40 protein-coding genes (1 of these 40 running past the window's edge) are annotated in these 57,671 nt (G+C 47.7%); 27 read left to right on the top strand and 13 right to left on the bottom strand.

What is annotated here, in order from left to right:
* Positions 1-2,703, bottom strand: partial view of a hypothetical protein gene (locus GF401_19845; GenBank protein MBD3347315.1) — the 5' portion only. It extends 69 nt beyond the left edge of the window; only the first 2,703 of its 2,772 coding nucleotides appear in the window; the start codon lies at positions 2,701-2,703; its stop codon lies beyond the left edge, outside the window.
* 411 nt (positions 2,704-3,114) lie between these two features.
* Between GF401_19845 and GF401_19840 the strand changes: the two genes are divergently transcribed.
* Entirely contained in the window at positions 3,115-4,047 is a 933-nt protein-coding gene (locus GF401_19840; GenBank protein MBD3347314.1) for a calcium/sodium antiporter, read from the top strand.
* 53 nt (positions 4,048-4,100) lie between these two features.
* Positions 4,101-4,493, top strand: coding sequence for a GxxExxY protein (locus tag GF401_19835; protein ID MBD3347313.1), 393 nt, complete (start codon positions 4,101-4,103; stop codon positions 4,491-4,493).
* A gap of 197 nt (positions 4,494-4,690) precedes the next feature.
* On the opposite strand, the gene GF401_19830 is transcribed toward GF401_19835, so the two are convergent.
* Together GF401_19830 and GF401_19825 are read right to left on the bottom strand one after the other, a co-directional pair.
* On the bottom strand, positions 4,691-5,197 hold the full coding sequence (locus tag GF401_19830; GenBank protein MBD3347312.1) for a hypothetical protein: 507 nt from the start codon (positions 5,195-5,197) through the stop codon (positions 4,691-4,693).
* A gap of 111 nt (positions 5,198-5,308) precedes the next feature.
* Entirely contained in the window at positions 5,309-5,674 is a 366-nt protein-coding gene (locus GF401_19825; protein MBD3347311.1) for a cupin domain-containing protein, read from the bottom strand.
* A 399-nt stretch (positions 5,675-6,073) separates the two neighbouring features.
* On the opposite strand from GF401_19825, the gene GF401_19820 reads away from it, so the two are divergent.
* On the top strand, positions 6,074-9,097 hold the full coding sequence (locus GF401_19820; GenBank protein ID MBD3347310.1) for a response regulator: 3,024 nt from the start codon (positions 6,074-6,076) through the stop codon (positions 9,095-9,097).
* Between the two features lie 28 nt (positions 9,098-9,125).
* Here GF401_19820 and GF401_19815 read toward each other — a convergent pair whose 3' ends face one another.
* Positions 9,126-9,521, bottom strand: a complete 396-nt coding sequence (locus GF401_19815; GenBank protein ID MBD3347309.1) for a response regulator — start codon at positions 9,519-9,521, stop codon at positions 9,126-9,128.
* A gap of 758 nt (positions 9,522-10,279) precedes the next feature.
* Between GF401_19815 and GF401_19810 the strand changes: the two genes are divergently transcribed.
* The 4 genes from GF401_19810 to GF401_19795 all read left to right on the top strand — a co-directional run bounded on the left by GF401_19810 (position 10,280) and on the right by GF401_19795 (position 19,199).
* Positions 10,280-11,170: a protein kinase gene (locus GF401_19810; protein ID MBD3347308.1), complete on the top strand. Its 891-nt coding sequence runs from the start codon at positions 10,280-10,282 to the stop codon at positions 11,168-11,170.
* Positions 11,171-11,308: 138 nt separating this feature from the next.
* Complete coding sequence (locus tag GF401_19805; GenBank protein MBD3347307.1) at positions 11,309-14,662, top strand: hypothetical protein; 3,354 nt, start codon at positions 11,309-11,311, stop codon at positions 14,660-14,662.
* A gap of 9 nt (positions 14,663-14,671) precedes the next feature.
* Positions 14,672-16,816 carry a hypothetical protein gene (locus GF401_19800; GenBank protein MBD3347306.1) on the top strand — a complete coding sequence of 715 codons (2,145 nt, stop codon included), beginning with the start codon at positions 14,672-14,674 and terminating at the stop codon, positions 16,814-16,816.
* A 61-nt stretch (positions 16,817-16,877) separates the two neighbouring features.
* A complete protein-coding gene (locus GF401_19795; protein ID MBD3347305.1) occupies positions 16,878-19,199 on the top strand; it encodes a response regulator in 2,322 nt (773 codons plus the stop codon).
* A gap of 176 nt (positions 19,200-19,375) precedes the next feature.
* Here GF401_19795 and fucI read toward each other — a convergent pair whose 3' ends face one another.
* The 5 genes from fucI to GF401_19770 all read right to left on the bottom strand — a co-directional run bounded on the left by fucI (position 19,376) and on the right by GF401_19770 (position 25,851).
* Positions 19,376-21,229: an L-fucose isomerase gene (gene fucI, locus GF401_19790; GenBank protein MBD3347304.1), complete on the bottom strand. Its 1,854-nt coding sequence runs from the start codon at positions 21,227-21,229 to the stop codon at positions 19,376-19,378.
* 90 nt (positions 21,230-21,319) lie between these two features.
* Complete coding sequence (locus GF401_19785) at positions 21,320-22,483, bottom strand: SDR family NAD(P)-dependent oxidoreductase (GenBank protein MBD3347303.1); 1,164 nt, start codon at positions 22,481-22,483, stop codon at positions 21,320-21,322.
* Between the two features lie 115 nt (positions 22,484-22,598).
* Positions 22,599-23,768, bottom strand: a complete 1,170-nt coding sequence (locus tag GF401_19780; protein ID MBD3347302.1) for a PHP domain-containing protein — start codon at positions 23,766-23,768, stop codon at positions 22,599-22,601.
* 10 nt (positions 23,769-23,778) lie between these two features.
* Positions 23,779-25,044 carry a zinc-binding dehydrogenase gene (locus GF401_19775; protein MBD3347301.1) on the bottom strand — a complete coding sequence of 422 codons (1,266 nt, stop codon included), beginning with the start codon at positions 25,042-25,044 and terminating at the stop codon, positions 23,779-23,781.
* A 6-nt stretch (positions 25,045-25,050) separates the two neighbouring features.
* Positions 25,051-25,851, bottom strand: coding sequence for a DeoR family transcriptional regulator (locus GF401_19770; GenBank protein ID MBD3347300.1), 801 nt, complete (start codon positions 25,849-25,851; stop codon positions 25,051-25,053).
* A gap of 320 nt (positions 25,852-26,171) precedes the next feature.
* Between GF401_19770 and GF401_19765 the strand changes: the two genes are divergently transcribed.
* The 3 genes from GF401_19765 (at position 26,172) to GF401_19755 (ending at position 31,502) form a co-directional block, all read left to right on the top strand.
* A complete protein-coding gene (locus tag GF401_19765) occupies positions 26,172-27,566 on the top strand; it encodes a 2-oxo acid dehydrogenase subunit E2 (GenBank protein ID MBD3347299.1) in 1,395 nt (464 codons plus the stop codon).
* A gap of 34 nt (positions 27,567-27,600) precedes the next feature.
* Complete coding sequence (gene lpdA / locus GF401_19760) at positions 27,601-28,953, top strand: dihydrolipoyl dehydrogenase (GenBank protein MBD3347298.1); 1,353 nt, start codon at positions 27,601-27,603, stop codon at positions 28,951-28,953.
* 80 nt (positions 28,954-29,033) lie between these two features.
* A complete protein-coding gene (locus tag GF401_19755; GenBank protein MBD3347297.1) occupies positions 29,034-31,502 on the top strand; it encodes a dehydrogenase in 2,469 nt (822 codons plus the stop codon).
* A gap of 200 nt (positions 31,503-31,702) precedes the next feature.
* On the opposite strand, the gene GF401_19750 is transcribed toward GF401_19755, so the two are convergent.
* Entirely contained in the window at positions 31,703-35,173 is a 3,471-nt protein-coding gene (locus GF401_19750) for a hypothetical protein (GenBank protein MBD3347296.1), read from the bottom strand.
* Between the two features lie 135 nt (positions 35,174-35,308).
* Here GF401_19750 and GF401_19745 point away from each other — a divergent pair, with 135 nt between their 5' ends.
* The 4 genes from GF401_19745 (at position 35,309) to GF401_19730 (ending at position 39,214) form a co-directional block, all read left to right on the top strand.
* Positions 35,309-35,911: an acetyltransferase gene (locus GF401_19745; protein MBD3347295.1), complete on the top strand. Its 603-nt coding sequence runs from the start codon at positions 35,309-35,311 to the stop codon at positions 35,909-35,911.
* Between the two features lie 389 nt (positions 35,912-36,300).
* Positions 36,301-37,551 (top strand): transcription termination factor Rho, encoded by a 1,251-nt coding sequence (locus GF401_19740; GenBank protein MBD3347294.1) that lies wholly within the window; start codon positions 36,301-36,303, stop codon positions 37,549-37,551.
* Positions 37,552-37,560: 9 nt separating this feature from the next.
* On the top strand, positions 37,561-38,373 hold the full coding sequence (proC, locus tag GF401_19735; protein ID MBD3347293.1) for a pyrroline-5-carboxylate reductase: 813 nt from the start codon (positions 37,561-37,563) through the stop codon (positions 38,371-38,373).
* 37 nt (positions 38,374-38,410) lie between these two features.
* Positions 38,411-39,214, top strand: a complete 804-nt coding sequence (locus GF401_19730; GenBank protein MBD3347292.1) for a redoxin domain-containing protein — start codon at positions 38,411-38,413, stop codon at positions 39,212-39,214.
* 15 nt (positions 39,215-39,229) lie between these two features.
* On the opposite strand, the gene GF401_19725 is transcribed toward GF401_19730, so the two are convergent.
* Together GF401_19725 and GF401_19720 are read right to left on the bottom strand one after the other, a co-directional pair.
* Entirely contained in the window at positions 39,230-39,598 is a 369-nt protein-coding gene (locus GF401_19725; protein ID MBD3347291.1) for a hypothetical protein, read from the bottom strand.
* A gap of 211 nt (positions 39,599-39,809) precedes the next feature.
* The gene (locus GF401_19720; GenBank protein MBD3347290.1) at positions 39,810-41,018 is read right to left on the bottom strand and encodes a tetratricopeptide repeat protein; all 1,209 of its coding nucleotides are present in this window, start codon (positions 41,016-41,018) and stop codon (positions 39,810-39,812) included.
* A gap of 205 nt (positions 41,019-41,223) precedes the next feature.
* Here GF401_19720 and GF401_19715 point away from each other — a divergent pair, with 205 nt between their 5' ends.
* The 6 genes from GF401_19715 to dnaJ all read left to right on the top strand — a co-directional run bounded on the left by GF401_19715 (position 41,224) and on the right by dnaJ (position 48,532).
* Positions 41,224-41,508 carry a co-chaperone GroES gene (locus tag GF401_19715; GenBank protein MBD3347289.1) on the top strand — a complete coding sequence of 95 codons (285 nt, stop codon included), beginning with the start codon at positions 41,224-41,226 and terminating at the stop codon, positions 41,506-41,508.
* A gap of 75 nt (positions 41,509-41,583) precedes the next feature.
* Positions 41,584-43,239 (top strand): chaperonin GroEL, encoded by a 1,656-nt coding sequence (gene groL / locus GF401_19710; protein MBD3347288.1) that lies wholly within the window; start codon positions 41,584-41,586, stop codon positions 43,237-43,239.
* Positions 43,240-43,325: 86 nt separating this feature from the next.
* Positions 43,326-44,372 carry a heat-inducible transcription repressor HrcA gene (gene hrcA / locus GF401_19705; protein ID MBD3347287.1) on the top strand — a complete coding sequence of 349 codons (1,047 nt, stop codon included), beginning with the start codon at positions 43,326-43,328 and terminating at the stop codon, positions 44,370-44,372.
* 48 nt (positions 44,373-44,420) lie between these two features.
* Positions 44,421-45,080 carry a nucleotide exchange factor GrpE gene (gene grpE / locus GF401_19700; protein ID MBD3347286.1) on the top strand — a complete coding sequence of 220 codons (660 nt, stop codon included), beginning with the start codon at positions 44,421-44,423 and terminating at the stop codon, positions 45,078-45,080.
* A 62-nt stretch (positions 45,081-45,142) separates the two neighbouring features.
* Positions 45,143-47,113, top strand: a complete 1,971-nt coding sequence (dnaK, locus tag GF401_19695; GenBank protein ID MBD3347285.1) for a molecular chaperone DnaK — start codon at positions 45,143-45,145, stop codon at positions 47,111-47,113.
* A 255-nt stretch (positions 47,114-47,368) separates the two neighbouring features.
* Entirely contained in the window at positions 47,369-48,532 is a 1,164-nt protein-coding gene (gene dnaJ / locus GF401_19690; protein ID MBD3347284.1) for a molecular chaperone DnaJ, read from the top strand.
* A 40-nt stretch (positions 48,533-48,572) separates the two neighbouring features.
* Here the strand turns inward: dnaJ and GF401_19685 are convergent, their stop codons facing one another.
* The gene (locus GF401_19685; GenBank protein MBD3347283.1) at positions 48,573-49,133 is read right to left on the bottom strand and encodes a hypothetical protein; all 561 of its coding nucleotides are present in this window, start codon (positions 49,131-49,133) and stop codon (positions 48,573-48,575) included.
* 218 nt (positions 49,134-49,351) lie between these two features.
* On the opposite strand from GF401_19685, the gene guaA reads away from it, so the two are divergent.
* The 7 genes from guaA to GF401_19650 all read left to right on the top strand — a co-directional run bounded on the left by guaA (position 49,352) and on the right by GF401_19650 (position 57,402).
* On the top strand, positions 49,352-51,151 hold the full coding sequence (guaA, locus tag GF401_19680) for a glutamine-hydrolyzing GMP synthase (GenBank protein ID MBD3347282.1): 1,800 nt from the start codon (positions 49,352-49,354) through the stop codon (positions 51,149-51,151).
* Positions 51,152-51,336: 185 nt separating this feature from the next.
* The gene (locus tag GF401_19675) at positions 51,337-51,939 is read left to right on the top strand and encodes a TetR family transcriptional regulator (GenBank protein MBD3347281.1); all 603 of its coding nucleotides are present in this window, start codon (positions 51,337-51,339) and stop codon (positions 51,937-51,939) included.
* A complete protein-coding gene (locus GF401_19670) occupies positions 51,936-52,706 on the top strand; it encodes an outer membrane lipoprotein-sorting protein (protein MBD3347280.1) in 771 nt (256 codons plus the stop codon). Before GF401_19675 ends, GF401_19670 begins: the two co-directional genes overlap by 4 nt.
* Positions 52,594-53,925, top strand: coding sequence for an FtsX-like permease family protein (locus GF401_19665; protein MBD3347279.1), 1,332 nt, complete (start codon positions 52,594-52,596; stop codon positions 53,923-53,925). The genes GF401_19670 and GF401_19665 overlap by 113 nt, the downstream gene beginning before the upstream one ends.
* 92 nt (positions 53,926-54,017) lie before the next feature.
* Positions 54,018-55,241, top strand: coding sequence for an FtsX-like permease family protein (locus tag GF401_19660; GenBank protein MBD3347278.1), 1,224 nt, complete (start codon positions 54,018-54,020; stop codon positions 55,239-55,241).
* 12 nt (positions 55,242-55,253) lie between these two features.
* Positions 55,254-55,949: an ATP-binding cassette domain-containing protein gene (locus GF401_19655; GenBank protein MBD3347277.1), complete on the top strand. Its 696-nt coding sequence runs from the start codon at positions 55,254-55,256 to the stop codon at positions 55,947-55,949.
* 157 nt (positions 55,950-56,106) lie between these two features.
* A complete protein-coding gene (locus GF401_19650) occupies positions 56,107-57,402 on the top strand; it encodes a hypothetical protein (protein ID MBD3347276.1) in 1,296 nt (431 codons plus the stop codon).
* Positions 57,403-57,671 lie beyond the last annotated feature (269 nt).

The following is a 57,671-nucleotide window of genomic DNA, read 5'->3' as shown; positions in this document are numbered from 1 at the left end:
GCCGAAGGAGAGTGTGCTCCCGACCAGCACATATCCGCCATCCGCGGTTTCGGAAATATCTTCGGCCTGGTCGAATTCGTTTCCTCCGAAGGAGTTGGCCCAGAGGCTGTCGCCCGACGAGGTGGTCCTGATCGCATAGGCGTCGCCGTCACGGCTGCCAGCCACAACAAAATCCCCGTTAGCGGCAATATTCACAACAATCGGCGCAATGTACGAATCGGCCGCACCGTGTGTTTTGGTCCACAGAACCGCCCCGTTCTGATCTGTTTTTGACAGATAAAGCACTGATGTCGGTACGACCGCTGCGGTTTCACCGGCAATGATAAACCCGCCATCCGGCAGCGGCTGGATATTTTTCAGGGTCCCGATCGCCGATCGGTCTATCTCGGTGCTCCACACCTCTTCACCGCCGGGTCCTGTCCGCGTGACAAAGGGTGCCGGTCCGGAGCCGACAAGGGGAATATTGCCGGGAGAAGTATAGGTCCGCGATTGACCGGCAAGAATAAAGCCCCCACCCGCAATCTGTTTTACTCTGAATCCGATTTCGTGGTTTATATCACCGTACATTCCTGTCCACTCCCTGGTACCATTGGAGGAGAATTTGACAAGAGCAACATTCTTGTTTCCGGAAGCGGTGTCCTGGAAGGTATATCCGCACAGGGCATAGCCGCCATCGGCGGTCACGCATACATCGTTGGCTGCATCTTCTTTGCCCGTCCCACAGGTTGCTGTCCATAGCGTATCCCCGACGGCATCCACTTTGAGCAGGTACATTTCTTTTTGTCCCGAATCACTAAAAGAACAGCTGTATCCGCAAATTACGAAATACCCATCAGGAGTGTGGCTGCAGGCGGTGGCGATATCATCACCGATCCCGCCGTACGTCCGGGTCCACATGGTCTCGCCTGACTGGTTCGTACGCACGAGGTAAACATCCCTCCCGCCGATACCGTATGATTCGGTGTATCCACAGATGAAATAGCCGCCGTCATCGCACTGAAACACACCCGTGGCCGCGTCGCTACCGATCCCTCCGTAGACTTTCTGGAACGAAGCGTAGGGAGCGGTGGAAAGAATAGCCGTATCGGACAGGGGAGTCGAATCGACAATCCCGAAACTTCCCCCGATATCCTGCAGACCTCTGACTATATAGGTATAGGTGGTGTTGACAATCAGGTTGTTGTCGATGGTCGTGGTGTCGGCGGTCGGCTCCAGCCAGGTTGTATCCCCGCTTCCGGGGTTAATTCGTGCAGCACGGTAATGGGTACAGTGCGGCACCTGGTTCCATCGGATTCGCATGCCGGTTTGCCAGGCCGAGTCGCGCTCCGGCGGCAAGGGCTTCTGGAGATGGTGGAGTACAAAAATGTAAAAAGTGCAGGTTGTATCGCGGTCTTTATGGTCGACTGCAGCAACTTCAATCCTGTTCCAGATCCCCGGGGTAAGTGGAGCCATGAGTGACCAGGTGGAGGTCCCGGAAGAGGGCGCCGGTGTGCTATTGATCCGGATATCCACCGATGCTATGGTTGTGTCACCCGACCGCGCGCGTCCATGGAGAGCAACGACGTTCGTATCGGCAACAGCGGAATCGCTATGCAGGGTCGGCTGCGTAACCGTGACAATCAGGGGTGAATACCGCACATGCACTGCCATGGTCGATGTCTTGCCCGCGTTATCGTATGCGATTATCTGTATGTCATTCCATTGTGAAGCTTTTAATTCGTAAACTGTCACATAGTACAGCGAATCCCCGGCATGGGCGGCTTCGAAAAAATCGATGCCGAGTTGTGCCCGCACCCGGTCAATCCCGCCATCGTCGGTGGCAATTACCCCTATTCTGATCGAGTCGTCGGTACAGCTCGAACTGTCCATCGTTTCGTCAAGGAGTCGAACCACGGGGGCGGAGCTGTCGTTTTTCGGGATGACCATTAATGACGTACTCGAGTCGGATCCCCATTTGTTGGAGACAGCGCAACGGTATGAACCGCTGTCGGATATTTCCAGAGAAGAAAAGTTCAGGGCTGAAGAATCGATATAACTCAGGGGCATGCCGTTTTTCATCCATGTAAAGGAGCATGTCTCTGAGCCTGTGTACTCAACCGAGAGCGCATAGGAAGCACCCAGAATCGACGAGCCGTGAGTTTTAAGCTCCTGCATGACCTTCGGACAGAGGCCAAGCTCAAGCGGGAGCGAGGCGCCGATCGTTGTCGATTTTCCGTTGGGAAAGCCGGTCGCTTTGATTGTTATGGCGCCCGGTTCTGCGTATAGATAGGTCAGAGAAAAGCTCCTGGATCCGGTTCTGGATTCTCCACGGAGATCGAATGTTCTGCTGTGCCCGTCGCCGAAATCCACAATGATCGAATCGATGAAGTGGGGCAGAGCAGCCGTGAGGGTGACTCGTACAGAATCGGACAATTCCCACAGGGTTGAGTCCTGTGCATTGGCCGGCTCCGGGACCGAAAAGCTCACCGATACGAGCGATTCATTGTCGACGGGGTTCTCGGGAGTGGAACAGGACAAGAGCAAGACAATAATTGCATAGATAAACCAGTGGTCCGACATTCCAGGATGGGAAACTGTTCCGGATTTTTCTTTTTTGCTGTCGCACAACTTTTTTAACATGTCAGGTTTCTTCTTTGGGGGGCAATGCCTTGTCAATTGTAAAATATCGGTAGAGTAATGATATACTATACGATAATCAGACATGGAATATAATATTGAGCTGATCGGAAATATTAGTTTTTCTGCAATAATAACCGCCTTGTCCAAAAAAACGCTGATAAAGCCGATCTGTCGCTGATCAGGGATACAACCTATAAAAAAAATCAGCGTTAATCAGCAAAAGTATTACTCCGGCAATTACATTATGGCATAATAGCTTTAATTTTTTATCATTCCGCTACAGCACAACGAAGCCGGTCGGCTCTGTAACCGGTTGATACCCAGAGGTTTTATGAGACAGGCTGTAAGTATTATTTCCCTGGCGGGGTGTCGTAGTCTATTTTTAGAAACCGTGCAGACTAAGGTGTGCGGAACCGGATTTCTCTGTGTATGATTGTTTGTATTAACTGGTATCCTGTGCCTGTTTAGTAGGGCACTGCTTTTCTTTTTCTAATCATGATACTTTTGTTATTGTTATTTTTTGCCGGACTTATTCTTCTGACCGCAGGGGCCGAGGCCTTTGTTCGCGGAAGTGCTTCAATTGCCATAAAATTCGGGCTGAGTCCGCTGGTTGTGGGATTTACTATTGTCGCTTTCGGCACCAGTTCCCCTGAATTATTCGTCAGTGTCAAATCTGCTCTTTCCGGTTTTCCGGGCATTACTGTCGGTAATGTTCTGGGCTCGAATATCGCCAATGGCGCATTGATACTTGGAGTCGGTGCGGTGCTGACTCCCCTCACGGTCCATCGTCAGATTATTAAACGTGACCTGCCCTATATGCTTTTCATTTCCGCGCTCTGCTTTTTTTTGCTTTTTGATCGCGAGTTGTCACGGGTAGACTCGCTTGTTCTTTTTATTGTCTTTATTGTTTATCTGGCCTTTACCGTCGTGATGGCACGGAGAGAAAAAAATGCAAATTCAACTCCCGACAGTGCCGCTCCCGGCAAAAAGGGAATTGTCTTAGGCCTTCTCATTGTGGGCGGTATTGCCGGTCTGGTGTATGGTTCTCATCTGATGGTCGATGCTGCTGTTCGCCTGGCCCGGCAGCTTAACATAAGCGAAACGATTATCGGTATTTCGGTGACCGCGATAGGCACCAGCCTTCCGGAACTGGCTGCGTCAATCATGGCTGTCATCAAAAAGGAGACCGATATCGCTATAGGGAATGTTATCGGGTCCAACGTGTTCAACCTGGGACTTGTTCTCGGAAGCGCGGGAATAATTTCCCCCTTTTCAGTACCGGAGTTGCGATACATCGATCTGGCATGCATGGTGCTCTTCAGCCTAGTGCTTCTTCCCTTCCTTAGCACAGGTTTCCGGCTGAACCGCTGGGAGGGAGCGACATTATTGATCCTTTATATCGGGTATATTTCGTTGTTGTGGATATGATGAGATCGCATTAATTGATTCATCGCAAAGGCGCAAAAAACGCAAAGATAAGAATGGTTAAAGCAAAAGTAGAAATAGATGGTTTATCAAACAGAATCATAGGGGCTGCTATTGAAGTGCATAAGTCACTAGGCCCGGGCTTGCTTGAATCTGCGTACGAACAATGTTTGTGCAGTGAGTTGCAGTTCCAAGGTATAGAATATGCCAGACAAGTTGCGCTCCCTGTGTCGTATCGACAGGTTACACTCGACTGCGGATACAGACTCGATATTGTTGTGGAAGATTCGATAATTTTAGAATTGAAAGCCGTGGAATCATTGGCGCCGATTCACGATGCGCAATTACTTACCTATCTTAAACTCTCGGATTTGAAGCTCGGATTGCTACTCAACTTCAACGTTCCGTATATGCGAAACGGAATAAAGAGGATTGTCAACGGTTTATGATAGATTAACCGCAAAGGCGCAAAGAAGAGATCGGAAAATACTAAGATCAAAAATAAATTTTAATTCCCCATTTTTTTATTCCTTCGCGCCCTTTGCGCCTTTGCGGTGAGCTCTCTCCTGTAAACTACAAAATGGCAAGAGGCATGCGAAGGAGAAGGCCCTTTGAAGATGCATACAGCAGCAAATGGTTAGGCTTGTTATTTCAATCCCCCGATAAACTTTTCCACACTCTCGACTTTCTGTTCTTTGCTCCAGTCGCCGGTGGCCATGGAGACCGCATCGACCACATCACCGCCCCGTTTCCTGATAATTTTTACCGCCTCGGTCATATTCTTTTTCTGAAACCATTTCGCGGCGGTAGTAAAAATCAGAATTTTCTGATTATTCAGATCTTTCTGCTGTTTGAGCCATTTTCTGACCGAGGACATCATGTTGAAAGCCATGACTCTGCTGTGGACAAGGATATACTCATAGGAAGACAGATTGTTGGGCGATGATTGATCGAGGGGAGCCTTGGTGACCGAGAATCCTTTTGAATCCAGTTCCTTTTCCATGGTCTTGATATAAACCGCGGAGGTGGTGTCGTTGTCATCGTAGACAAGCAGGACTTTTTGGGGACCGGAAGGGGAACCGCTGTCGGACTGGGCGGAAAGGATGCATGAGAGTGACAGAACGATGAGCATGGTTGTTCGTGCGAAAATCATTGGAAGCTCCTTTAGGTTAGGGGACGAGGTGGCGTGGTGGAATGATGGAGTACTGGCGTGCTGGGTACTCCCGGCATTGCCCCATCGCTCCACTACTCCAACTTTTAATTTTTATATCCATTCAAGTTTCGTATAGGTCATGGGACCCCCGGAATCACCGGTGTTCACTGTCTCCTTGGGCTCGATCAGCATGACACAGCATTCTTTATCACAGATTGGTTTGTGCTCGACTCCTTTGGGGACCACGATCATATCGCCTTCGTTCATGTCGATTATTTTATCTCGCAAGGCGAGTTTGAAGCTGCCTTCGACGGCAATAAAAACCTCATCGGTTTCCGGGTGACGGTGCCAGACAAATTCCCGTCTGGCTTTTACCAGCTTGAAATAATAATCGTTCATCCGGGCGATAACCTTATAGGAATGAAGCTCCTGTATCAGGGCTGCCTTTTCTTTGATAGTGACTTTGTTGATTCCCATGGGGATGTCCTTATGTTTTTTCGATACAACGGGGTATCTGATATGCCGGCATTAATATACTGGATGGCTCTGGGTAGAGGATATAGTTGATTTTTATCGGTATAGCATGCGCTACGTAAGTAACTTACTATGGCTATTTCAACAGGAATACAGGCTGAAATGTCACGGTCCGGCAAACACCTCTTTATTTCACCCGATTTATCGCTTCCTGGCAAAAATTAGCTTCTGTGCTTACCTTTCGGATCTAATCTTCCGGTGATTTCATATTTTGATGTCCGAAATGGATTGCGGTAACCGTCCTGGGGCAATTATCATTGAAAGATAGTAATTTTCAGTTGACAAAATTCCTAAAGTTTGGTATAGTTTGCTTTTAAAACATCGGGAGCAAATATATTTGTTATGACAAACAAGCCTCAAAAGGATAATCATTTTCCTATGGAAAATGAAAAATTCCGGATTATTTCCGAAATCGACCTGGCTGAAGTGAAAAAAGGGCGGGACCAGATTGAATTGCGGTTGCGATATGAGGAAGCCGTCGCAGAAATATCATCGATACTGCTTACTCACGACAGCGACCGAAAAGTCTTTCAGGATTCATTGAAAATCATTTGCGAAGCCACGGATGCAAACAGGGTATACATATTCGAAAATATTTATGATCCCAATGACGGTCTCTGTATGCGGCAGACCTTTGAATTCGTATCCCGTGCTTCGATACAGATCGATAATCCGGTCCTGCAGCATATTCCTTATAATGACGGTTTTCAGCGGTGGCGAAGGGTGCTGCAGAAAGGAAATCCCATCCTGGGGCTTATTGAAGATTTTCCAGAGACCGAACACGACATCCTGGCCGATCAGGGTATCAAATCTATTCTGGTAATTCCGATATTTGCAGGAAGTGAATGGTATGGATTCATCGGTTTCGATGATACGGAGGAAAGGCGGGTCTGGAAAAAGGAAGATATTTCGCTGCTTTCCACGCTGGCCAATATGTTCGGCAGCTATATTCACCGGGAGAAAAGCAATACCCGGCTTAGAGAGAGTGAACAGAAATTCAGAGCGCTTTTTGAATATTCAAATGATGCGATTTTTATTCATGATCTCAAGGGAAGAGCGATCGATGTAAATAAAAAGGCGGAGGAGCTGCTTGGATTTTCGCGAGAGCATATTTTTGCTACCCCAATGCAGGAATTTCATTCCGAATCGGAACGGAGTAATGCGGATGATGCATTCTCCGAAACGGCAACAAGGGGATTCAAGCGATTCGAAAGTAAAATTACAACCGGTTATGGTACTGTTATCGATGTCGAGATCAGCGCACGCATGGTGGATGAGAAGCAGGGGATTATCCAGGGCATAGTCCGGGATATCAGCGAACGAAAGCGGGCTGAAGAAGAGCTGGTTCGGGCCAATCAGTATCTGGAACAGCAGACCGCGCTGGCCAACAGTATGGCCGCCCAGGCAGAAATGGCCAATCAGGCGAAGAGCCGGTTTTTAGCCAATATGTCGCACGAAATTCGCACTCCTCTTAACGGCGTAATCGGTATGACCGGACTCTTACTCGAATCTGATTTGACCGATGAGCAGCGTCGTTTTACAGAAACTGTCCAGGCGAGCGCCGATTCCCTGCTGGGATTGATAAATGACATTCTGGATTATTCCAAAATCGAAGCCGGTAAGATGGATCTCGAAATAATCGATTTTGATTTAGCTGCGGTGCTTGATGATTTTACAGAGATTAGTGCTTACAAGGCAACCAAAAAGGGGTTGGAATTTATCTGCGCACTGTCACCGGAAACACCGCTTTACCTTCGGGGAGACCCCGGACGACTTCGTCAGATTTTAATCAATCTTGCAGGCAATGCGGTGAAATTTACCGATACAGGCGAAGTATCTGTTCATGCCTTACCAGTCGAGGAATCGAAATCGAGCGTAACAATAAAATTTTCGGTAAAAGATACCGGAATCGGTATTCCTGCAGAGAAGCAGAGCCTTCTGTTTCAGCAATTCTCTCAGATTGATACGTCAACCACCCGCAAATACGGTGGTACAGGACTGGGGCTGGCAATCTCCAGGCAGCTTGCCGGCATGATGGGGGGAGAGATCGGTGTGGAGAGTGAGAAAGGGACCGGCTCTGAGTTCTGGTTTACCGCCCGTTTCGACAAACAGCCGGTGCAAAAGAAAGATATAATTGTGCCTGCAGATATTTCCGGTATTCACGTTCTTATTGTTGATGACAACGAAACCAACAGGGAGGTCCTTCAGAGACAGCTTTCTTCATGGCAAATGCGAACTGATGAAGCTTCCGGCTGGAAAGATGCGCTGAATGTTATGCACAAAGCGGTTGATGCAGGCGACCCTTTTCGTCTGGTCCTGCTCGATTTTCAGATGCCCGGTATAGATGGCGAAGAGCTTGGAAATGCCATAAAAGCCGACACTTCTCTTCCCGAAACACTCATGGTGCTCATGACCTCAATGGGGCACCGGGGTGGCAAAAAGCGATTTGTCACGAATGGGTTTGCCGCTTCCCTTACAAAGCCGGTGCGACGTTCTGAGCTTTTTAACACCCTGAGAACTATTCTGGCCGATAAGAGTAGCGCCACTGAAGGTTCCATGGTTACCTGTCATTCTCTGAAGGAAAACTCGTGGAATACAAATCGAATCCTTCTTGTCGAAGACAATTTTACCAATCAGCAGGTAGCGATGGCTATGCTTAAAAAGTTGGGCATTCCCGCAGAAGCGGTGACAAATGGAATCCAGGCAGTAGAGGCGCTGAAATCCAAACACTACGATCTGGTTCTCATGGATGTCCAGATGCCGGAAATGGATGGGCACACTGCCACCAGGGAGATCAGGAATCTGAAATTCGAAATCCCCAACTATGACCTTCCTATTATCGCCATGACCGCCCATGCCATGCAGGGTGACCGTGAAGAATGCCTGGCGGCGGGTATGAATGATTATATCGCCAAGCCCATCGAGCCGAACGCGCTTGAAAAAGTGCTTGAAAAATGGCTGGAAAGGGGCTGGGAAACTAAAGAAAAGGGTGATGAAAAATCGAAAACCGGAAATGATAACAGACGGGATCACAACAAGCCTCCGTTTTGGGACAAAGAAATTATGCTTAAAAGACTGGCCGGTGATAAGGATCTGGCGCGCACAATTATTGCGGGATTTCTTGATGATATACCAAAGCAGATCAGGAATTTGAGACTGGCTGTCGATAAGGGGGATATCAAAGATGCGGAACGTCTCGCTCACGGAATAAAAGGGGCAGCATCGAATATCAGCGCCGAATCGCTACAAAAGGCAGCGTGGGGACTAGAGAAAGCCGGCAATGAGAAGAACATAGAAGCGTTGCAATCCGGATTTCCTGTGCTGGAAAATGAATTTGCCCGGTTGAAACCGGTTTTATATATGTAAGCTCGAAAAAAGGTGCAGAACTTCGGTATTACAATGGAAGATCAAGCTTCTTGAGTGCTTCGATCATTTTTGTGGTATCAAAAGGCTTGGTCAGGTACCCGTCGCACAGGCTGTTGTAGGCTGCACTTACGTTTTTAATATCTCCCAGCGCCGTGGTCATCACTATTTTGGCACCGTCGGAAGATGCAATTCCCCGTGATTCCTCGGCGGCCCTGATTTTTTTGAGCGCTTCATGACCGTCCATTTCGGGCATCATGATATCAAGGCAGATAAGGTCGTAGGGCTCCTTTTCAGTCAATGCCCTTTGCACCGCTTCCACGGCCTCTTTTCCGTTGATCGCTACATGGGATTGACCATAATTACGGAGAATCTCCTGTATCAGGAGCCGGGAAGTAAAATCATCTTCGACAATTAAGGTTTTCATAATTTTTCCTTTATAACTTTTATGGTATAGAAAAATGTTCGGATCATTACCGATGTCATGTTGTCCTGTATGCATCTCAAAGCCGGGTATCCGATATCTTTTCAATGTTTCCGATTTCTAAAGTATATAAAAATTAAGTAATTCTGTCAATTATAAAATCAGACGCCGTGCCAAAGGTGATGGCATAAAGAACTTGCATTTGCAGTGAACCAACTCAGCATATCGCATTCAACTCCCATAGACACGGCCTCTTTTCAGTGGTGAAATTTCGGAAAATTCAGCGCTGCACCTGCAGGCTGATCGTTATCCAACCCCACCGGAAAAGAACTGCGAAAAACCACCTTTCTCGATTATCGATACTCCTCACCGAGCTGCATGATACCGGAGTTCTTCTGGTTTCTGCAGAAAAGGCGGGAAAATGCTTATCCACTCCTCGCTGCCTGATAGTGAAACAGCAAATTGTACACTTATAAGGGGGAAAACATCACCACTCTCGTCCCCATCAGAATAATCGCCAAAAAGGTTTTCAGTCCTTTTCTTTCTGTTTCTTTCTATCATACGAATCATTTATTTTTAGTTTCCGCAGCCGGCAAATCGGCTGTTACAAGTGGAAATGTGGCCGGAAGTTAATTATATTTAGCATCTATAGATTTTAAAAAAGACATTGCTTTTATAATATTCCAGCATATAAAGGCGAAATAAAAGGCTAGGGATTACTTTTTAATTTTTTTCTATTATGCCGGCAGGACAGTGCACTAATGGCAGGCAATCTTGAAATCAAACCGGAGAATTTTATCGGCCGGGACCTTGGAACGGTTACGTTGCTGAAACTTATCGGCAAAGGGGCGTCCGGGGGCGTTTTTCTGGGATTCCAGCGCACCCTGAAACGTCAGGTTGCGGTTAAAATCATGCCCAAATCCGATAAAACCACCGAGGCTTCCCGTGAGCTGTTTCGCCAGGAAGCCGAAATGGTAGCGGTACTCAGCCATCCCAATATTATTCCCATCTTCGAAATGGGGGAGGCGGATGACTGCTATTATCAGGTGATCCAGGTTATCAAAGGACAGGATCTTGACAGTATGATCAAGAACCGCCTGAAAAACCCTATTCCCACCAAACGCACCATTCCCCTGGATGATTCGATACCTTTGTTCATGCAGGCCCTTGACGGCTTGGCTTATGCCCACGCGGAAGGCGTTGTTCATCAGGATATCAAGCCGGCGAATATCCTGATCGAAGAACGCACCAAACGTCCATTGATCGCGGATTTCGGTATTGCCCGGACCCGCCAGTCGGAAGTCAAGCAAGAGGGGGTTATTGTTGGAAGTCCGCTTTTTATGGCCCCCGAGCAGGTGGAAAGAAAAGATACCGATCAGCGGGCCGATATATATTCTATGGGCATTGTGCTTTTTCAGACTATTGCCGGAAAGCTTCCTCTGGCCGACAAAAACCCTATGGAGCTGTTGATAAAGAAAATTGAAGCCCCCGAAAAAGTTTTTACTCAGAAACCATCTGAGGTTTCTCAAACAATCAATCATCATTTGGAAAATATCATACTCAAAGCAATCGCGCCATCACCGGACGATCGCTATCAAAGCTGTGAAGAATTCAGGGAAGATGTGGAGAGCTATAAACGCGCATTTTTATAATATTCCCTCATGTACCCGAGTACCGGAATCCAAATCAGTACAATGGACAAAGGCATTTTTTTATCAGAAGACCGTAATCAGCATTTTTAACCAGAGGATCGCACTTGTAACCGATCTTTTAATTCCCGGGTAACTTTTATGGACATGCAAAAACCACCAACAGAATGGCATCTTGATCAGAAAGAAGCCGATCTTATTGTCAGAAACCTGTGGGTGGCTTTCAATAATTTTGTACTCTATGGAGAAAATCATCCTCTTACCCGAAAGGCTGGAGAAAATTTCTATACCCATCTGAGTAAAATACTGGCAAATATAACACCCGTAACGATCCATCTTGAACATGACACTCTTGTCTGTGAGGAGTGGAAAGTTTCCGAACGCTCCTTTGGCGGGCGGCTGGTAACCCGTTTGAAAGATGCCCGGGTGCAATCCATTACCTTTCACACAGGGATCGAAGAAGAAGATCTCCTTGAGTTGATTCGGGTAATGAGTGATAACAAGGGATGTCCTACGGTCGAAAGTATGGCCGACCGGCTTCACGAAAATAAGGTAAAAGGACTCCGTTTCAATTATGTCACCTATGAGAGAATCACCATTGAAGAGAGTATCGTGCGCAATGACCTTCGTAAACTGGCCGAGGTATTTTCGGTGGGCGATATTCCTTCGGCCGGAGATGTTGTTGCGGATGAACTTCTGACAACCCCTTCCCATGTGGGTGAACAGGCAGCATCATCGATTGCATTCCGCCTGAAAACAATGCGTGAACATATCGGGGCATCGGCTGAAAACCAGCCCGATATTTCAACTGAAGATATGCTTACCACGCTGTCGTCGCTGAAAAAAAGCATCCTCGACAGGATGCAGGCTGAAGCGGAAAAAGGGAAGATCGATGAAGTTAATGAAGATGTTATTACCGAACTTGAACGGCTGACTTTTGAAGTCATTATCCGGGTTGTAAGGGAAGAATACCGCGCCGGTAAGATTACAGTAAAGCGGCTGGGTGAGATAATCCGCCGTTTACTTCCCGAAATCCGCGACTTGAAACGCCTGCTTCCGCAATTAAAAAAGACGCTTATTGAAGAAGGGATGTCGCTTGAGGAATACCTGAGTCTGGTTCGGGAACTTGCAAAAGAGCTTGAGGAAGAAGGACTGGTGCGTGCGCTGTCAGAGGCTGCCGAGGAGGTCGGGGTATCGGTTGATGAGATAATTGATGATGTCAAGAATAATCCCCAGTCAGCTGTTCGATTGATCCTTCTCTCGGCGGAGATCGGTTCGTTGATGGGCTCCGACAGCGATCAGTTCCGGAACCTTATGACCGATTATATCGAGAAGGTCTGTTCCAGGCTGGTGCAAGATGCCGGCCGGGGAGAAACCGGAGAAAACATGACATCCCGGGAACATGAAATCTCCCGGCTCGAAACCGAATTTATACGACAGCTCGAAAATTACGGACTCGACAGGATAGCTGTTTCGGACATCGTTACCGAACTGGATAAACTTTCCGGGCAGGAATCGGATGATCAAACCCATGATGATCTTGCTCAAACACAAATGCATGCTATCCCCGTTCCCGATACCGGTGCCGCCGGCGGGGATAGCAGAGAGCCGTTGCAGTTCGCCTCCTTTTCGGAAAAACTGAAAGAACACGGTTTTACTCAAGGGCAAATAGGGGAATTTGCCGAACTGGCAGCAGACATTCAGTCGATGGTTGGCTCAAACGATGACGAAATACGGGCAATTGTCAACAATAGTATTATGAATATCGGTGAAGTTGCACTGGATGCCGGAAAATCGGGTGCCGACAGGGGGCAAACGTCAAAGATCATTGCCGATCTGGAAAACAGACTTCTTGAACAGCTGAGCAGGTGTTCGATTGACCCCGCGGTTATTTCCGAGATCGGGAACCGTCTGGCGGAGCGTATGGCGTCGATCATTGTTGAACTCGATTCCGAGGGCATGTTGAGCAAGTCATCGCCGGACCGGCCGATTTCCGAAATGCTGCAAAAACAGGCGCTGGCCCATATTGCCCGTCAAGAAGCAGATCGTCTGCCTGATACGAGCACTTTTGTAAAAATGCTCGAGACCAAGGGACTTTCAGAACAGAATGTCAAAGATTTTGTCTCCCTTGCTTCAGAAATCGAATCTGTTATCGGTGCCGAAAAAGGACATGATATTCGAATCGTCTTGCTCGATTATGCAGACCGTGTTGCAGAATTATCATCCCAAAAAGCAATTACCGGGGACGCCTCCCTTGTCTCCTCCGCAGTTAAACAGACTCTCGGGGGTATGGAGCAGCAGTTTAAACGCTTTCTGAAAGAACGGAAGATTGATGACGATGCCGTTGGGAAGGTGTGTACACGCCTTTCTGATAGCCTGGGAGAAATTATCGGACGGCTTGTTGATGAAGGTGTTCTGGATAATGCCCCTGAGGGGAAAATGCTCACCGAAAGTGAAAACCTGCAGATACTTGCCCATATCGCTGAGTATGATCAGAAAACGCATGCCTTTTTGCAGCCGCTTACCCAGACACTGCTTCAAAAGGGATACCCCGAAGAACATATCCGTCAATATGTTGCTCTGGCTGCTGATATCGGTTCCATGCTGGAAACGGATGAGCAGGAGTTGCAGTCTGTTGTACAAAATTATATAGAACGAATCGGTGAACAGGTTGCCTTTAATATGAAAGGAACGCCGGCACCTCAGAGGCTCGACGCACTCAATCAAATGAATAAAGAGTTTGTTGCCCGTTTAAGCAGTTCCGGCTATAATGAAACCGTGGTTCAGGGAATCGGTAATAAAGTCGCAGAGCAACTGGAGAAGGTTGTTCTGAAACTCGAAAACGAACAGATGCTCGGTGATGAAAAAGATGTCCTGCCCGACGCTGCTCCCATAGACGGCGCTCGTGCGCTGGGGTATCTGGCGAAACAGGATGCCGGTGAAGGAGCCGGACAAACCCAGTATACCGACAAGGGTAAAAAAGAAAAGTCTGAAAGCAAAAAGAAAAAAAGATATTCCCTGCCCAAAGGAATCATGCGGCAGAAAGAGTTCAAGACGCAGATACAGCGGGAAATCAGTAGATACCGCCGGTATAAGGCTCCATTTGCGGTCCTTTCACTTTCGGTGGAGAGTATTGTAACAGGTGAGGATCGACATGCACCGGAGCAGGATGATTTATATCGTGTTTATGATGAAGTCCAGAGTATATTATCAAAAATGCTGCGGGACCTCGATTGCATTGGCTCTCTGGGCTCGCTGGGAAGTAATTTAATTGTTATTCTGCTTTCCATGACCGATATGGCTGGAGCCGAAGTTGTTATGAAACGGTTATCAGATATATTTAATACTATGCAGGTCCCGACAGACGATCAGGTGCTTCACCCTGATATACACTATTCGATCACTGCATATGACACCGCAAAAGAACCGACATTAACCGCTTTTATACGAAAAACAAAGGCGGTGCATAAAAAAATGCTCGAGAAGAGGGCGTAGGAGAGACCGATGAACCGCACAACGGAAGATATTGCAAAAAAGCATCAGCTTGCTGTCTGTACCTACGATAATTCGGAATGTTATAACAAAATTCAGGGACTGATATTCAATGGCGGTCTCGGGGATGTGGTGAATGTTTCTCATGCTTCCCTGACACGGAAAAACGGTCTTAAGTGTGATATTGCAGTAGCAGTATTTGATATCAACGATGACATCAATAAATATATCGAGGATGTGACTTTTCTTAAAATTGTCAGGAAAGTCCCTGCCGTATTTGCTGTTTTATCCGAAGGGGTACGGGCTGATATCCGGCAGAGAATTAGCGATATTTCCACTGATGATATCGTTCTGCTGCCGGTATCACCACAGGAATTCGGCAGCAAGATCATGACCCATGTCGTTTCTCTGAAAATCGAGAAGGAAAATAAGAGTCCTGTGGTCGATTTCGGGAAGGCACAGCATTCACTTGGTCAGATCCTGGTCGAAAATTCGGTTATTACTCCTCTTCAGCTCCGCAAGGCCCTCGAATATCAGAAAGGCTCCGACTGCCGGTTGGGTGATGCCCTTGTCATGCTGGGGTATATTACCGAAGAACAGAAGTTGCATTTTCTCTCAAGTCAATTGGGTGCCCCCCTTGCCACACCAAGGCAGTATGCATCGGCGGATCTCAATGTCGTGGCGCTTATCCCCGAGTCGGTGGCAAAACGGTTTACCTGCCTTGCACTCGAGAAGGAAGAAGGAAACCGGCTTATCGTTGCCATGGCCGATGTATTGAATTTACGACAACTTGACACATTACGCGATATTACCGACATGGTTATTGTGCCGGCACTGGGTACAATTGAAGATATCAACACCAGTATCGAGCGCTACTATACCGATATTTCATCCCAGAGAGATGCTTCGGACCTCATGGCCGACCTGGGGGAGGATGTCGAATATTTACAGCAGGAGGCCGATGATCTCAGTGTGGAAGAGGCTGCTGCGGCAGGTGCGGAACTGGGAATTATCAAGCTGGTGAACATGATGATCGCCAATGCTGTTCGTGACAGGGCAAGCGATATTCATATCGAACCTATGGAAAAAGAACTCACGATCCGGTATCGTATCGATGGCGAGTTGCGGAAAGTCATTTCTCCTCCCAAGCGTTCTCATCAGGCGATAATCACCCGGATAAAAATTCTCTCCGATCTCGATATCGCCGAACGGCGGTTGCCGCAGGACGGGCGTATGGTGGTGAAAATCGGTCGTAAAGAGATCGATATTCGTGTGTCAATATTGCCCTCGGTATGGGGAGAGAAAGCGGTGCTCCGGATACTCGATAAAGAAGCATTTGAGCGAAGCACGGCTAATCTGGGATTTACCGCCCACGACTTTGCAATATTTAAACAGAATATTACAAAGCCCTACGGGATGATTATTGTCACTGGCCCTACGGGAAGCGGAAAATCTACTACGCTTTATTCGGCAATGCAGACCGTAAAATCGGTTGCCCGTAATATTGTCACAGTTGAAGACCCGGTTGAATTCCATATGGAAGGAATAACGCAGGTCCAGGTAAATAACAAAATCGAATTGAATTTTTCAAGTGCCCTTCGCTCGATTCTCCGTCAGGACCCCGATATTGTATTGATCGGTGAAATCCGGGATGCCGAAACCGCAGATATCGCTATCAAGATGGCGCTTACCGGTCACCTTGTCTTTTCGACCCTTCATACCAACGATGCGGCCGGTGCTATTGCTCGATTTACCGATATCGGCGTACCGCCGCTCCTGATCGGATCGGCGCTGAATCTCATCGTGGCGCAACGTCTGGTGCGGCGAATATGCACAAAATGCAGAATTGAAATTAAACCCTCCGCCGAGCTGCTTGAACAGCTGAACCTTGCAAAAAGCGCGAATCTCACATTTTTCAAGGGAGAGGGGTGTGTTAATTGCAACGGTACCGGCTATATGGGACGAACCGGAATATTTGAAATGATCAGCATTTCGAAAAACCTTCGTACCCTGATCTTACGGAATACACCGACAATGGAAATTCAGCAACAGGCTGAAAAAGAAGGAATGAAAACGCTTCGCCAGGCAGGAATTGAGCTTGCACTCAGAGGTGAAACAACAATTGAGCAAATTATTGCAGCAACGACCGAAATTTGAGATGAAAGATATCGTTCCATTATTCTTGATAAGAAGATCGGGTAGTGTTATTATATAATTGATGTCCGAACAGCCCTTATTTCAAAAATTTATCGAGTCACCAGACACAGAACACCGTTATGCCGTAGTCCGTCCGGTAGCATGGCTGCTTATCGGTTCCGGTTTTACCTATGGTCTTTTTATCACGATTCTGTGGCTGATGGGTAAAGTTCCCCTGATGGCCGGTTTAATCGGGATCGGTGTTCAACTCCTCTGCGCTATTTCTTTTTTATTCTGCTTTCGAAATAAAATATCCACCGCTTCGTATCTTATCGTTCTATCTTTGTATCTTGCCATGTACGGCGGTAATTGTTACTTTGGGATTAGTCATTCAATGCTGGTCGGGTATGCGATGGTTGCTATTTTGGCGGGTATCCTTATCGATACGCTTGCCGCACTCTTTTTCGGTCTTGTGAGTATCGGCACCTATCTTCTTGTTACCCTTGCCCGCACTATGGGAACAGTGCCGCAAGTCAGTTTTGCAAAAGCCTCTCTTGTCCCCGAATCCACCGTAATTATTGTAGGGCTCAGTGGGATCGGGATTGTTCTATGGCTCTATAACAGGCAGATAACCAGGCTCTCAAAACGGGACCGTGAAATGGGCCGGGAGCTTGCTCATACAAATACGCTTCTCAAGCGCGAGCTTGAAGAAAAAAGGAAAGTGGAGCAGGCAATGAGCACCAGGCTCCAGTTGGAAAAAGCCGTATCAACCGTCTCTTCACGCTTCATCGGCGCATCCACCGACCTCGATATTGCAGTCAGGGCCACCCTCCAGGATATAGCAAATCTCAGCAATGCCAATCGAACCTACCTTGTTTTGCTCGGTTCGAATTCGGGCACAATCGAAAAGTATTTCGAGGAATATGCTGATGGGCAGGGAGCCCCACAAAAAGAAGATTTTTATTCCATAGTCGATATTCTTTCCTTTGCCGTAAGGCAACTTAAGCGGGGCGAGTGTCTCTTCTTTACCGATATTGCAGCCATTCCGGATATTTCCCAGGCAGAACTGAAAAAAATTAAAAAACCCAAACTCAAATCGATTCTGCTTTTACCCCTTTTCATCCAACAGGAGCTTGCGGGGTTTATCGGGTGCGATAATGCAGGAAGCAGCAGCCATTGGCATGAAGATGATATTGCGGTATATCGAATTATATCTCAGATAATCGCCAATGCTCTTTTGCGGAAAAACCTTGAAGATCAGTTTTTTCACTCCCAGAAAATGGAAGCTGTTGGAAGACTGGCGGGAGGTATCGCCCATGATTTTAATAATATCTTAACGGCAATTATGGGGTATTCAGAATTGCTGGCGAAGAATATCGGACCGGATAAAACCCTCCAGGATGAAGTTGAGGAGATAAAAAAGGCGGGCAATCGCGCGGCAACGCTTATCTACCAGCTTCTTGCATTCAGCCGCAAGCAGGTGGTTAATCCTCAGCAGCTCGATCTCAATGAATTGCTCAGATCGATGGAGAATATGCTCGGCCGCCTTCTCAGCGATGATATTCGGGTTGAAACAAAGTTGATTCCCGACCTCATGCCGATAAAAGCAGATCCGGTGCAGCTCGAGCAGATTCTGATGAATCTTGCAGTCAATGCCCGGGATGCAATGACGCAGGGAGGGACCCTCCGGCTCTCAACCCGGAATGTGGTAATCAGTCCGGAGAAGGTTAAAAAGGGAAGCGATATCACTCCGGGTGATTATGTTTTGCTTTCCATATCAGATACCGGCGTCGGGATGAGCGATTACGTGAAATCCCATCTTTTCGAACCCTTCTTTACAACAAAAAAAGTGGGAAAAGGAACCGGACTCGGTCTTGCAACGGTGTATGGTATTGTCAAGCAGCACAACGGCCATATTATTGTGGAGAGCAAACCCGACCATGGAACCATGTTCCGCATCTATCTCCCCCAACACAGGAGGGAGGTAAACCACAAAGAAATTGCCGCTGAAAAGATGGAGAACCTCAGTGGTGATGAGACAATTCTTATTGTTGAAGATAATGAGCCGGTTAAAAATCTGATATGCAGCAGCTTTACGAAGCTAAATTACAAAATTCTCTCCGCTTCAACGCCGAAGGAGGCTATCGAAGTTTGTAACACGTTCGATGGTTCTCCCGATTTGATTATCACCGATGTTGTAATGCCCGGGATGAGCGGTCACGAGCTGGTCCAAGCTATTGCAGGCAAATATCCTGAAATGAAAGTACTCTTTATTTCAGGATACACCAGCAGCGATACCGTCGCAATCCAGCGCGGTGTAATGACTCCCGGAACCTATTTCCTCCAGAAGCCCTTTACTCCTGATGTACTGCTGAAGAAGGTCAGGGGGATTCTTGATAAGTAGTTGAACATCAAAAGACAAAAGTTAGTACTTTTGCTTAGCCTCAACTTCTCACATCGTTGTACCTGATCGAGGGTTCAGTAAGATAAGATCGTGTCGCGGGGTGATGGATCAATGATTCATCACCCCGACACTTCACCACTCCACGTGTCCCGGGTGTATGGGGAGTACTCAACTTCTTAAATATACAGCGGTCCCAGTTTCTCACATACCCGGAAATCATCACCACCGAACCGGTCCCACATGGTGGGGCGGAAAATCTGTTCGGAAGAGATATTATGAAAATCGACCGGGATTCGGAGCATGGCATTCACGGTGATCATGTCGGCACCGATAAGGCCGAAGGAGTTGGCATCGTGGTTAGGTCCGATTTTGGACATGTACTCGAAAGAACTCATGCCGCGGGGAGCCCAGTAGCTTTCAGGCCAGGTGGCGTCGGTTACCTTGCTGATATGATCCGCAACGTCACTCGGAAGTTCTACGGTTTCTCCTTCAACAATAGAACAGGTCGGCATATCACCTACAACATTGTAGCGGTAAGTGGTCATGGGCAGGCCGCCGGGGGTCCGGTATGAACTCGAGAGACCATCACCCAGAAAATATTCGAGATTTGCGGCCTCGTAGGTAGTGCCTTCGATAGCAGCATCGATAAGCGCCTGTTGATATTTTTTGTCGGTCCGGATTTTCTCGGCAACTTCATAGATATCGACATCTTTGCCGCCGGAGATAATTTTGAAAACATCACAGGCATAATCGAGGGCTCCGGCGCCGGAGTTTCGTTTATCGATGAGTCCCTGGGGTGCAACTGAGCCGATATCTTTGCCGGTTGCGGCTTTGATACTTTCCGCTGTCCAGTTTGTTCTGATGTCGGCGAAAAGCTGCGGCATACCGGTGAGCAGATGAGCCACCAGCATTCCAATGGCATTCTTCGAGTCGTTTTCGGTGGCGACCACATAGGGCTGCCGGAAACCGTCCCAGTCGAAGGTGCTGCAGAGAAGCGATTCGGTCATATCGAAATTGGGATAGAGGTCTGTCCACTGACGCTGTCCCTGAGTACCGGCAGCAATCGCGTTGTAACCTTGAGCATGTTCGACATCCGCTTTAAATCCCTGTTTTTTACCAACACTCTCATCGGCAAGACGGGGATTACCAATCATCAGGTCGCGGACAATGAGCGTCATTTTGACACACTCACTTAAAAGATCATCATCGCTGTAGGGTTTTTCACCGGTATGAAAATTGTATTTGAATTTGCTTTTCATGAATTTGAATGCACGATCGAATTCTTCATGATCGTAGAGCCCCTTTTCGATACGGCCTTTGACGGCAACCATATCTACCGATGCCGATCCCATGCCGAAGAAATGATGGAACAGATTTCTGCGCACATCCGAGCCGATTATTCCCATGGAGACGCTTCCCACTGAGAGATAGTTTTTCCCTCTCATTTCTGCAACAGCGCAGGCTGCCCGGGCAAAGCGGAGAAGCCGTTCTGCAACAAAGGGAGCTAAATCACCCTCTTCGCTTTCAAGATCGGGATTGTAAATGGAGAAGATTGGCCGCTTTTTTTCATCCATGGCGGCACAGAATGCTTTGAGCCATACTGCGCCCGGACGGTCGGTCTGGTTGAGACCATAGGCCGCCTGCTGCCATTCCGATGAACCGATTCCCATGCATGCCGACATGAGTTCATCGCTGTAGGCCCAGGAGCGGCTTACCCAGATATTTGCACTCACACCTTCTTTTGTGTAATATTCCTGAGCTAAAGCTCCGGTACGGGCACCGTAGACGATTTCAGGAGCTACGACCACCCGTGGGGGAATACCATCCGAAAGACGGACCTTACTGGTGATCAGGTTATACACTTTTTCCGCCATGACCCAGGTACCGGCAATATTGCTTTCATAGGCTCCGGCCCTGCCGTCGGCAACAGGAGTAATAGCAATCGTAGGCACATGTCCGACAATTCGTCTGTTGCCTTCAGTAAATTTGCGCTGCGAGGATGCGAGTTTCTTGAAGTCTATATGAGCCATTGCTGCTCCTTTTGAAAGAGATTATGTATGAGTGTATTAGAATTCCATTAATATAGAGTTCAAGAATATATAATCGGGAGGAAAGCGGTTTCAACTCAACATTACCTGGCCGCCGGTTACCGGGATCGCCTGTCCGGTCTCATATTCCTGCTCGTGGACATAAAAAATTGCCCGCGCAACATCAAGAGGAGTGCATCCACGGCCCATAGGAACTTTGCTCATGTAGAATTGTTTAACATCATCAATAGTTTTGGCACCTGGGACTTTTCCAGCGTTCAGGTACTGAACAAAAAGCCCCCTTTCGGGGTCTGACCAGAGCGGGCCTTCATAGTAATTACCCGGACAAATGGAGTTGACACGGATATTAGAGTCGATAAGTTCCAGGGCAAAGGACTGGGTCAGACCGATCCCGCCGAATTTACTTCCGGCATAGGCAAAGTTCTTGTTACTCCCCACCAGACCGGATTTCGAACTTATCTGAATGATATCCATGAAATGGCCGGCATGGAAACTGTTTTGGATCTTCATGATCGGCGCCACCGCTTTGGTGCCGAGAAAATAGGCTTTGTAGTTCACCGATGTTACCAGATCAAAGGAGCGTTCATCCATTTCATCGACCGGTCCTGCTTTCAGAACGCCGGCGTTGGAAACAAACAGGTCGAGACCGCCATACAACTTTGCAGCGCAGGCTGCAAATTCCTCAAGGGACGCCAAGTCGGTAACATCCACATGGCAGAAAGCAGCAGAGCCCTCTCCAAACCGGGAGGTGATCTCTCCAACGGTTTCGTTGCCGATTTCATCTTTTATATCACCGATAACGACATAGGCGCCTTCCCGGGCAAGTTCTTCGGCGATCCCCTTGCCGAATCCCTGGGCGCCACCGGTGATTGCGGCGATACAGCCGCCAAGCCTTCCTTCTCTGAACGAACCGCTCTCCGTATGCGTGCAGGGGGTATCGGTGCGGATACATTCGATGAGCCGGTCTGCATCCTGCTTTGTATGAGCCACGGCATAAAGACCCGTTTTTTCGCGTGCAACACAAGCCGGCAGGGGAGAGGATTGTTCCGCCAGTGCTTCGATTGACGGTACAAGGTCGCCGGAAGATACCGTGGAGTCGAAGAAATGGTGTGAAGGTATATTCAGTTTTTCGAGTGTCTCGGTAAAGTGCTTTTTATTTTCCGATAAGCCAAGCGCCTTGTCGGAATTATCATACACAACCACCGGAAGATTTTTTCCTGTGCGGGCGAATGCCATGCGAATTGCTGCTGCCGTTCTGATAATCGTATCGTTCATTTTGAATATTCCCAGAGGTTAAGGTTTTTTAGTGAAAGCAAATTATATTTTTTACCTGCGAAATATTCTGTTCCGCCTATTTTCCTGCATAATCACTGATAGCTTTATCGCCGATTTTGATAAGCTCTTTCATTTCTTTTTTGTCGACAATCTTTTTCCCCTTGCTGTCGATAAAACCGGTATTCCGGTTTTTGCGCTGTTCCTGGTGTGCTGCCAGAATACAGGCGCCTTCATAGCCGATCCTCATGAGTTCTTCATCAAGGGGCACGCCGTTTCGTGCCGAGGGAACCAGCGACATCATTTTCGGCGTATTGTGCTCGGTGCCAAAGGTAACGCAGAAGCCTTCTTCGTAAAAAGATTTTACTACCTTTTTCAGGTGGTCGAACGTGTTTCGGGATGGAATAAATTCGACCGCATATATTTTCAGGCAGTTGAACAACTCGATCAGTTTCGGAATATCCTGTTCGTACTCGTTCAGGCCTATGCTGTCATCGGTAAGAACCGGATAACAGGGGATTCCCCCGCCGTCGAGAATAATTCTTTTAATATCATTGAGAGGAAGAAAGGCCTCTTTTTTCTCTTCTACAAATGCCGGTCTTCCCGCTTTCAAAAGACGGCTTCTGATTTCATTCTGCAGCGTGGCCGAATTGTTCAGATCGGTGGTAAATGACGGATCTTTAAAAAGAATCTGGTACTGTCGCAGCTGTGTGTCCGGATCGGGCCACTGCTTGTTAAAGGCATGAAAAATCGCTTTTGCGACATGGCGTTCACGTACGGTATTTTTTGCATACACACTCCGGATAGTACTGTAATCAAGCGAGAGCGGAATTTTAACCTCTTCAAAATATTCGTTTACCTTCTCAATTACCTGCCAGATGTGGTCCTGAGATGCTTTCCAGAGAGAAGAGAGGATGTTTTTTGAATCGCTTGAAATTGATGGAGGGTAATTGAGGGCTTTTCCGGAGAAATAGATAGCGCCGGGATTTTTGGGGTCGTTCCAACGGTAGCCCTTTTCTTTATCTTCGGGGGAAAAGGCGATGAATTCAATATTGTAAAGGGGATAAACCCGTTGTTTTTCGCACTGGCGGGTAAATTCTTCGTAGCCTTCGATGGTATTGAAATCGCTGATACCCAGAACATCGACCTCCTCCTTTTTTGCAAGGGAAACAGCCTGTTCGATTGATTCAAAACAAGAGAAGGAGTAGGGCGTGTGAATATGTGAATTTGATACAGGGATAGTGTTCATTCAGCCCCCTTTATTCTATATTTTTGGCATTTTTCAGCACATACTCTTCGGCTTCGGTTGACCAGAGTCCCTTATGATTACCCGTAATTTCGGCAAGACCTTTATAAAACGGATTTTCTTTGCCCATATCCTCGAGGTCATCGATAGCAAAAAGCGGCATCGATTTCCGGGTGTATATAAGCTTTTTCCCTCCCGGTATTGACGGCAGATCGAGGATTGTCTGTGCCGCGCTGTCGATTCCGCCGATATGGGTGACCATAACCGCCGGATTGATTGTATTCTTTGCCATAAGCTCGAGGGCTTCGTTCATATCCTTTGTATTGCCGCCCGATGTTCCCACCAGATGATGGCCGCTGTAGTGGACATCGTAAAAATTTATCGAGGCCATGAAATCGGTGCGGGTAGGCCCGGCAAAGAAATTGAGACAGCCGTTGAAGCCCAGGATTCTGCTTGCCTGTTCGATAAGGGGTGCAACCGGGGCAAAAACAAAGACATCATCAAAGCCCTGGTTGTTGTTTATTGCCCGGAGATCTTCGACCGGATTACCGGCTCCTGTATTGACATACCGAAGGTCGACGCCGCATTGACGTGCATGGGCGGGGTCGAAAATTTCTTTTGCACGGTTGAGCCGGGCCTGATCGATATCGGTGATAACCAGAAGCCGCGGGCGCATCGGACCGTGGAGCGCATAGTCGATAGCGCCCAGCCCCATGGGGCCCGCTCCGGCAATGATTGCCATCGAGCCACCCGCTTTAATTCCCATCTGATGAACATATTCTCCCTGCTTGAAATGATACTGTGCATGAAAAGAACCGATGATACATGATGCAGGTTCGGAGAGCGAGGCCTTGAAGAATCCCTCGCCGTCGTAGGGGAGAAGACAGTCCATTTCCAGGACCTCTTTGGGAATGATAATCTTGGTGGCCTGCCCGCCGATATAACGAAATGAATATCCCGGCGCATCCAGAAGACGGTCCGGGTAGTTGAGAGCAGGCTGTATGCTGTATTTGGAACCGGGCGTATACTTTCCTTTATATTTTTCGCCCACTTCCAAAATCGTGCCGCAAAACTCATGCCCGATAATGATCGGATTGTCGGCAATATCTGAAGGGACCCGCTTATGATCGGCTCCCTGTTCGGCCGCTTTATGGGAAGACATGCAGATGCTGTTGGAGGTAATATCGGCTAAAATCTCGTTTTCCGCCATGGAGGGCAAATCGAAATGTTCCAGTCGAAGGTCGTTTTTTTGGTAGAGCCGAAGGGCCAGAGTTTTCATAAAGCCTCAATCCTGTGCTATAATTAATTGTATGGATGATTCACGGCATTTTTCTTCCCAGGAAGCAGGGGGATGTTCGTCGGTCACGAGTATGTCAATTTTGTCGATGTCGACTATTTTGTAAAGAAGGCTCGGTTGTTCGAATTTCGAGTGATCGGCAAGGATAATCGTTTCCCGGGCACCGGCAAGGATCACTTTGGCGATCATTGCACTTTCGTGGTCCACTGCAGAAAGGCCGAAATTAATATCAAGACCGTCACCACCCTGAAAAGCTTTATATCCCCGGAGCTGTTCGATACCCATCTGGGCAACCGTACCGACAGTGTCGAGACGGTCGGGGCGAAGCGTACCGCCAAGCTGAATAATATTGTGATGACCGATATACTCTAAACACTGAAGCAGCCGGACCGAATTGCTGATGATCGTCAGATTCTTTTTGTCCCTGAGATAGGGAATCATTTCCCAACTCGTTGTTCCGGGATCAATATAGACAATGTCGTTATCGTGTACAAGCGATGCTGCACACTTGCCGATCAATTTTTTAGCTTCGATATTATGGGTACTGCGATTGGAGATGGAAAAATTTATGAGCGGTGATTCCTGTTCGGTCCGGACCGCTCCTCCGTATACCTGCTTGAGCAAACCCGCTGCGTTTAATTCGTTGAGATCACGGCGGATTGTGGTTTCGGAAATCGCAAGCTCATCGGCAAGCTCCTTGACAAGAATCGATCCTTCTGTATCGAGCTTGTCGAGAATGATTTTTTTCCGTATTTCAAATCCGTGTCCCATAATCCTCAAAATATACATTTTTAGCGTGGAAAAGTGAAAATGAAGGTTTTAAAATGATTTTTTCGCCCCTGCCGGTTCCGGATGGGTTCATTCTATTCATAAATTATGCATGCAATGCAGAATGCTGTGCAATAACGAATTTTTATGCATCATTATGAGTATTTGTGAGTACTCTTGGGGGTAAATGGGGGAATAATGCAAAACCAAACACATAAGCGTGCGAGAATGCGCAAAAATATGCACAACTTCTTGCCTGTGCACAATATCATAAATTATAATAAAAGAGAGTATGTATACAATAATATAACCGGTCTCTTTAGCTAAAGAGGAGAAATTAAATGGCTACACCCATTGCAATGCCAAAACAGGGACAATCAGTAGAAACATGTGTCATATTGGAGTGGCACAAGAATAAGGGCGATGACGTCAAAGAAGGAGATATTCTTTTTACCTATGAAACCGATAAGGCTTCATTTGAATTCGAATCGCCGGTCGCAGGAACCATGCTCGAAACATTTTTTGAGCCGGACGAGGATATTCCCGTGCTTACCAATGTTGCGGTGGTGGGAAATTCCGATGAGGATGTCAGTGAATTCAGCCCTTCCGGCGGTACATCGTCGGATGAACCTGCTCAATCAGCAGAACCGTCACCGGTACCGGCTGCTACTGCAACCACGGAGGAAAAACCGTCTGCTGCAGAAGCTGTTCCGGAGACTGCGGTTGAAGAAGCGGTGCCGTCCAATGGAAGGGCAAAAATATCACCCCGCGCGCGGATGCGGGCACAGGAGAAAGGTGTTGATATCGGCAAAGTAAAAGGCACCGGTCCTGGAGGGCGAATCATCGAAAGCGATATCGATGCATTTCTTGTAACTCATCCGCAACCGACCAGAGCCGCTGCGGCGGTCCAGGCTGCAACCGGCGCTGCAACACCGGAGGCCGGAACGGCTTTCGGCGGACGGGTGAGTACGGCAGATATGGTTGCCGAACCCCAGCCTGCAGCAGCAGGAACAGCTCCTTCATCGGTGCAGGATGATATCGTTGAAGTTAAAATCAGCAATATGCGGAAAATCATCGGCTCGCGCATGATGGATTCCCTGCAGCAATCCGCTCAGCTGACCATGCATTCATCAGCCGATGCCCGGGCGCTCATGGCCTATCGGAAAAAGATCAAACAGAAAGGCAAGGATCTGGGGCTGGCCGATATCAATATCACCGACCTGATCTCCTTTGCCGTCTCCCGGATACTGCCGCAGTATCCCGAGCTTAACTGTCATTACGAGAACAATCGCCTGCTCCAATATAAAAATGTTCACCTCGCCATGGCGGTTGATACACCCAGAGGGCTTCTTGTCCCGGTAATCCGTTTTGCCAATCAATTGTCGCTCAACGACCTTTCGCTTTCGATCAAAGGGCTTGCCGGTCAGGCGCGGGAAGGAGCGGTAAATCCCGACCTTCTGAGCGGAGGAACAATTACCATTACCAATCTGGGTTCCTTTGGTATAGAATATTTTACCCCGATCCTTAACCGGCCACAAGTAGCGATTTTAGGAGTCAATACCATTACTCCCAAACCGGTGATAAGTGGTGACAATGGTGAATATTCCATGGCGCCTCATATCGGTTTTTCATTAACCATCGATCATCGGGTAGTTGATGGCGCACCGGCGGCACGGTTTATGAAAGGTCTCTGCACGGCTATCGAAAATATTGACCTCACGCTTGCAAACGCATAACCAGTCCCTTTATCAAGCAATGAAAGGAAATGCAATGTACGATTTAGTCATACTCGGCGGCGGCCCCGCCGGTTACCTCTCGGCCGAACGGGCAGGGGAGGCCGGTTTGAATACCGTGCTTATCGAAAAATGCCATCTGGGTGGTGTGTGCCTCAACGAAGGTTGCGTGCCTTCAAAAACAATTCTTTACAGCTCCAAGCTTTTCTCCCAGGCAAAACACTCGCAGGGGTTCGGTGTTACTGTTGGTGATGCTGCATTCGATCTGAAAAAAGTCATGACCCGGAAAGAAAAGGTGATCGGTGCCCTCAGGAAGGGTATCGCCGCTACCATGAAGAAAAACAAGGTGACTGTTGTCAATGGTGAGGGCACGGTTCTTCCCAAAGAAAACAATGCCTTCAGAGTCAAGGCCGGTGATACGATCGTGGAAGGAAAAAAGCTTTTAATCTGTACCGGTTCGGAGGCTATCCGCATTCCGATTCCCGGCGCCGACCGCGATTTTGTTTATACTAACCGCGAAATTCTTTCGATCGATCATATCCCCGAAAATTTCGTTGTTATCGGTGGCGGCGTAATCGGTCTTGAGATCGCAAACTTTTTTGCCGAAGTGGGAAGCAAGGTGACGGTAGTCGAACTTCTGCCCTTTATCGGCGGACCGATCGATTCGGATATCAGCGCGGCCCTTAAAAAGGAAATGGAAAAGAAAGGTATTGTATTCAAACTCCAGTCAAAGGTGGTTGAGATCGGTGAAAAATCGGTCGTCTACGAAGCCGGAGGCAACAAGGAATCTGTCGATGCCGATATCGTGTTGATGAGTGTCGGACGCCGTCCGGTCACCAAAGGGCTCGGATTCGAAAATATCAACCTTTTTATTGATAAAGGTGCGATCAGAGTCGATGAACGCGGACGGACCAATGTACCCGATGTCTGGGCTGCCGGTGATGTCAACGGCGTTTCCATGCTTGCCCATACCGCCTACCGTGAAGGTGAGGTGTGTATCAACGATATTCTCGGAAAAAATGACCGGATGCGTTATCATGCAGTTCCCGGCGTTATTTATACCCACCCGGAAGTTGCGACCATCGGCTTGACCGAAAAGGAAGCTGCACACGAGGGTATCGAAGTGACAACTGCAAAGCTTCCCATGTCCTACAGCGGGCGATATCTTGCCGAAAACGAAGCGGGTAAAGGCTTTTGCAAGGTTGTTGTTAACAAGGAAACCCGTGCCCTTCTGGGTGTGCACATGATCGGGTCGGTCTGTTCGGAGATGATTTTCGGTGTTGCCCCGATGATCGAAAACGAACTCCGGGTAGAGGATATCGCAGAACTGGTATTTCCTCATCCCACGGTGAGTGAAATAATACGCGACACGGTCAAGCATGCGAAGTAAGAGGAAACCACGGAGTATCACGGATATTCACAATGAACAAAACAATTCCAATTTATACATTTTAACAAATGGAGTAAGTAATGCCCAAGAAGCTGATTATTGACCCGAAAGTAGTGCGTCGGAGCGGAAAAATCGTTCTGGATCCGATCCCGGTAAATCAGTATAAGAACGGTTTTGCTGAAGAGTCGAAACGGCGTTCCAAAGAAGATTTTATTCGGATATACCGCGACATGTGTGTTGTCCGCGAATTCGAAACAATGCTGAATACGATCAAGACGACCGGTGAGTATGCGGGAGTCAAGTATAATCATCCAGGCCCTGCTCATCTGTCGATAGGGCAGGAAGCGGCTGCGGTTGGTATGGCCTATACGCTTGATGTTGATGATTATATTTTCGGTTCTCACCGGAGTCACGGTGAAATTCTGGCAAAGGGTCTCAGCGCCATACGCCGTCTGGGCGACACCGATCTCATGAAAATCATGGAATCCTATCTTGACGGTATAATCCTGAAAATTGTAGAAAAAGAGCACAAGGGCTCTGTTGAAGACCTTGCGACGGATTATCTGGTTTACGGGGCGCTGGCGGAAATTTTTGCACGGGAGACCGGATTCAATAAAGGCCTCGGCGGTTCTATGCATGCATTTTTTCCTGCTTTCGGTATCTACCCGAACAACGCCATTGTCGGAGGTTCGGCGGATATCAGTGTGGGTGCTGCGCTCTATAAAAAATGCAATATGAAACCCGGCCTGGTGGTCTGTAATATCGGTGATGCTTCATTGGGTTGCGGTCCTGTATGGGAAGCGCTCTGTATTGCCACTATGGACCAGTACACTGAGTTGTGGGAAGGTGATTTCAAGGGTGGATTACCCCTTATTATCAATATCATGAACAACCATTACGGCATGGGCGGTCAGCCGGATGGTGAAACCATGGGGTTTGACATGGCGGCCCGCCTGGGAGCCGGAATCACCGAAGCCCAGATGCATGCTGAACGTATCGACGGCTACAATCCTCTCGCCGTTATCGATGCCTTTGAAAGGAAAAAGAATATAATCAAGGATAAAAAAGGTCCGGTACTTCTCGATACCTGTACCTACCGTATCTCCGGACATTCGCCGTCGGATGCATCTTCGTACCGTGAACGTGATGAAATAATTCTATGGGAAAAAGAGGATTCCATTATTTCCTTTGGCCAGACACTGGTCGACAATAAAGTCTGTTCGGAGGGAGAACTCAAGCAGATACGCTCGAGTGTAGAAGAGCTTATTGCCAAGGCGATTCGACTTGCCACCGACGATTCACTCTCTCCTCGCATGGATGTAAGCAGGGATCCCGATGTAATCGCCCGAACAATGTTCTCTAATACCCGGGTCGAAAAGATGGAAGACCGTGTTCCCGAAACGCTTATGCCCCTGGAAGAGAATCCACGGGTCAAACAGATTTCCCGACGGAGCAGGAAAGGTGTTGATGATCAGGGTAAGCCGCTTGCAAAGGGCAAAGCCGTTCAATTCCGTGATGCGATGTTTGAGGCGGTTATTCGCGGCTTTTATACCGATCCGACCCTCATTGCTTATGGTGAAGAAAACCGTGACTGGGGCGGTGCCTTTGCGGTCTATCGCGGCCTTACCGAAGCACTTCCCTATCATCGTCTGTTTAACAGCCCTATTTCCGAAGGTGCCATTGTCGGTTCTGCGGTGGGCTACGGACTCTGCGGTGGACGGGTCATTGCCGAACTGATGTACTGCGATTTTCTCGGACGGGCCGGTGATGAAATTTTCAACCAGCTTTCCAAATGGCAGGCCATGAGCGCCGGCATTCTGAAAATGCCGGTTATAATCCGGGTCAGTGTCGGATCAAAATACGGTGCCCAGCATTCGCAGGACTGGACAAGTCTCTGCACCCATATACCCGGACTGAAAGTCGTCTTTCCGGCAACACCCTACGATGCCAAGGGTTTGATGAACTCCGCGTTGACCGGAACCGATCCGGTTATATTCTTTGAGTCACAGCGGATTTATGATATCGGTGAACTGTTCAACCCCGAAGGGGTTCCCGAAGGCTTTTATGAAATTCCGATTGGTGAACCCGATATCAAACGTACCGGGAAGGACCTGACAATCATCACAATCGGCGCAACGCTCTACACTGCATTAGAAGCGGCTGATACGCTCAAAGACAAATACGGTGTTGAAGCCGAAGTTATGGATCTTCGCTCACTCAATCCGTTGAATTATGACCTCATTCTCAAATCGGTCAAAAAGACCGGGAAGGTCCTTTTGTCCAGCGATGCCTGTGAACGGGGTTCATACCTCAATGATGTCGCACGGAATATCTCCGAATTGGCATTCGATTATCTCGATGCGCCGCCGGTTGTTGTAGGATCGAAAAATTGGATTACTCCCGCCTACGAACTCGAGAAAGCCTTCTTCCCCCAGCCCGACTGGATTGTCGATGCCGTTCATCAGAGAATCCTCCCGCTCAAAGGTCACCAGATCGCTAATAACTATACCGATCTGGAAAGAATCCGTCTGAGCAAACAGGGAGTATAAAAGAGCATCCAAATACAAAGGCGGAGTCGTGCGACTCCGCCTTTTGTGGTCTCTGTCCGAGGGTTTCCCGCAAAGCGGGAGACTTCCGCTTACTTCGCCGCAGCTCAGCACAAGCCGCTCCAGCAGTGGTTTATGAGGATGCTCAGGGTATTGAGTTTTTTCTTATTTGTCGTAATCGTTTTCGTTTGCTTTTGGCGCGCTTAAACGATCATACCCTCATTCACCGTCACTTCAATTCTTTCCACCGAAGGACTGCGGGAGAAAACCTTTGTACTGATCTCATGGGGCAGTTCCAGTGTGTGAGTCGTTTCGGATTTGCCCTTTGAATCGATTACCGTCACATGTTCATTTGCGCCCAGCGAGTAGATGATTGGTACTCCGCAGTAGGTAAATCCAAAGGTTTTTGGTGCCAGCTGAAGTGTCTGGAATGAACCGGTATTATTAACATAGCGGAAGGTAGCTTTATCTTCGAGGAATTCCCCTTTGTTGAGAAGTTTTGGTCTGAACTGAAGAGTACCGTTGCGGACTACGATTCCCAATTCGCCCCATCGGGCGATAATCTCTTCTTTTACCTGACCGGTCATACCGGGCTGCTGTGCACCGGCAAAGCTCGGGGTATGGGAATAGGGATCAGCAGGGAATGAGCCGTATTCCTTGACATCCTTATTGGAACTCAGTCCCCGCCGCACACGATAATAGGTATTTTTGATTTCCTTTAAAAGCGACTGGTCTGCATTAGTATCGCAGGCATTCTGAAACTGTTCCTCGACTGCAAGCAACAACTTGGTCACCTGGTGCCAGTAGATGCATCCGAGCCCCTCGAAACAGAACATGCTTCCCGAGCGTCCGGTAAAGGCCTTATGATTAAAAACCTTTTCGTATATCGCAAGTACTTCATCTCTCTGTTTGTTGTCGGGTGCATAGGAAGCCGGTAGAGTGTTCATGGCTTTTTTTACATCGTTGGCATTCTTAAAATCGGGATTGAAACGGTAGTTCCCTTTTGCATCCACATGTACAAGGGCGGTAAAGCTCTCATTTATCTGTTTGCTGAGATAGTCTGATGATTCTATGAGTTTTTTGGGGATAGTGTTCTTCTCCAGAAATCCCGGAAGATTTCTGTCGGGGTAGAGCATGTAGCTGTGTTGATCTTCCCGATAGATCGGACTATTTTCCATCGCTTTCAGAATATCGACAACTTCACCGGGGGTAAGGGCGCCCGAACCAATGACACCCACCTGGCCTTCAAGCATGAGGTAGAGATGCTCGACTTCGGCGGTTCCCGGCTGCAGGTGAAGAATGTTATAGGCATGATAGAGTCCGTCATCCCGCTTGTTAACCCTGACTGCATGGTCGGTGCAGGTAAGCGTGTTTTTTAAAAAGGAATGGATATCGGCAAGTGCGATGGTTGTTTTGCCCGAAAAGCCATTGTTATAAACCGAAAAACGGTAATCGGTAAATGCTTTACCACATGCATCGAGGTGTTCCCGCCTTTTTTGTGGGGAGACTTCGGATTTGCCCAGTGCTGCGGCTGTGGCCTTATATGTTTCATTGATTGCTGCAAACCATGTGGCGACTTCCCTGGATATTGTACACTCTTTGATATCGATTTCTTCGAGAATGCTTTTCAGAAAGGCGAGATACCGGCGAAGGCTGTAGAGTGTCACCATGGAAATACCATTACCAACCAGCGCATTATTGGCATCGTTCCATTCCGGCCGCAACGTATTCATCCATATGCCGCCGTCAAGCACGAGATTGGAACATTTCGATAGAATGGAGACCAGCATTTTTTCGAGGAGCGATACATGGTACACCGATCCATCGGAGGAGAGCACCATTTTTCCATCCGCACCCAGGCGTTCGACCTGTTGGTCGATTTTTGCAGCACGCTCGTCGTTGAAGGCGATCGTATCCTGCGGATCGGCAACAATATCCTCGTAGGGTTTGAGATCGTAGGGCACATTGGCGTAGCTGAACTGTTCTTTGGTAAGCATCGTGTGCAGCAACTCGGGATAAAACCGTTCGGACCATTCCAGAAATTTCAGGAGGTAGATCAGCTGATGATCTCCCCAGTAGCCGATCGAGCTCCAGGGGTCTTCGGGATTGAGAATTTCCCAGTCGATACCCTGCCGGGTGATTCGGTAGGGATTGAACCCGTCGATTGTGGACGCATCCACAAAGGTGGCGATAAAGCTCGGGATATAGGAGGGGAAACTCAGGCAGAGTGCTTCCCAGTTCTGAAAAATATCCCGCCAGTTTCCTTCGAAATTGAGACATCTGGAGCCGTCGGGATTTTTCAGGTGTATCGAAAATTTATTCCATGGTCGAGAAGGGTCACCGTGTCGTCGACTGAATGAAATGGGAAGGTATTCGTATATCAGCCGTGCCAACGAAGGATCATTCTGCGCTCCTGCTTTAGCGAGAAGTTCCGGCTGTTTGACCGATTCGCCAAGGGAGTCGAAAAACTCTTTGTGCGCCGGCACAACGGTTTTGTTCCGGACCATGATAAAATCGATCAGGTCGCTTTTGGAAATATCATAGCGGTCGGCGAACAACCCGCCCCGCCCGATATTGAACAGTACATTTGCGAAGTGATGTATCTGGGTGATCTGTTCGCTGCTGCATTGCAGCCCATCGGCAATGCCTACCAGTTTGGATAGTTCTTCATTGCCTTCCTTGACAGTTAGGTCAATCGATTTGGTAAGGTTGCCGCTTGTGGTGATTTCTTTCTTAAGAGCGACAACATCGGCCTGGCTGACTGCAACGTCGGCAACAAGACGGATACGGTTTGTGTCGCCCGGTTTAATTTTTGATTCGGTTTCGATCAGGTAAGCTCCTTTTTGTCCCCGCAGTTCTTTTTCGGTGGTAAGGGCGTCGCCGCAGCGGAAACGCTCGATCTGATCGGGACTGAGAAGCGTTGCTTTCGGTGTTGTTCCCTGGTGCCATACAATCGATGCTCTCAATGCTTCGCTGGGTTCGGCGCGGTCGACAATGTTGGATGCCAGACCAAAGATGCCTATCCCGGTTTCTTCATCGAGTTCGGTCCGTTTATAGGCGTCGGCAAGTGAGCTTTTTCCTTCACTGACAATCAAAGGAACGCCATAGGGCATGACATTCTGAAATCCGGTAAGCAGGCGAACCGAAATACCTGATGATGTGTCATTGTTGATCACCGAAGGTTCGTAGATAAAGCCGTACCGGTCGCTCATTTTCCAAGCATAGCGAAAGGTGCATTTCAGATCGGTGTTTTCTTCTTCGAAAATGATGCTGTTTCCCTGGGCGCTCTTATAAATCGTACGATTAATCGAATAGCAGAGTTGTGAAAGTTCGGTGAAGGGTTCCCAGAGGTTTGTGGCGCCGTCTTTTGTAACGAGGAGGAGATTTGCCGGTCCTGTATGCGATGCGCTTTGATGGATTTTATCCACCGTTTCGTAGGGGAAAAGTGAGATGTCGGGTCCAACCCGTCCGCAAACCAGTGAGCCGTTGCTGCTGATAAACATCCACAAGTTTGTGTGGCTCATAAGGCTGATAAAAAAAGGCTTGAGACGGTCGAAATGTTCGATTGCATAAAAATCACTTCCGTCAATTTGCAGCAGTGTGCCGGAAGGTTCTGCGGTTGAACAGTGCGCAGTTGTGCTTGGTCCAAGCAATATTTTTTCAGATCGGCTCATGATACCAACTTTCTGCTAAAGTGAAAAAAGATGATGCTGATTATTGACGATGATTTAAAGAATATAGCATTTTACTGGAGTTACAGAAAATGGGTCAGGGCAAATAAATAATACAATTGTAGTCTGAAGGAGAAAATGGTGAGTGAGAAGAGCGAAAAACAAAAAATGATGGCAGGGGAGTGGTTTTGCGCCAATGATCCCGAGCTTGATAGTGACAGAATCAGGGCCTACGATTTAGCTACCGAATACAACAATACTACCCGGGGGGAAAACGAAAAGAGAAGTGAGATACTAAAGCAGTTGCTTGGTGAATCTCATGATGATACGGTTATTGTCCCGCCGTTCAGGTGCGATTTTGGTTATAACATTTTTATCGACAAGAACTTTTATTGCAACATGGGGCTGGTTATTCTCGATGAAGGTGAAGTCAGGATCGGCCACAGCGTTGCGATCGGTCCCAATCTTCATATTTACACGGCCCACCATCCGTTGGATGATCCTATCGAACGGGGGAAGGGCATGAGTATGGGGAAACCGGTGATTATTGGCAAGTATGTCTGGATGGGCGGTGGAGTCATTATTAATCCCGGCGTGACAATAGGGGAATACAGTATTATCGGATCGGGAAGTGTAGTGGCAAAAAATATACCCCCCAGAGTGGTTGCGGTAGGAAATCCATGCCGTCCGATCCGGGAATTAACGATCAAAGAGATTGAATCTGCGGAAACACGGCAGTAAAAAAAACGGTTGTTTGTGCAAAAAGACTTGACATTACCAAGCGCGCAACAGCATATTATATACTGAGAATGGGCAAATGCATGTTCTCGGGCTATCATGCCCGCAGCCTCACAGCGTTTCAATTCACTTGAAATTAATCCAATCTTACTTAGGTTCAGTGAACGAAAAATATTTTTTGAGTAGAGATTTTTCTCTTCTCTCCCGAGGTTGCAGATAATCATATAACTGTGGTTAGTTTTAATTCCTCTAAATAAATCAGAAAAATCAATAGAGTTTAATTAAAACCTGAATATATAGGTTCATATTCTTACCTTTTTATATATGAACAATTTACAACTTAAAAGAAAACAGAAAGTCCCTCCTTACCCAAATCAAACAGAGGTGTGTTAATGAATGTGACTGAAGCCAAACAGAAATCCATTGTCGAACTCAATGAAATAGCCGAGAGTCTTGGTATCGAAGATCATCGGGAAATGGATAAACAGGAGCTAATATTTAAAATTTCACAGGCGCAGGCCTCCCAGAACGGTCAGATGTTTGCCGAAGGCGTGCTGGAAATTATGCCTGATGGATTTGGTTTTCTCCGTTCGCCGTCAAACAGCTATCTCAGCGGTCCCGATGACATCTATGTATCGCCGTCACAGATAAAGCGATTTCACCTGAGAACCGGCGATACTGTTTCCGGACAGGTTCGTCCGCCTAAAGATTCCGAACGTTATTTTGCCTTGCTTCGGGTCGAGCAGATCAACTACGAAGATCCCGAAGAATGCAAGAAGAAAATCAATTTCGACAACCTTACGCCTCAGTTTCCCGACCGTCGATTCGATCTCGAGCACGATCCCAAAGATGTTTCAACCCGGATCATGAATCTGTTGACACCGATCGGTGCAGGGCAGCGTGGTCTGATTGTTGCACCACCTCGTGCAGGAAAAACAATCCTGCTCAAAAACATCGCCAATGCCATTTTGCATAATCAGCCTGATGTTTTTGTTATTGTGCTCCTGATCGATGAACGTCCTGAGGAAGTTACCGATATGGCGCGATCGGTAAAAAATGCAGAGATAATCAGTTCTACCTTTGATGAACCCGCAGAGCGTCATGTAGTTGTTGCCGAAATGGTCATTGAACGTGCCAAGCGTCTTGTTGAGCATCAGCGGGATGTGGTCATTCTTCTCGACAGTATCACCCGTCTTGCCCGTGCTCATAATACGGTGGCCCCCCATTCAGGGCGAATTCTATCCGGTGGTGTCGATTCTCAGGCCCTGTACAAACCCAAACGGTTCTTTGGCGCGGCCCGGAATATCGAAGATGGGGGAAGTCTTACGATTATCGCGACTGCCCTTATCGAAACCGGCAGCAGGATGGATGAAGTTATTTTCGAGGAGTTCAAGGGTACCGGCAACATGGAGCTTGTTCTCGACAGAAAAGTCCAGGAACGCCGCATATTCCCCGCTATGGACCTGATGAAATCCGGTACGCGGAAAGAAGAGCTTCTGTTAACTAAGGAAGAGCTGAACCGGATGTGGGTTCTCAGGAAATTTCTTGCCACGATGACTCCGATTGAAATGATGGAATTTATGCGTGAAAAAGTTCTGGCAACCAAAACAAATCGTCAATTTCTGGAATCCATGAAAAGCTAGGTGAGAAGTATGAAAATTGCGGTAATAGGCACGGGAAACATGGGGAGCGCGATTATACGGGCAATTCTGAAAATGAAAAGCAAAGGGATCTCCTTATTTGCCTGGGATAAAAATAATACCGTCTTAAAAAATATTCCCAAACAGGTCCCTGTTATTGCACCGCAAGCCTGGTTTAAAAAGAAGATCTGGCCTGATGTCGTTATTATTGCGGTAAAACCTCAGGATATGGGCGAGACCCTTTCTCAGATGGCCGGTCAGAGTCGTCAGCGTCGCTCATTCAATCCTCTCTGGATCTCAATTGCTGCCGGAGTAAATATCAAATCACTAGAAAAGCTTCTCGGTTCCGGAGCACGTCTCTGCAGGGTAATGCCGAATACCCCGGCCCAGATTGGTGAGGGCATGTCTGCCTATACCATGAACAAAAACTGCAAAGAGAGAGACAGTAAAACTGCAGAAATTATTCTCTCATCCTTCGGGAAGTGTATCCAGGTTCCCGAAAAGCATATGGATGTTGTTACCGGTCTTTCCGGCAGCGGACCTGCCTATGTTTATTTGTTTATCGAATCGCTTATTGAAGGTGGTGTAGCTGCTGGTCTTCCCTATGCTGTTGCAAAGAAATGCGCGGTCCAGACAGTCCTTGGTGCTGCAGCGATGGTTGAGCGGTCGGATGAAAGTCCCTCAGATTTGAAATCGAAAGTAACCTCCCCCGGTGGAACGACAATTGCCGGTTTGATGGCTTTAGAGGAAAACAGATTTAAATTCGCTGTTGCCGAAGCCGTGAAAAAGGCGACTGCCCGTTCTGTCGAATTAGGAAAACAGTAAGCCATCCCCTCCACTTCCAGGAAAGGATAGGTCCATTGTGTGCGGTAAAATAAATCGGATAATTATGCAGAGCTGGATCTTTATACTCCCTTTGGTTGCATCAATTTCCTTTGGCGAAGACACGAAGCTTTTAGAGGCCGGCACCCAGGCGCCTTCCTTTTCTCTTCCTTCGCTTGGTGGAAAGCGGGAAGTACTCAGTGTCTGGTGCGGAAGAATGTCCAAACCCTACATTAACAACAAACCTCATATCGTTATTCTCAGCTTTTGGGCAACTTGGTGCAAGCCATGCCGGAAAGAGATTCCGGAATTGATGAAATTTGCGAAGAACCATGCCGGCGAGTCAGTCAAGATCTTTCTGATTAATATTGATAAGGAAGGTGCTGCCAACGCAGGACCTTTTGTTAAAGAACAAAAATATACCCTCCCGGTCCTTCTCGATCCCTACAAGCGGACATCCGAACGATATGGCGTAAAATCGCTTCCCGCATTATTCGTAATCGGTCCGGAGGGCAAAATCAGGTATTCCTCGACAGGGTATGATGATGATCAATCGCTGATCGACAAAATGGAAGATGTTGTTACCCGGATCAGGGAAGGCAAAGAAGTGGAAAAGGAGACCGTTGCCAATGAAGGTGAATCGGTTCCGGTTGGCGATGATGAAAGTGCTGATACTGCGATTTTACCCCGGGACAAGTGGAATGCCGTTGCCCGGAAAGAATGCGGTGATGACCCCGAAGAGATAGCCGCAGAACTTGGAGTTGGGGTGGAAGAGCTTAAGATCTGGTATCAGGAATTAAAGAATGCTGCACTGTCGGTATGGAGCAACAAAAAGAACAAGTAGGCCCCGAAAAAACGGCTAAAGAGCTCCGAAAGCCGGCCGCCCGAATTGTTGGTCCGGCTGTGGCTGTACCTGTGGCTGTTGCGGCACTTCCAGCATGTGACCGTCATTTACCCGCTTTCTCAATTCATTGGATGCTTCAAAAATCGGCTTGAATCCTGCATCAACCTGTATCTGTTCTCCGGTTCGCGGGTTGCGTGCGGTACGGGCGTTTTTCCTTTTGATTTTAAAACGGCCGAATCCGCGAATTTCAATATTTTTCCCACTCTGAAGAGTATTCGATACAGTTTCCAGAAAGCTTTCAACAACAATCTTGGTATCCACCTGCGTGAGTCCGGTTTTTTCGGATATCTTCTCTACCAGATCTCTTTTTGTGATGTTTCCCATTATTCTGCTACTCCGTGATAAGAAAACAAGTTAAGCCTGCATAGTTAGTCTAACGTAACTCAATATATTGTTGCTGCACCAAGGCACACACTGATTAGAATACATTGGTTTACCCGGAAAAATCAAGTAGTTTTTAACTTCATATATAAAAATAAGTTATGATAATTGAAGTGTTTACTTTTTCTACAATATATTGTGTTATTTTGAAAAATTAGCTACTAGAAAGAAGTTTAATTTTCTGCTGTGCAATGTGATTGAGCGCATCGATGCCTGCGATTGAACGATATGCGGAAAGAGCCTTATCATTCATATCCAGTTTTTCGTATGCCACTGCCAGTTGCAGCAGGATTCTTATATTTGACGGTTCCGCATCTTTTGCCCGTTTAAGAAAAAATGCTGCTTCCTTGTTTTGTTCATTTTCAAGACAGATCAAGCCGAGTTTGAAATTAGCTTCCGCATGGTCCGGGACAATGGCAAGTGCTTTTTTGAAACGTTCTGCCGCGCGCTGTCGGTCATTATAAAAAGTATAATACAATTCTCCCAGATTATAAAGGGTGTTGAAATCGTGAGGATTGAGGGCCAGAGCTGTCTGATATGATTTTTCGGCCGCCTCGGCCTGTTCGAGATAATAGTATGCCATACCAAGGCGGGAATGGGTTTTGGCATGAAGCGGTTCGATGCGGAGTATTTTTATAAGAGAATCCCGGCACCGAAGATACTGGTTCAAATTCATGAAATATCGTGCCTGCTGATAGCGGGCTTCAACATAATCGGAATCGATATCGATAGCTTCCAAAAAGAGGCGTTCCGCTTTATCCGACGGACTCTTGAGTGAGGCTTCGATTTGCGCAAGATAACACGCGGCTTCGGCACAGTGGGGATAGTGTGAATAGGTCTCTTCAAGTTGCCGGATGCTTTCTTTGATTTGATCCTGGTAGAAGAGGACGAGGCCCAGCCGTGCGGCAATGGCCGGTTGAAGAGAATCCCGAATATCATCCTCGAGCAGCTCCTTGAATTGCATCTGTGCATCCGGGTGTTTGCCCGAATGAAGATAGGCGGTTGCAAGATCGTATCTGATGTTCCGGTCGTTTTTCGTTGCAGGAAGGATTCGCAGGAGATGAGGTATTGCTTTATGGGGGCGGTTTGTTTTGAGATAATTGTCAGCCGCCTGTTTGTGAGCGCTGATATCGACCTCCATGAGATCGCCACTTCGTTCGGTATAGAGTGTCAGAAGCTCCCGTGTCCGGGCTGTTCCGACCGGTTCAGGGCCTGATGATTTAATCGCGATAAACTGAAGAAGCCATGCCGCTGCTACAAAGAGAATGCATCCCGACGAAGAGAATATCAGCACCCGGGTGAGGATTTTTATCTCTTTATCGGTGAGATTGAGTTTCTTTAACAAATTCTTTAAAAAAATCATATGAAGCTCAAGGGCAAAATAGTACAACCTTCATTCTATATCTTACAAACATTATATCGGTTTTGCAAAAAAAAACTTGACTTGGACCTGCGATTTTTATATATTTATTGGCACTCAATTTAAAAGAGTGCTAACAATCCTTTGAAATTATACCGATTTTGTGTGTTTTTAGTTGTTTTTACTAATCCTTTGAAGGGAGGACTTTATGAACATTAAACCTCTGGCCGATCGAATTCTGGTGCAGCCTTTGGAAGCGGAAGAAAAGACTGCCGGCGGAATTATCATTCCTGATAATGCCAAGGAAAAGCCGCAGAAGGGTGAAGTTGTCGCTGTTGGACCAGGCAAATTTTCCGACAGTGGTCAGAAAATCGACATGACCCTCAAGAAGGGCGAAAAGGTCCTGTACGGCAAATATTCCGGAACCGAAGTAAATATCGAGGGTTCCGACTATCTTATTATGAAAGAGAGCGATGTACTGGCGATAATCTGATTAGGATGATAGTGTACAAGTAATCTGGTAATTAATAAGATGAACTTTTATCATATTTAACGAGGAGATATAATTATGGCAGGAAAACAATTGGCATTTGATATCAAAGCCCGTGACAAGTTGCTCAAAGGTGTGGACCTTCTGGCAAATGCTGTACGGGTAACGCTTGGTCCACGCGGACGGAATGTTGTTCTGGACAAGAGCTTTGGTTCACCTACGGTAACCAAAGACGGTGTAACCGTTGCAAAAGAGATCGAGCTTGAAGACAAGTTCGAGAACATGGGTGCACAGATGGTCAAGGAAGTTGCTTCGAAGACTTCCGATATCGTTGGAGACGGTACCACTACTGCAACCGTTCTGGCTCAGATTATCGCTCATCTTGGCATTAAAAACGTGACCGCCGGTGCGAACCCGATGTCGATCAAACGGGGAATCGATAAGGCTGTACGTGCTATTGTCGATCAGCTCGAAAAAGATGCAAAACCTATTTCGGGCAAAAAAGAGATTGCTCAGGTTGGTGCCATTTCAGCAAATAACGATCAGGAAATTGGTGATCTGATTGCCGAAGCAATGGATAAAGTCGGTAAAGACGGTGTTATTACCGTTGAGGAAGCCAAAGGTATCGAGACTAATCTTGAAGTTGTTGAAGGTATGCAGTTTGATCGCGGCTACCTTTCACCCTACTTTGTTACCAATTCCGAAACAATGGAGTGTGTTCTCGATGAACCGATGATTCTCATCTATGACAAAAAGATTTCGGCCATGAAAGACCTTCTGCCGATCCTCGAAAAAGTCGCACAGATGGGTAAATCATTGCTGATTATCTCCGAGGATGTTGATGGTGAAGCCCTTGCTACACTGGTTGTCAACAAGCTCCGCGGAACATTGAAGATTTCTGCTGTTAAGGCACCTGGTTTCGGTGACCGTCGGAAAGCCATGCTCGAGGATATTGCCGTTCTTACCGGTGGTATCGTGATTTCTGAGGATGCCGGTTTCAAACTCGAGAATACAACTGTCGATTCTCTTGGTACCTGTAAGCGTGTTTCTATCGATAAAGAAAACACCACAGTTATCGAAGGTTCCGGCAAAACAGACGATATCAAAGGCCGGGTCAATCTGATCCGCAAGCAGATCGAAGAGACGACTTCCGACTACGACAAAGAAAAACTCCAGGAACGTCTGGCAAAACTTGCCGGTGGTGTCGCAGTGCTCAATATCGGTGCTGCCACAGAAACCGAAATGAAAGAAAAGAAAGCACGCGTCGAAGATGCTCTTCATGCTACCCGTGCTGCGGTTGATGAAGGCATTGTTGCCGGTGGCGGCGTTGCGCTTATCAGAGCGAGCAAAGCACTTGACGGTTTGAAGCTCGAAAGTGATGAAGCCGTTGGTGTTTCCATTATCAAGCGTGCTATTGAAGAACCTCTTCGCATGATCATTTCCAATGCCGGCCTCGAAGCATCGGTCATATGCAACGAGGTTAAGAAGGGTAAGGATGGTTACGGATTCAATGCTCAGACACTTGAGTACGAAGACCTTATGAAGACCGTTCCGGATCCGAAAAAGGTTTCACGTACAGCACTCGAAAATTCTGCAAGTATTGCAGGATTGATCCTCACAACAGAGTGTATTGTTTCGGAGCTGCCCAAAGAAGAAGAACCTGCCGGTGGTGCCGGTGGTGCTCCTGGTATGGGTGGCATGGGCGGCATGGGTGGTATGGGCGGCATGATGTAAACCGTCAGTAAGCCATGTCAATATAAACGTTCCGGACTGCGCGCAGTGCGCGGTCCGGGGCGTCTTTTCGCAGAAAGTTCGGGCATATGTTCGACCAGTCGCTAAACGAACGAGAATTATCGGTTTTTGAGGCCATTGTTCGGAACTATATCCTCAATGGGACGCCTACAGGGTCGCGGTTTTTATCCAAACAGAAAAATATCAATGTCTCACCCGCGACTGTTCGCAATGTAATGGGCGACCTCGAAGAGATGGGATTGATTACCCATCCCCATACATCTGCCGGAAGAATCCCCACCGACAAGGGATACCGGATATATGTCGACCGGCTGATGAAATTAATCGAGCTTCCGCGGGAAATAAAAAAACAGATCAAAAATTTCATTGTCCAGAGTAATCCCTCTGATATGCATATGCTTCTGGAAGCCACATCCAAAGCGTTGAGCAAAGCAACCCGTCAATTGGGAGTGGTCCTGGCGCCAAAGCTCCATGAAGGTGTTTTTCGCCATGTGCATATCCACAAAATAGGGGAGCGGCGCTATCTGATGAATCTGGCTATCGATTCGGGCTTTATAAAAACCATGGTGCTCGAATTTGAAGCCGATATCAGTTCCGAAAAATTGGAGCTCGCATGCACAATCATGAATAACCGGTTTAACGGTATGGAACTAAGAGAAATGTGCTCCAACAACAGAGAACTCTATTCGGAACTCCAAACAACCGATCCCGATGTCATACGGCTGTTTGTTCCATCCCTTCGCAAGATGATCAAGCAGCGAAGAAACGAAGAGATCTTTGCCGAAGGAGAAACAAATATTCTGTTGCAGCCGGAGTTTTTCGACCGGAAACAAATGAGCACAATCATCGAAATACTCGAAGAGAAAAAACTGCTGGTTCATCTGTTCGGAGCAATGAACAAAGAACCATCCGACAGCAAAAAGAGAGTAGCGATCAGTATCGGAGGAGAAAATGAAGACGGGAAGCTGCTCTCATTCAGTGTTGTCAAAACATCATATCATATCGGAAACATGGAAGGGACGCTGGGTATTATCGGGCCGAAGCGGATGCCTTACGGTTATCTGGTTTCGGCGGTAGATTATACTGCAAACGTCCTTGAGAACCTGTATAAATAGATACGTACAAAGTAATTGATTTTTTCACCAATCCCTGGAGATTGACATATGAAAAAGAACAAGCTCACAGAAGAAGAAAAAATTGACAAGAAGCAGGATCAGGGTGAAAATGAAACGGTGAATGAAGAGGTTTCCGAAGAAACCGCCGAACCTTCAGTTGAAGAGGGAACGCCGGAAGAGGGCGGTGAAGAGGTTTTGGTAGAGAATGTCGAGAGCCTCAAGGAAAAACTTCAGGCGCAAAAAGATTCCTATGTCCGTCTTATTGCCGAGTTCGATAATTTTAAACGGCGAACCGCCAAGGAGTATGAGCGGATTGTGGCAAATGCCAATGAGCGGCTGATGCTTGAAATTACAGAGGTGCGGGAAAATTTTGAGCGCGCCCTCCGGGCGGAAGAGAGTGGCGGGGATCTGCAGAAGTTTCTGGAAGGGATGAAAATGATATTTTCGAAACTCGATGAGATTCTTGCGAAAAACGGACTCAAACCCTTTACCGAAGTTGGTGATCCGTTCGATCCCAATCTTCACGATGCACTGATGAAACGTCATGATGTAACGATTCCCGAAGATCATATCGCCGAGATCTACGAAAAGGGGTATGAACTCAAGGGAAAGGTGATCAAGCATGCGAGGGTGATTGTCTCGGAAGGAAAGCCGGACACAGAGGATGAAGGCGGTGCTGAGTCAGCGAATGAACAGAAGAGTGAATGAGAAAATTTAACGAACACAAAGAAAAATAGAAATAGAGAACTTTTAGAGAGAAGGAGTTTGCCATGGGCAAGATAATAGGCATCGATCTTGGTACGACCAATTCATGTGTGGCGGTAATGGAGGGCGGTAAGCCGCAGGTGATCGCCAATCCTGAAGGCGGCCGGACAACGCCCTCGATGGTTGCTTTTACAAAAGACAATCAGCGCCTTGTTGGCGCCATAGCAAAACGCCAGGCAGTGACGAATCCCGAAAATACGGTTTTTTCAATCAAACGGTTCATGGGACGCCGTCACAGTGAAGTTGAAGCTGAAGAAAAGATTGTGCCATATCAAGTTGTCGGTGGTTCATCAGAGCTTGTTAAAGTGAATGCCGGTGGGAAAGATTATACGCCGCCGGAATTATCGGCCATGATGCTCCAGTATCTGAAAAAAGCGGCGGAAGATTATCTTGGCACTGAAGTTAAAGAAGCGGTTATTACGGTACCGGCCTATTTTAATGACTCCCAGCGTCAGGCAACCAAGGATGCCGGAAAAATTGCCGGTCTTGATGTTAAGCGGATTGTCAATGAACCGACCGCCGCATCGCTGGCATACGGACTCGACAAAAAGGGGAATGAGAAAATTGCAGTTTTCGACCTCGGTGGCGGTACCTTCGATATTTCCATTCTGGAAATCGGTGAAGGTGTTTTTGAGGTTAAGTCGACCAATGGCGATACACATCTTGGTGGTGATGATTTCGATCAGGTGCTTATCGATCATATCGCCGATGAGTTCAAGAAGGAAAACGGAATAGATCTGCGTAACGACCGGATGGCGTTGCAGCGGCTGAAAGAGGCTGCCGAAAAAGCAAAATGTGAGTTGTCGTCGGCTGTCCAGACAAATGTAAACCTTCCTTTTATCACCGCTGATGCAAGCGGACCGAAACATCTTGACCTGACAATAACCCGTGCAAAATTTGAATCACTGGTGGAGCATCTGGTGACACGAACAGTGGAGCCATGCAAAAAAGCGATTGCCGATGCAAAAATGAATGCATCGGATATCAGCGAAGTGATTCTGGTTGGCGGATCGACCAGAATTCCGGCTGTGCAGCAGCGGGTTCAGGAAATATTCGGTAAAGCCCCGAACAAGAGTGTAAATCCCGATGAAGTTGTTGCCGTGGGTGCAGCCATTCAGGCAGCTATTCTGGGTGGTGATGAATCGGTCAAGGATGTTCTTCTGCTCGATGTTACCCCGTTATCGCTCGGTATCGAAACGCTGGGTGGTGTGATGACCAAGTTGATCGAACGGAATACAACGATTCCGACCAAGAAAAGTCAGATCTTTTCCACTGCGGCTGACAGTCAGACTGCCGTCTCCATTATGGTATACCAGGGAGAACGGGAGATGGCCTCCCATAACCGTCTGTTGGGCAAATTCGATCTTGTCGGCATTCCTCCCGCACCACGCGGGGTACCTCAGATCGAAGTGACTTTTGATATCGATGCGAATGGTATTCTCAATGTGAGTGCAAAAGATATGGGTACCGGTAAAGAACAGCAGATTCGTATCGAATCATCGAGCGGCCTGTCCGAAGGTGAGATCAACAAGATGGTCAAGGATGCCGAGTCGCATGCCGAGGAGGATAAAAAGGAACGGGAAAAGGTCGATGTGAAAAATCAGGCTGATCAGATCATTTTCCAGACTGAAAAGATGCTCAAAGAATCCGGTGACAAGGTTGGCGATGAACTTAAGGGCAAAATTCAGTCTGCTCTCGATGATCTGAAAAAGAAAGCCAAGGGTGACGATATTGAGGCGATTAAGGCATCGATGGAAAATCTTTCGAAGATCGGCGGTGAATTATATCAGCAGGCGGCTGCGGCACAGCAGGCTGCCGGCGGCGCCGGTGCAGGAGGACCCGAAGCAGGCGCCCAGCCCGGCGGCACATCCACCGGTGAACAGCAGGGTTCGCAGGAAAGCGGCACAGAATCGGGCGGCAAAAAATCCGACGGCGCTGTTGATGCCGATTTCGAAGAAGTCGATGATGACAAATAATCATCGTTGAAACAAATGATCATTGTTGCGAGGATATGATATGCAATATCACGTGGGGTATTAATTACAAATAATTACCCCATGCGATAGGTATAATTATTGTTTGAATGGCACGAATGCACAGACAAAGCGGCATCAAAAAGGCAAATTCGACGGGGTACATGAAACGGCCTGTATAATCGTAATTAATAAAACGGGGTGCATTATTCTCAGAACAGATTTTATATTTATACAAAAATAAGGTGAGATTATTATATGGCAAAACGCGATTATTATGAGGTCCTGGGTGTTTCCAAAGATGCCGGGGATGATGCGATCAAGCGGGCCTATCGCAAGCTTGCGGTCCAGTATCATCCAGACAAAAATCCGGGGAGTAAGGAAGCCGAAGAAAAATTCAGGGAAGCAACCGAGGCCTATGAGATATTAAAAGATTCGAAGAAACGTGCTCAGTACGATCAGTTTGGTCATGCTGCCTTTGAAGCCGGAGGTGGTGGTGGCGCAGGTTTCAGCGGATTTGGTGGTGGTGGTTTCGGTGGATTCGATCTTTCCGATGCCCTGCGCGCATTTATGAACGATTTCGGTGGCGGTGAATCGGCTTTCGGTGATTTCTTCGGTGGGCCGCGTCGGGGTTCACGACGGCGGGGCGGTGGAATCCGCGGCAATGACCTTCAGGTCAGGCTCAAATTATCATTGGAAGAGATACTGTCCGGAGCCTCCAAGACACTCAAGGTACAGCGACAGGAAAAATGTTCAACCTGTAATGGAACCGGCTCCAAAAGCGGTAAGAAAACAAGCTGTACCAAGTGTAATGGCAGCGGAAGAGTTCAACATGTAACCGGTTCTTTTTTCGGTCAGATTATTCAGGAATCAATCTGCCCGGCCTGCCGCGGGGAAGGTTCCATTACTACCGATCCCTGTCCCGACTGCAACGGAAGCAGCCGTCAGCCCGCGCAGACAAAAGTTTCAGTCGATATTCCTGCCGGTGTTGCTGAAGGGAATTATATTGCTATCCCGGGTAAAGGCGATGCAGGGATGAAGGGCGGACCTTCCGGCGATTTGATCGTTCTTATCCAGGAAGAACATCACCCCTTTTTCGAACGTCATGGAATCGATCTTTTCTGTGAAATCGATATTCCCTTTTCAAAAGCCGCACTGGGTACCACCGAAACCGTTCCGACCCTTGATGGCAAGGTTAATCTGAAAATTCCCGCCGGGACTCAGTCGGAAAAGATATTCCGTCTCAAAGCCAAGGGACTCCCGGTTTTGCGCAGCTCCCAGCGGGGAGATCAGATGGTGAAGGTCCATGTGAAAACGCCTACCGGACTCGGTAAAGAAGAAAAAAGGCTTTTCGAAGAGCTGGCTGCCTATGAAGAAAAATCGGGTGGGATATTCAATAAGGCAAAAGAATTCTTTAAATAGGTCCTCTAACGAGGTTCTTTGTCGGCCCCTGATCTGAAATTCAAATGGTGAATTTTTCCAGTATCTGCAGGGCCCGTTCGGCTTGTTTGCCGACAGTAACAGGGTCTTCTTTATTCTGTTCAACCGTCCTCACAATTTCTTTCAGGTCTGCGACTGTCTGACGGTAATAATCGACCATAGCGTTGCATTGGACCGTCAGGTCCCGCATCTGGTTCTGTTCCCTGAATCCAAGATGGGTGGTCAATTTGCCTTTTTTGAGCTGAGTAACCCAGTTTTCGAATTTATAGATAGGGACCGCCACTTTCCTCGAAGAAAAGAGACCGATTATCAGACCGAGCGCAATACTGATCACCTGAGCCGTAACAACGCTGGGAAGAATAATACCTAAAACGCTCTGCAACTCGATATCCTGACGGATATCGTTGCTCATATAATAGAAAGTCCCTTTTTGTGATTTTGTATTATACACATACGCCAGGGAGAGTGTGGTTAAAAATGCAGTTAAAAAGACTACCAGAAGAATTTTGTAGATAACGCTGAGCTGAATCGATTTCTTGATAAAGAAATTGGATATAGGTTTTCGAACATTTTTTTCATTCACTGTATGGTACCCCCTCAGGAAGTGAACTTGTAATCGCCCTTTGGTGTGGAATCAGAATATTTAAAGTATATATATAAAAATAATACTATGCGCCGATTGTCCCTTCTATTAATATACAAATAATAAATACCCGTCGCACCAACTAAAATGTAAACCTGACATTCCTGCATGAAAGGCCCTTACCCCGGAAGGGGGTTATAATTTATTTTAAAACCTTCATGAAAAACCGAGACACTATAGCGATATTGGATTTTGGCGGACAATATACCCATCTTATCGCCAACAGAATTCGTCGTCTGGAAGTATATTCCGAGATTCTGCCTGCCGATTCCGCACCGGAGGCGTTAAAAGATTTTAAGGGGATTATCATCTCAGGCGGCCCCTACAGTGTTATCGATCCCGACAGTCCCGCAATTGATCCGAAAATACTTGAGCTTGGCATTCCTGTTTTAGGTCTCTGTTACGGTCACCAGCTTATTGCAAAGATACTCGGTGGAACAGTTAAAAAAGGGGCCTATCGTGAATATGGTATCGCCCATATGAAAATCCTCAACGAAGGGCCATTATTCGAAGGACTTGATGATGAGCAGGAGATATGGATGAGTCATGGTGATTCGGTTGACCGGCTTCCGGAAGGATTCGAAATCCTGGCCTCAACACCCGATTGTGCGGCCACGGCAGTGGGCAATCACTCCAGACAAATCTATGGTTTGCAATTTCATCCCGAAGTAACTCATACGCCAAAAGGGATGGATATTCTTTCGAATTTCATATCGATTTGCAAATGCAAGCGATCGTGGAATCCCAAGGCCTTTGTAGAGGAGATAGCTAAGGATATTCGCACGCGCTGTAAGGGCAAAAAAGTGTTTCTTCTCGTGTCCGGCGGGGTGGATTCGACCGTTGCTTTTACGCTCCTCAACCAGGTCCTCGGTCCCCACAGAGTGCTGGGACTCCATGTGGACAACGGTCTGATGCGCAAGGATGAGTCCGAGACTATTATGGAGTACCTCCATTCCCACGGTTTTAATAACCTGAAAATTGAAGATGCCACCGATGATTTTCTTGGTGGTCTCGATGGTATTGCCGACCCTGAAAAGAAACGGGAGATTATCGGCGCTCTGTTCATTGAGACAAAGGAAAAGGCCGAGCAAAAACTGGAATTCAATATTGACGAATGGCTTTTAGGGCAGGGGACCATTTATCCCGATACCATCGAGAGTGCAGGCACACAGCATGCCGATAAAATTAAGACACACCATAACCGGGTGGACATAATCTTGGAGCTTATCAAGCGCGGAGCAGTTATCGAGCCTTTGGCGCAACTTTACAAGGATGAGGTCCGCATGCTGGGTGAAGAACTCACGTTGCCCCATTCGCTGGTCTGGCGTCATCCGTTCCCCGGTCCGGGACTCGGCGTTCGGGTGCTCTGCTCAGACAGGACCGAAGAAAATGTCGACCCTTCGGTTGTGCAGCAGGCCGAAAAAATTGCAAAACCACAGGGGTACCGGGTCAGGGTGTTGCCGGTACGGAGTGTGGGCGTACAGGGCGATTCCCGCTCCTATGCTCATCCCGCGCTGCTTACGGGGCCAAAGAACTGGGATGCTCTCGAGAAGCTCTCGACCGTGCTGACAAACCGGGTATCGGGAATCAACCGGGTAATCTACAATCTCAGCAGTGAAGATTCTCCTTATACCTTGATAAAGGCATTTCTGACACGAGAACGTCTGGACCTCCTGCGGGAGATCGATCATCTGGTTACCGAAACACTCAAGCACCATAATGAATACGACCGTATATGGCAGATGCCGGTGGTCTTACTTCCTTTAGTCAACAAGTCGGGTGAACAGTGTGTAGTGCTCCGTCCGGTGTTGTCCCAGGAGGCCATGACCGCACGGTTTGCACCGCTTTCCGAAAAGGCTCTTGCCGCCATTGTCGAAGGCGCCGCCAAAATTCGCGGAATAGGCCCGCTGTTTTTTGATGTCACGAATAAGCCTCCGGGCACAATAGAGTGGGAATAGACTCTCTATTATCGATTTTTATCCCCAGCAGACAGCCTTAATCGAGTAAAAAAGTATTGACACCCTTTTCTGTAATTATTATGTTATTAACTGACTGGTTAGTATTTGTTATGGCTGCTAATGCAATTATACCATAAAAAAACGTTATTATTTAATGACCGGACAGTTCGTTGTAAGGATTATCAATGGGTGCTCAGCATGACATACCGCGGGGGAAAAGCAGGCAGCAGATTTTAGATGCCGCGCTCAAGCTTTTTGGCACAAAGGGCTATCATTCAAGCTCGGTGGATACGATCGCTGGAAATGCCGGGGTTTCAAAGGGCCTTGTTTATAACTATTTTTCGAGCAAGGAAGATATCCTCGAAGCGGTTATCTTCGAGAAAATGAAAGAAATCGAAGAATCCTTTCGGACCGGTATACCGGCAAAGAATCCCGGGGAAATGCTGCGCCGGTTTATTGAAACCGGCCTTGAGATTGCTCGGAGTGAGCCGGAATACTGGCGGTTTTACTGGTCTATGATACTCCATCCCGCCCTTCCAAAAACAATAAAAAACAAGGTCATGGCCAGTTATGGAGCCTTTATCGGTCAGTTTGAGATGCTTCTGCGGATGAATGGGGTCGAAAAACCAGAACTCGAGGCACGGATACTGGTTCCCATGCTGGATGCAATCAATATTATGCATGTTTTCGCACCCGATTATTATCCCTTTGAAGAAGTTAAAAAGCATTTAATCGGAAAATATTCCGCTAATTCACCTGAACAATCGGAAGAAGGAGATGGGCAATGAAAAAGCTGTTGTTGTTTGTTGTAATGGCATGTGCAGTGGTTCCTTCGATGGTTTTTTCGCAGGAAAAGTCTGAAGTGGACGTAAAAAAAATCGTTAAAGAGCTCGATAAGCTCTATAAAGCCAATTCGAGCAAGGGCAAAATGGAAATGGAGATAATCACGCCCCACTGGGAGCGAACGCTGGTCATGAAACTCTGGTCCCAGGGGATGGAAAAGTCGCTTGTCAAGGTTCTCTCACCAAAAAAGGAACGGGGAGTCGGAACACTCAAGCTGGGGAATGAAATGTGGAACTATCTTCCCAAAACAAATAAAGTAATTAAAATCCCGCCTTCCATGATGATGAGTTCCTGGATGGGTTCCGACTTTACCAACGATGATCTCGTGCGGGAGTATACCTTTGCCGGAGATTACACTTTCGGTCTTATTACACCGCCCGATGCAAAGGATGAGTACCATTATCTGGAGTGCGTTCCCAAAGAGGGGCTTCCGATTATCTGGGCAAAGATTGTCGTGGCGGTAGAGAAGGAGAGTCTTCTTCCGGTGTGGCAGAAGTATTATGATGAAAAAGGCGAGGTGGTACGGATCATGTATTTCAAGAATCCTCAAACCTTTGATGATCGAACCGTACCATCGGTGATGGAGCTCGTTCCGCAAAATGAAGAGGGGCATAAAACGATCGTACGATACCTTGAGATGGAATTTAATGTTTCGTTGGACGATGATATTTTTTCTCTCAGAAAACTTCGTGCACCGGTTCGGGGAGACTGACATGCTTTTATTGAAAATGGCCTTTCGTAATGTATTCCGTCAGAGACGGCGTTCGATCCTGACCGCCCTGACCATGCTGGGAGGTTTTGCACTGGCATCGATCAGTTTCGGGTGGGCCGACGGCACCTATGGTGACATTATCGATATGTTTACCCGCAATCGACTGGGGCATGTGCAGGTCCACAAGGAAGGCTATCTCGAAAATCCATCACTCTATAAAACTATCGAGAATTATACTAAAATCGGCGCCACTATCGGGAACATTGGAGGTGTGGAAGCCTGGGCTCCCCGTGTCTTTTCAGCCGGTCTGCTTTCGGTTGGGGATGAAAGTTCCGCCGCCCGGGTTATCGGCATAGCTCCGCAACATGAGACGACCGCGGTCAATTTTCACAAAAAGGTTGCCGAAGGCTCGCTTCTCTCCGAAAAACCATCACATCAGGCAATGATCGGCCGGGGACTGGCGAAGGTCCTGGGGGCGCATACCGGTGAAGAGCTGGTGATTGTTTCCCAGGCCGCCGACGGCTCCATTGCAAACGATGCTTATACAATCGTGGGGATTATCCAAAGCGGGGATGAAGTCAGTGACCGGATGTCCTGTTACCTTCATTTGCACGATGCCCAGCAGCTGTTTGCACTGGGCGACCAGGTTCATGAAATCGTTGTCATTGCCGAAAAAAGCGGTATGGCCCGAAGCCTCAGTGAGGAAATCAGTGCAGCAATCGATAAACCCGAACTTTCGGTGGAGCCCTGGCAGGTTTTTGCCCGCTCTTTCTATGATGCAATGCAGGCCGATAAGCAGGGAATGTACATATTTCTGTTTGTTATCATCTTGATCGTTGCTGTGGGTGTTTTAAATACGGTACTGATGGCCGTTCTGGAGCGGCGCCGCGAATACGGCCTTCTCAAAGCCCTGGGCAATAAACCGAAACAGATTTTTGCCCTGATCCTTTACGAAGTCAATATCCTCGCTCTGCTGAGTATTGCCGGCGGTATAATCGTAGGCCTTATCGCCAACTATATCCTGTCAATATACGGTTTCAGCCTTCCCGAACCAATCTCCTACGGCGGCATGGAATTTAAGGAGATGCACTCGGAAATCAATTTTCGAAGCTATTATATCCCGGCCCTTACCGTGCTCCTGACCGCAACGATCGTCGGCCTCTTTCCCGCACTCAAAGCAGCCAAAACCGATCCTGCGGTGTCGATGAGGAGGCATTAGAATCATGTTCAAAAAACCGGTTATGCAAGTAATGAAATTGCTGCTGAAAGGCGGCAAAAAGCCCCTTTGGACCTTTTTAACAGGAGCCGACCATGATCTTCCTTAAACTCGCCTGGCGAAATATGTTCCGGAATAAGCGGCGGACCTTTATTGCAGGGAGCGCTATCGGAATCGGTCTCGCCAGTCTGATATTTACCGATGCAATGATTATCGGCATGCAGGAGAACATGATCCGTTCGGGGACCGCGCCTTTTTTAGGTGAGGCTCAGATTCATGCTGAAGGCTTTCGGGCGACCAGGGAAGTTGAGAATACGATCAACAATACGCAATCGGTACTGCATGAGCTTGAAAACGACACTCTGGTAGATCACTCGGCCCCCCGGGCTATGGGGATCGGCATGGTAACCTCGCCGGCAAATCTGGGTCAGGTGGTGATATGGGGAATCGATCCGGAGAAGGAACGGTATCTTTCAAAAATCGATGATGCCATTGTCGAGGGGGAATATCTCGATACCGGCGACAAGCGGCAAATACTTATCGGTAAAAAACTGGCGGAGCGCCTCGAAGTGGGGACCGGTGACCGGGTGGTTGCCACCCTGGCAAAGGCGAAAACCGGTGAATTGTCCCAGGAGCTGTTCCGGGTTGGGGGGATTTATCATTTCAATATCGATGAATTTGATAAGGGGATGGCTTTTGTCACGCTGAATAAGGCGCAGGACATGCTCGGTATCGGTGATGATGTTCATGAGATCGCGATCGATCTTGCGAAAGGCGACATTGTCCATAATAAAGACCATCCCTTCTGGGACAAATACTCCCGCCATGGGAATGAGACCGCAGGATGGCCCGAGCTGCTGCCCCAGTTCAGTGCGATCCTGCAGATGACCGACCTCAGCCTGATAATCCTTGCGGTGATCCTGTTCGGTGTAGTTGCACTCGGCATTATCAACACCTTGTTTATGTCGCTTTACGAACGGATGTTTGAATTCGGTGTTATGCGGGCCGTGGGTACCCGTCCCTTTGCACTTTGGCGCATGGTAGTCTATGAGGCTTGCTCGCTGGCGGTGCTCAGCAGTATTCTGGGAATCGTCCTCGGATTTGGTATTACCTATATTGTGTCAAAAACCGGAATCGACTATCGGGGAATCGAATTCAGCGGTGTCACCATACAGGAGCTTATCTACCCGCAATTAACAGTGAGTCAATTTATTATTTATCCGGTTTTTGTCCTGATATTTACCGGAATCGTTGGAATGTATCCGGCAACCTATGCAGCCCGGCTGAATGCTGCGGAGGCGATGCGGAGAAGTTTATAAATGGAGGCTACTATGGATGAAAACAGTGTCGTTGTTACCGAGGGAGTTGTAAAGACCTATTTTGAGGACGATATTGAAGTGCATGCCGTGCGGGGTATCGATTTGATGATTACCCAAGGTGAGTTTACCGCAATCGTGGGCCCGTCGGGTTCGGGAAAAACCACCTTTCTCAATGTCATTTCGGGCCTCGACAAGCCGACAAAGGGAAGTGTATGGTTGAACAAAAGACCGCTGTCGGAAATGAACGGCAAAGAGCTTTCGGATTTCCGCCGCGATAATATCGGCTTCATTTTTCAGGCCTACAATCTTATTCCGGTTCTTACGGTCGAAGAGAATGTCGAGTATGTCATGCTCCTCCAGGGGATTACTGCCGGGGAACGGAAAGAGCGGGTAGGGAAAATATTAGCCGAGGTAGGCCTTGAGGGCCTGGGAGACCGTCTTCCGACAAAACTCTCCGGCGGACAGCAACAACGGGTGGCTATCGCCCGGGCCATGGTATCGCGACCCCAACTCATTCTCGCCGATGAACCAACGGCAAATCTCGATTCAAAAACCGGCGGCGATCTTCTCGACATGATGCACCGGCTTAACGACGAAACCGGGATGACATTCCTTTTTTCGACCCATGATAATCTTGTCATGGAACGGGCCCGTCGTTTAGTCGTGCTCAAAGATGGGCAGATCGACAGGGATGAGAAAAGACAGTAAGTGATAGACCGCGGATGACATCACAAATCCGAGGTACGAAATACGAAAAAAATATGAAACACGTACTGATTGTTAACTCAAGGAAAAGCATGCCGGGGCTGCCTGTAAGAGGGATTGGAGCCCATCACTCAAATACTCCGGAAAAATAGTTTGATCTATGGAAGCAAAACATCCAATAATTATTCTGTTGTTATTTCTTTGTGTTCACACAGCTTCCGCCGAGTGGAGCGAGTACATTTCCGTTGGCGGGTACTACAAGAATTTCTTTACGGTTATCGATTCGCCTTCCTTTGAGCAACTCCCCGGATCGGGATCCGCTTTTACCGGGCTTGTCAATAACCGTATCCGCCTGAATGTAACCTCAACCCCGGCCGACTGGATCAATGGCGCACTCTCCTATGATTTTTCTCCCCGCGTACAGGACCGGTCGCTCTTTGATATGGAGCGAGTGATGCTGGGTATCGAGGAATCTCCATACCGACTGGTCGATTTTGATGACCGCCTGTATCCTGAGGATGAAGACAAACTCCGGAATTTTGCCCTGTTTCATAATCTCGACCGATTCATGGTGACATTCAAACCCGAGGTTGCCGATATCATTATCGGCCGTCAGCCAATCGCCTGGGGAAGTGCCCGAGTTGTCAATCCGATCGATATTATCGCGCCTTTCGATTTTACCACCCTTGACAGTGAGGACCGGTTCGGTGTGGATGCCGTTCGCATCCGAATCCCGATCGGCATGCTGAGTGAAATCGATGCCGGGTATGTGTTCGGCAATGACGCCGCTGTCAATGAGAGCGCGATGTTTCTTAAAGGTAAATATTATTACCTTCAAACCGATATCACCCTTCTGGCAGTCGGGTTCCAGGAAAATCTCCTCATCGGTATCGACCTTGCCCGGGCAATCGGGGGGGCCGGCGCCTGGTGCGAAGCCGGGTATGCCTTTGCCGATGTGTTATCAGAGGAGCAGCGTTCGGTGGATGACGATTATTTCCGTCTCTCGGTCGGCGCGGATTACAGTTTCACCGATAAACTCTACGGCTTTGGCGAATACCATTTCAGTACCGCCGGTGAATGTGATCCCGATGATTACATCTCCTACTCAATCAACGCAACCGGCCCCGGGGCGTCATTGGAAAACATGTTTTCGTTCGATATGGGCCCGGCCTACACTGAAGGTGGAGTCTATCTACTGGGAAGACACTACATCGGCCTTGGCGCAACCTATCAGATCAATCCGCTGCTTCCCTTTTCCATGCTCGCCCTGTTCAATGCAGGGGACCTCTCTGTTTCACTCTATCCCCAGCTCGAATATAACATCAAACAGGACATCTACCTCCAGCTTGGCGCAGTCGTGGGACTGGGCGAAAAACCGGATTCCCCTCTCGAACTCAATTCCGAATTCGGCGCCTATGCCCATGTGTATTACAGTTCGTTCCGGATTTATTTTTAAAAATATTACCGTCTTGTCTAATTAATCACTTCTATACAAAATCGGTTCTCGTATAAGTATTGGATTCCGACAAATAAATATCCCGTTTGTATCGCATGCCTTGAACGTAATACGATAGAAACGTCCAATCACTCGTGTCCAAAATAGAACGCTAATGACGCTGATCATGCTGATATTCGCTGGTCAGAAAACTAAAAATTAAAAAAATACAGCGATAATCAGCCAAATTAGCGTCATCGGCGTTCAACAATCAAAATAATTGTATAACG

The sequence above is a fragment of the Chitinivibrionales bacterium genome (assembly GCA_014728215.1).
Lineage (GTDB): Bacteria > Fibrobacterota > Chitinivibrionia > Chitinivibrionales > WJKA01 > WJKA01.
This window is presented reverse-complemented; position numbering and strand designations above follow the sequence as displayed.

Bases quoted from the DNA above. Each gene is read 5' to 3' on its own strand.
- GF401_19840 (MBD3347314.1), top strand. From the start codon at position 3,115: ATGATACTTTTGTTATTGTTATTTTTTGCCGGACTTATTCTTCTGACC.
- GF401_19835 (MBD3347313.1), top strand. From the start codon at position 4,101: ATGGTTAAAGCAAAAGTAGAAATAGATGGTTTATCAAACAGAATCATA.
- GF401_19830 (MBD3347312.1), bottom strand. From the start codon at position 5,197: ATGATTTTCGCACGAACAACCATGCTCATCGTTCTGTCACTCTCATGC.
- GF401_19825 (MBD3347311.1), bottom strand. From the start codon at position 5,674: ATGGGAATCAACAAAGTCACTATCAAAGAAAAGGCAGCCCTGATACAG.
- GF401_19820 (MBD3347310.1), top strand. From the start codon at position 6,074: ATGACAAACAAGCCTCAAAAGGATAATCATTTTCCTATGGAAAATGAA.
- GF401_19815 (MBD3347309.1), bottom strand. From the start codon at position 9,521: ATGAAAACCTTAATTGTCGAAGATGATTTTACTTCCCGGCTCCTGATA.
- GF401_19810 (MBD3347308.1), top strand. From the start codon at position 10,280: ATGGCAGGCAATCTTGAAATCAAACCGGAGAATTTTATCGGCCGGGAC.
- GF401_19805 (MBD3347307.1), top strand. From the start codon at position 11,309: ATGGACATGCAAAAACCACCAACAGAATGGCATCTTGATCAGAAAGAA.
- GF401_19800 (MBD3347306.1), top strand. From the start codon at position 14,672: ATGAACCGCACAACGGAAGATATTGCAAAAAAGCATCAGCTTGCTGTC.
- GF401_19795 (MBD3347305.1), top strand. From the start codon at position 16,878: ATGTCCGAACAGCCCTTATTTCAAAAATTTATCGAGTCACCAGACACA.
- fucI (MBD3347304.1), bottom strand. From the start codon at position 21,229: ATGGCTCATATAGACTTCAAGAAACTCGCATCCTCGCAGCGCAAATTT.
- GF401_19785 (MBD3347303.1), bottom strand. From the start codon at position 22,483: ATGGCATTCGCCCGCACAGGAAAAAATCTTCCGGTGGTTGTGTATGAT.
- GF401_19780 (MBD3347302.1), bottom strand. From the start codon at position 23,768: ATGAACACTATCCCTGTATCAAATTCACATATTCACACGCCCTACTCC.
- GF401_19775 (MBD3347301.1), bottom strand. From the start codon at position 25,044: ATGAAAACTCTGGCCCTTCGGCTCTACCAAAAAAACGACCTTCGACTG.
- GF401_19770 (MBD3347300.1), bottom strand. From the start codon at position 25,851: ATGTATATTTTGAGGATTATGGGACACGGATTTGAAATACGGAAAAAA.
- GF401_19765 (MBD3347299.1), top strand. From the start codon at position 26,172: ATGGCTACACCCATTGCAATGCCAAAACAGGGACAATCAGTAGAAACA.
- lpdA (MBD3347298.1), top strand. From the start codon at position 27,601: ATGTACGATTTAGTCATACTCGGCGGCGGCCCCGCCGGTTACCTCTCG.
- GF401_19755 (MBD3347297.1), top strand. From the start codon at position 29,034: ATGCCCAAGAAGCTGATTATTGACCCGAAAGTAGTGCGTCGGAGCGGA.
- GF401_19750 (MBD3347296.1), bottom strand. From the start codon at position 35,173: ATGAGCCGATCTGAAAAAATATTGCTTGGACCAAGCACAACTGCGCAC.
- GF401_19745 (MBD3347295.1), top strand. From the start codon at position 35,309: ATGGTGAGTGAGAAGAGCGAAAAACAAAAAATGATGGCAGGGGAGTGG.
- GF401_19740 (MBD3347294.1), top strand. From the start codon at position 36,301: ATGAATGTGACTGAAGCCAAACAGAAATCCATTGTCGAACTCAATGAA.
- proC (MBD3347293.1), top strand. From the start codon at position 37,561: ATGAAAATTGCGGTAATAGGCACGGGAAACATGGGGAGCGCGATTATA.
- GF401_19725 (MBD3347291.1), bottom strand. From the start codon at position 39,598: ATGGGAAACATCACAAAAAGAGATCTGGTAGAGAAGATATCCGAAAAA.
- GF401_19720 (MBD3347290.1), bottom strand. From the start codon at position 41,018: ATGATTTTTTTAAAGAATTTGTTAAAGAAACTCAATCTCACCGATAAA.
- GF401_19715 (MBD3347289.1), top strand. From the start codon at position 41,224: ATGAACATTAAACCTCTGGCCGATCGAATTCTGGTGCAGCCTTTGGAA.
- groL (MBD3347288.1), top strand. From the start codon at position 41,584: ATGGCAGGAAAACAATTGGCATTTGATATCAAAGCCCGTGACAAGTTG.
- hrcA (MBD3347287.1), top strand. From the start codon at position 43,326: ATGTTCGACCAGTCGCTAAACGAACGAGAATTATCGGTTTTTGAGGCC.
- grpE (MBD3347286.1), top strand. From the start codon at position 44,421: ATGAAAAAGAACAAGCTCACAGAAGAAGAAAAAATTGACAAGAAGCAG.
- dnaK (MBD3347285.1), top strand. From the start codon at position 45,143: ATGGGCAAGATAATAGGCATCGATCTTGGTACGACCAATTCATGTGTG.
- dnaJ (MBD3347284.1), top strand. From the start codon at position 47,369: ATGGCAAAACGCGATTATTATGAGGTCCTGGGTGTTTCCAAAGATGCC.
- guaA (MBD3347282.1), top strand. From the start codon at position 49,352: ATGAAAAACCGAGACACTATAGCGATATTGGATTTTGGCGGACAATAT.
- GF401_19675 (MBD3347281.1), top strand. From the start codon at position 51,337: ATGGGTGCTCAGCATGACATACCGCGGGGGAAAAGCAGGCAGCAGATT.
- GF401_19670 (MBD3347280.1), top strand. From the start codon at position 51,936: ATGAAAAAGCTGTTGTTGTTTGTTGTAATGGCATGTGCAGTGGTTCCT.
- GF401_19665 (MBD3347279.1), top strand. From the start codon at position 52,594: ATGAAGAGGGGCATAAAACGATCGTACGATACCTTGAGATGGAATTTA.
- GF401_19660 (MBD3347278.1), top strand. From the start codon at position 54,018: ATGATCTTCCTTAAACTCGCCTGGCGAAATATGTTCCGGAATAAGCGG.
- GF401_19655 (MBD3347277.1), top strand. From the start codon at position 55,254: ATGGATGAAAACAGTGTCGTTGTTACCGAGGGAGTTGTAAAGACCTAT.
- GF401_19650 (MBD3347276.1), top strand. From the start codon at position 56,107: ATGGAAGCAAAACATCCAATAATTATTCTGTTGTTATTTCTTTGTGTT.